Consider the following 57671-nt stretch of genomic DNA (forward strand, 5'->3'; position numbering starts at 1 on the left):
TTGGTATCATTGCCATTCGGAGATATCGATATTCTCTATCGTAAACAGGGTTGGGTTTCGCTTGTAGTAAAGCCCGGAAAATCGATTTATTAGTAAAACTGATAAATGCTATAAGAACATTGTAATTGACCGGTTCAGGTAAGCTGTGATAGGTTCAGAGGAGTAATAAAATTAATTGTATCGTAATAGTAGGAATTAATAATGTGCGCTTTTGAGAGGTGGATATTGTTGGAACTTCAAGTAATGAACAGTCCTTTTAATCAGGAGCAGGTGGAACTGCTGAACCGCCTACTGCCTACACTGACGGAATCCCAGCGGACCTGGCTCAGCGGATTCATCGCTGCATTACAGGGAACGGAAGCCGCAGCAGCAGTTGCGGCAGCACCACAAGCGAACACGTTAGCTGCTGTATCGGCACCGGTGGCGACGGCTACTAAAGAAGTCACAGTCCTGTACGGATCACAGACAGGCAATGGTCATGGATTATCGAAGAAGTTATCGAAGAAGCTGGAAGAGGTTGGCCTGCAGGTCACGATGTCTTCTATGAGCGATTTTAAACCCAATAACCTGAAGAAGTTACAGAATCTCCTGATAATCGTCAGTACGCATGGAGAGGGAGAGCCGCCGGATAATGCTATACCATTCTATGAATTTCTGCACAGCAAGCGGGCACCTCAGGTAGACCATCTTCAATATTCCGTACTGGCGCTGGGGGATACCTCGTATGAATTTTTCTGCCAAACGGGTAAAGATTTCGACAAACGGCTCGAGGAATTGGGCGGTAAGCGGCTGGCGCCAAGAGTCGATTGCGATGTAGACTTTGATGAGTCGGCTGCTGAATGGATGAATCAGGTTCTTCTATCGTTGAATGAGGCTGGAGCGGGATCATCCGTTGTCGAAAATGGGAGTGCGGTAGCCCTGAGCGATAGTACGGAATCGGAATTTTCGAGAAGCAATCCATTTCAAGCGGAAATCCTCGAGAACCTGAATTTGAACGGAAGAGGATCCGACCGTGAAACTCGTCACATCGAAATTTCTCTTGAAGGATCGAATCTGCAGTATGAGCCGGGCGACAGCTTAGGAGTCTATCCGGAAAATCATCCGCAGTTGGTGGATGACCTCATCGCTGCAATGGGATGGAATGCGGATGAAGTGGTCGTTATTAATAAACAAGGTGAAGCGCGAGCTCTTCGGGATGCCTTGCTCCGTCACTACGAGATTACCGTTCTCACGAAACCACTGATCGAGCAAGTGGTTAAAATTTCAGGGAATGAAGGTCTTCGGACATTGCTGGAGCCAGGTCATGAGCAAGAATTGCGCACCTATATCGAGGAACGGGATTTGCTCGATCTGGTACAGGATTATGGCCTGCAGCAAGTGGCGGCAAGCGATTTTGTATCCATACTGCGCAAAATCCCTGCCCGATTGTACTCGATTGCCAGCAGCTCCAAAGCCTTCCCTGATGAAGTTCATGTTACCGTTCGAACGGTGCGCTATGAAGCACATGGCCGCAGCCGCTACGGCGTATGCTCCGTGCAATTGGCGGAACGTCTGAAAGCGGGCGATACGCTGCCTGTATACATTCAGCATAATCCGAACTTTAAGCTGCCCGAGAATCCGGACACCCCGATCATTATGATCGGACCCGGTACAGGCGTGGCACCTTTCAGAGCCTTTCTGGGAGAACGTGAAGAGACGGGGGCAGGAGGAAAATCATGGCTCTTCTACGGAGACCAGCATTTCTCGGCGGACTTCCTCTATCAGATTGAATGGCAGCGTTGGTTGAAGGATGGAGTATTGACGCGCATGGATGTTGCTTTCTCACGGGATACGGACAAAAAAGTGTACGTACAGCACCGCATGCTGGAGAAGAGCAAGGATCTATATCAGTGGCTCCAAGAAGGAGCTTGCGTCTATGTCTGCGGCGATGAGAAGAAGATGGCTCATGATGTGCATTCTGCGTTGGGGTCTATTCTCGAGCAAGAAGGCCGGATGAGTCCGGAAGAAGCTGCGGAATATTTGACGCTCATGCAGCAACAGAAACGTTATCAGCGGGATGTGTATTAAGATCACCCCTGTGGTTGCGAGAGGAGAAAAAGGAACATGTCTGATAATAATCTAGTATCACCCCATAGTGCGCCGCATAGCGATGTTGAGGACATCAAGCGTCGAAGCAATTATCTGCGTGGCAGTCTTGTAGAGACCTTAGAGGATCGCATAACGGGGTCGATTCCGGAAGACGATAACCGGCTGATGAAATTTCACGGCAGTTATATGCAGGATGACCGGGATTTGCGTAACGAACGGCATAAGCAAAAGCTGGAACCCGCATACCAGTTCATGCTGCGTGTTCGCGCCGCTGGCGGTGTCGTGACACCGGAGCAATGGCTGATGATGGACCGTGTAGCCCAAAAGTATGCCAACGGGACGATTCGCTTGACTACACGTCAATCCTTTCAGCTTCATGGCGTATTGAAGTGGAATATGAAGAGCACCATTCAAGAAGTGAATGATGCCATGCTTAGCACATTGGCTGCTTGCGGCGACGTCAACCGTAACGTGATGTGCAATCCGAACCCCTATCAATCCGAAATTCATTCGGAGGTATACGAATGGGCACGAATGCTTAGCAGTCATCTCGATCCGCGCTCGCGTGCGTATCATGAGATTTGGCTGGACGGCGAGAAGATCGTAGACAGCCTGCAAGAGGGAGAGGAGCAGGAGCCGATCTATGGCCCGGTGTACCTGCCGCGGAAATTTAAGATCGGGATGGCCGTGCCGCCATCCAATGATGTTGATGTATTTTCCCAAGACCTTGGCTTCATTGCGATCATTGAGGATGGACAATTAATGGGCTTTAACGTATCGGTAGGCGGTGGCATGGGGATGACGCACGGTGATTCGTTAACCTATCCTCAAGTGGCGAAAGTCATTGGTTTCTGCAAACCCGAGCAAATCGTTGACTTGGCGGAGAAGACGGTGATGATTCAACGGGATTACGGAGACCGCGCGGTGCGCAAGCATGCTCGTTTCAAATATACGATTGATGATCGCGGTATCGACTGGTTTGTCAACGAGCTGACCAGCCGTCTGGGCTGGAAGCTGGAGGAGGCAAAACCGTTTCATTTTGATCATAACGGAGACCGCTACGGCTGGGTTAAAGGCAGCAATGGCAAATGGCATTTTACACTATTCATCCAAAACGGACGTGTGAAAGACGAATCCGATTACCTGCTGATGACAGGGCTGCGCGAAATCGCTCAAATCCATAATGGAGATTTCCGTCTGACGGCCAATCAGAATCTGATCATTGCCAATGTCAGCAGCCATAAGAAGAAAAAGATTGAAGACCTCATCAAGCGTTACGGACTTACGGACGGTAATCATTATTCTGCCCTGAGACGAAATTCCATGGCATGCGTAGCTTTACCGACATGTGGATTGGCTATGGCCGAATCCGAGCGATATCTGCCGACGTTATTGGATAAAATCGATGTGATCCTGGAAGAGAACGGACTTCGCGAAGAGGATATCGTCATTCGAATGACTGGGTGCCCGAATGGGTGCGCCAGACCGATGCTGGCTGAAATCGCATTTATCGGAAAGGCGCCTGGCAAATATAACATGTACCTGGGTGGTGGTTTCTCCGGACACCGGCTGAACAAGCTGTATAAGGAGAACATCGGAGAGGCCGAGATTTTGGACTCCCTTCGTCCCCTCATGAAGCAATATGCACAAGAACGCGAGCAAGGCGAGCATTTCGGTGACTTTGTTATTCGCGCCGGCTATGTGAAGGAAGTATTGGACGGACAACAATTTCACGCATAATGATACTCAATTATCAACAAATCGGAGTTCTTCTTGAGAAGAGCTCCGGTTTTTTTGTTCATAGCACATTAGATTAACATTAATTAAAACCGTTTGGGGAGTTCGTCCGTCTTAACCCATAGAGCATTATATATAGAGAGAAGGAGGGGAGATCATGATGGGCTCTCAAGCAGAGATGAAAAAGGTGGTACTGACGAAAACGGATGATGAGACCGATTTTTACCAGGCCATTATGGAACACAAGGAAACACTGATCCATATAGCTTACAGTTACTTGCGGAACCGATATGATGCGCTGGAAGCGGTTCAGGAGATGACGTGCAGAGCATGGGTCAAGCGTTCAACGCTAAAAGAAGGGAAGGCATTCAAAGCCTGGATCATCCGCATCTTGATCTATGTTTGCATTGACGAACAGCGACGCCGCAAGCGGGCTGTCTCATTGCCTGATCATGAGCTGGAAAAAGCCATTGCCGAACCGGGTCTTGACGGGTTCAATCATAACAAGCTTGCTATCTGGCCCGTTCTAAAAAAGGTGAAGCCCAAATACCGACATGTGCTGCTGCTGAAATATTACAATGACATGACGCTGAAGGAGATATCTGCGATCCTCGGCAAGCCGGAGGGTACAGTGAAGACATGGCAGTACAAGGGGCTGGAGCATTTACGAAAATTAATGAACAATCGGGGGGAATGGCAAGATGTCTAGTCCTGAAGAACAAGCAATGCTTGCCGAGGCGGCACAGATCCACCAGGAACAACGGCAGCAGCTTTATGCTATCGATACTACATACGCTATTCAGCGCGGGTTGACGATGGGGCGGACGCGCTTGAAATCTCGAAATCATTATTTGAAAGTGGCTGCTATAACACTCATAACTATAATGGTTGCCGGTTTGTGGCTGCTCAGTCCGATTAGGGGCACTGTTACTCCACAGGCAGCCAAAGAGCAGTCGTTGGAGTGGGGAGCACTTAGCAAGTTTAAGGAAATAGACTACGATATCGATCAAAGTACATTGGAGTCAGCGATAAGAAACAATTATGTTCAGCTGATCAACAAGTCGGCGAAGTCGGGACCTTACCAGATTAACATCGATGCTGTTACAGCTGACGAGAACAAGTTAATATTGTTATATTCTGCCCAGACGGATTCCAGCCAGGAGATCTATGATGTGAACAGTGTTAGAATGAAGGACGCGCAAACAGGCCGTTCGCTAGGGAATACTTCGAAAATGGGAGGCTGGGAAGGTCAAAGCTGGCATGGGCGTGGAACATTAGAGTTGGATCGCAGCCAACCTTTCCCTAGAAGCATTGAAGTGGATTTTCAAATTGCATCTGTAGATCGTGGTAAACTTTCTGATCCTAAGACAGGAACGGTCAAGTCAGAAATGAAATACTCCGAGAGAATGAAAATTAAGTTCGACTTGGAGCCGAAATTTGCTTCAATCAAGACGGAGAAGTATCAACCCAATCAAACGTTCATGCTTGGCGATCATCAGATTGTGTTATCTGAGGTGGAGATTTCTCCGCTCATGACACGAGTAAGATTTGCATACGATCCTGGGAAAAAAATGAATTTCCAAACCAAGCTTTTGATTAGTGACATGGTACAACCCTTCGAAATTGTATCGAAGACGGACGATGGGCGAGTTTATAAATTATCCAGCTTATCAGGAACCGGAACCGAGGACGGGTCTCAGTATACGTTCAGCAGTAATATGCTGGATGATCCCAAGTCTATGGTACTGAAGTTGTATCCTGAATCCCGTGCATCGTATGCATCTGAACAAGAAGTAGAAGCACATATGCTGGAGCTCAAAATAAAATAAGACGACATGACCGCCAGTTGCTACACGGTCTCTAGCTGAGTACGAGCCGCCTCTTGTAATGTGAGGCGGCTCTTTTTTGCTGTTCATTGCTCCAATACGCCGGCCGTGCTCTTTTTCTTTTTAAACAATGGGAGCAGCAGCGCCGAACCGGTCAGGAACAAGAGTGTGCTAGCCGCATAAACGGTGAACAGGGACAGCTGGTCTTTGAGCAATCCCCCGATCGACATGCCCAGCACCATCATTCCCATATAAATCGGGGTTAGGGCGCCGCTGACCCGACCAATATATGGCCCTTCCGTATTGTTTAGGATCATGGTGTTGATTCCAATGTGGATGGTGGGATAAAAGAATCCGTTAATCACTAGAAGCAGCATCGTAAAGATGACGCTGGTTGACCAGCCAATGCCAAGGGTCCCGACGGCACTAACGCTCAGACCGAGTGCTAGTAAGGTTTGAGGGGGGATTTTCTTGGCAAATGCCATGACGAAGCCTCCTCCGACGAGCATCGCCGCTCCATTGACCGTTAACAGCCATTGCAAGAATGACTTATCCCGACCGAGGTTCTCAATCGTCACAAATATCGCGAGCGGCTGAATAAGTCCCGCTGCCAAGCCAGCTGCGGCGAAGGTCGCGGCAAGGGTTCGGAGCGTATGATTATTCCATACATAGCGAAGGCCTTCGATAAGCTCTTGTTTCAGGTTCTGCTGCTTGGATTGTGTCTCTTCCTGCATATCACTTCAATGCCGAACGTTTGATATACAAATGCACCGGCGATCGGGCCGATCACCGTAAAGAAGGCAACCATCGATTGAAACATGGCCATCACGGATTGCAGCTGTTCAGCGGGGATATGCTGTTTAAACAGCTTCATCGCTGAAGGCTGAGAGAATTGGGACAGGACGGCTGAGAAGAACGTAAGTACCAGTAATGCCTGCCACGATCCGTTATGAACGGCAATCAGCACGAGAAGTACCGATATCGCAGACACACCATCAGAACTGACCATGGTACGCTTAGGCCGCCAGCGGTCTGCAAAAGTACCGCCGATGAAGGCAAACAAGAAAATCGGCGCAAATTCGGCTACGGATATGAGGGATACATACATAGGATTATTGTCCGTCAAGTCGGTAACGTATAGAAGAATGGCAAAGTTACGAACCCAAATGCCAAGATTCAAGAGAACGCGTGACAAGACAATCGTTCGAACATAGGGGTTGTTAAGCAAAATAAAGAGTCTCCTTTCGAGATCTGTACTTTACAGATCGGATAGCGTAAAAACAAACGCATGTGCATTTTGTTGTTTATTACATAGACATAATAATATTTTGTCTATAAATAATCAATCATTTTTTTGTTTCATCTACATTCTCTCGCAATAAAAAACACTTCCCGCATTTGTTCATGAGCAGGAAGTGCTTTCAATAGACGAAATTGTATAAGGTTTGGAATCTGGCTGTTTATTACGATTTATCCGAGAAGTACTGAATGACGTCGTCACGGAACTGACGAGCCGCTAAGGATAAATAGTGCTTCTCATGCCAGATAAGCCGATAATGGCGTTTGCATTCGGGCTTCGCAATGGGCAGCAGCTTAAGCTTGGCGTCTTGGACATGAAAACATCCGAAGAGGGCAACCCCTAGACCGGCACGAACCAGACTTGCAATAGCCGGAGGTTCGTCAACCCGGCATACATATCTGGGCGTAAATCCAGCATCCTGAAAGAATTTATCGTTCATTTGCTGGAATATAAAGTCTTCCTTGTAGCCGATAAAGGCTTCGTTCTTTAATTCACCCAAGTTAATGGACGTACGGTCAGCGAGCCTGTGCCCTTGGGGTACAGCCAAATACACATCCTCGCGAAGCACGGTCACTTGAGATAACAGGGGTTGCTCCATCGCCATCGAAGTAAAGCATAAATCGACCTGCCCCATTTCCATCATCTTCATCATGTCATCCGTTCCGACCTGGGATATTTGAAAATTCACGTCAGGGTGCTCCGCCAGAAATTGACTCAGCGGTTCGGATAACGGATCCAGGGTTGAGGTTGCCAGATGAATACTGCCATGCTGAAGTCCGGCAAGTTCATTGATTTCTTTCTGGCCCTCCTCCAGCAAATGAAGTGCACGTTCAACTTTATCCAAATAGAGCTTCCCAAATGTATTCAATCGGATTCTCCCGCCATGACGATCAAACAATGGAACTCCGACATCCGCTTCCAGCCTGGATATGGTTTTGCTTAAAGCAGGCTGTGCAATATGAAGCTCTTGAGCTGCTTTCGTCATGTGTTCCGTTCGGGCTACGGTTTGAAAATAACGCAGCTGCAGAAGTTCCATCCTTTATCCCCCTATATACTCCAGTATATGATCTATATAGCATATTATATATTTCTGTTTATTTCGAACCCATTATAAAATAAACAACGAAAGGAAAACAATCCCTTATGAGATTTGTACAATCAGTACACACACGTAATAGGGTCTCCCTTTTAAAATCCGGAAAGAAGGGACATTTATGGAGATTGGGAGAAGGAAGTCATCAAGCGAAGCATTAATCAGCGTCCTGGCATTTACTCTTGCCATATCGGTTATGAATGCAACAATGTTTAATATCGTGCTCCCAGAAATTAGGCGAGAGTTTGGGCTGAGCATGGCCGAAGTCAGCTGGGTAACGACATCGTATTTGCTTGTATTCGCTATGGGAAGTGTTATCTACGGAAAGCTTGCCGATCGTTACAAGCTGAAAATCTTGATTTCCATCGGATTTACCACCTTTATTATCGGCTCGGTTATCGGGATGCTGTCTCAGATTTACGGAATGCTCATCTTCGGAAGGATACTGCAGGCCGCAGGATCTGCCGTCATACCGGCGGTATCCGGCATCATACCCGTGCGCTATTTTCCTCCGAAACATAGGGGAAGAGCATTAGGGATATCGATGACAGGCGGCGCTATCGGCAGTGCAGCAGGTCCAGCCGTAGCGGCAATGCTTGTAAGCATTGTCCATTGGCGCGTGTTATTTTGCATGCCGGTACTCATTCTGTTGACATTGCCTTTCTACTACAAGTACTTACATGATGAAAGAGTCGGCACAGCCCAAATGGATTGGCTCGGTTGCAGTCTGCTGGCCGGAGCTGTAGCTAGTCTGCTGCTCTCCATTACGAATCCAACAGCATTGACCCTGATCAGTTTTGTCCTGCTATTGACTTGTTTCATTTGGAGAATCCGGAAAGCGGCTGCTCCTTTTATAAACCCGGGGCTATTCCATAACGTTCGCTACACGCTTGGCTTGGTGATTGCTTTTGCAGCAACAGGCATAGGATATTCTCTTGTGTTCCTGACGCCGACGCTGTTGACACAAGTTCACCAATTGAGGCTGGGCTTGACGGGATACGTTATGGTGCCAGCAGCAATTGCTACCGCATTACTCAGCAAATCCGGAGGCAGGATGGCGGACCGTAAAGGTACTTCATATCTGTTCCAAATAGCCGTAAGTTTGTTTCTGCTCTGTTTCCTTTTATTATCTTCATTCACGGGGGCTTCGCCGGTATGGATTGCATTGTTCCTGATCCTGGGCGGTGTCGGGCAAGCATTTATGTCGATTGCACTATCCAAATCCATATCATTGACACTGCCGCATGAACAAAGTGGAGTGGGAATGGGCATATTGTCGATGTTGAATTTCATGGCAGGAGCGATATTTGCCAGCCTTTACGGAACCATGGTGGATCTGGAAGCCGCACAGGCGTGGAACCCGTTGATCCACGATCTGAGTGCGTATGTCTTTAGCAATATATACTTCATGCTGATGATCATGATTGCAGTTGTAGCGGCGCTTTTTAGTTCATTTTTTAATAAGCATTACGAAAAGAGGAGATGTTGCAAATGAAAGCTATGGCCATTACTTCATTCGGTCCACCTGAGGTTTTAAAATTAACGGAAATAAAGCAGCCGCAGGCAGGACCGGGTACTGTTCGGGTTCGCGTGAAGACAGCCGGTGTGCTGCCTTTTGATTGCGGGCTGCGTGAAGGAACGATAGGATATGCTCGCCAACAGCGTTTCCCGATGATTCCCGGCAATGAGTTCGCCGGCGTGATCGATCAGGTCGGAGAAGGCGTCAACCAATTTGCAGTGGGCATGGAGGTGCTTGGATTCTCACTGCTCCATAGTTACGCTGAATATATCGTGGTGGATGCGGATCAGATTGTAATCAAACCCGAACGCATGCCTTGGGAAGTAGCCGGGGGGTTCTCCGGTAATGGACAGGGGGCACATATGGCACTGAAGTCTGTTGTGATTGAGGAAGGGGACACCGTACTCATCCATGCCGCGGCAGGCGGGTTTGGTACCTTTGCATGCCAGTTGGCAAAGGCCTGGGGCGCAGCAGCTGTCATTGGAACCGCAAGTGAAAGCAATCATGAATATTTGCGGTCCATCGGCGTTATACCGGTTGCATATGGCGCTGGGCTTGTGGAAAGGGTCCGCAGAATCACGCCGCAAGGAATCGATGCTGCAGTTGATGCAGCCGGCCCCGAGGCATTAAGGGCTTCTGCCCAGCTTGTGAACAATAAGGAGCGTATCCGCACGATGGTGTCGGACGAAGCTGCTGTAGAGCTGGGTATACCCGTGTTAAGCGGCACGAGAACGGCAGCTAGACTGCAAGAGTTGGTGGATTTGTATATGGAGGGTTTCATTCGGATTCATATTCGAGAGGTGTTTCCGCTGCACGAGGCGCAGGAAGCGCATCGCCTTGTTGAAACGGGTCATGGCAGGGGAAAGGTGATCTTACTTGTCGGTGAACAGCACTGATTGATGGTTACGGGTATTTGTCTATTTTCCGGATATACGCTCTTAACCTTGTTCAAGGGACTTAATAGATATATAATGGACGAGGGTATTTATTGAATACCGGCTACAGATTCAATAATGAAAGTGAGCGGAAATATATGGGCCGTAAATGGAATAATATTAAAGAGAAAAAAGCATCCAAGGATGCAAATACAAGTCGCGTATATGCGAAATTTGGTGTCGAAATTTATGTGGCAGCCAAGAAGGGTGAACCGGATCCCGAGTCCAACCGTGCGCTGAAGGTTGTTCTTGAGCGTGCCAAAACATACAATGTGCCGAAAGCCATTATTGACCGTGCCTTGGATAAGGCCAAGGGCAGCGGGGATGAGAATTATGAAGAGCTTCGCTATGAAGGTTTTGGTCCGAACGGTTCGATGATCATTGTTGACGCTTTAACCAACAACGTCAATCGTACGGCGCCTGCTGTACGTTCTGCCTTTAATAAGAACGGCGGCAATATGGGCGTCAGCGGATCAGTGTCTTATATGTTTGATCCAACCGTAGTCATCGGCGTCGAGGGTAAGTCGGCTGAGGAAGTCATGGATCTGCTGCTCGAAGCCGACCTGGATGTCCGTGACATCCTGGAAGAGGAAGAAGCCGTGATCGTCTATGCTGAACCCGACCAGTTCCATGCGGTTCAGGAAGCATTCAAAGCCGCTGGTATTACGGAATTTACCGTTGCCGAGCTTACCATGCTGGCTCAGAATTTTGTCACCTTACCGGAAGAAGGACAGGTACAGTTTGAGAAGCTGATCGATGCACTGGAAGACCTCGAGGATGTGCAGCAGGTATATCACAACGTGGAATTTGAGGAATAGTTCGTAACGATTAATATCTTACTGCATTAAAACACCATCGTATTCAGGAATCCTGAGTACGATGGTGTTTTTTGTGATTTATTTTAGCTGCGGTAAGCAGTCAGAACAACAGCTTAGTTGTCGGCTTGAACCATTATCACTTCAGCGGATGTGATTGCTGGAATGGACATGGTCATGATAGGGGAGTGGAAGACCACGATATTCATGCCGGGTTCCAGCTTCTCGTTGGGATTCAATCCAATCACTTGAGTATCCTTGGAGATGTTGATGATGATGTCGTTGTCGGTGGATTGATCTGAGCCTACATTGATATACAGTTGATCCTTTGACGTGCGTTCGGATGTAGTTATTGTGCCTTCGACTTTGGGCGCTGAGGTGTCGGAGACCACGATCTTATCTGCATGCGGCAGGGCAGGGTAAATCACGGACACGTATTCAGCTTCGATTCGCAGACCCGATTTTAAGGCTTCAGCCGTTAACGAATTGCCCCCGGCATCTACAATCTTTGTGTCGCCATCAACAGCGAGCACAACGTATTCGAGGTCACCTGCTTTAGCTGGTTTACCGGAAACGCTTATTCTTCCATCCTTCATTTCTGTAAGGATGCCGTCAATGCCGGCTGCTTGCTCCTGATCGTTATTCTCGGCATTCGTGTTGACCCGTATATAATTTGTTGAGGATTGAGGTGGCATGCTTAACGCCGCGTAAGGTCCATAGAAAGCGCGAATGCTCATGCCGGCTTCCAGGTCGCTTGCTTTCAGTGCGCTGCCGTTTTGATCGATGATTTTTGCTTTTGGATCCAGATGAAGCAGCATGGTCTCTTCACTGTCATTGTACAGATTGGTTCCTTCCACCAGAATGCCTTGTTTGCTTACCTCCGAGATGGTCCCATCAATACCGGCGAGGTCGTTATCCTGTACAATGATCGTAAGAGCCGAACCTTGAGCGGGTAGGCTCTTCGTTATGTTTGGGCTATAGAACGCTTTTATCGCTTTGTTTTTATTCACGATCGTTTGGAGCTGGACTTGGTTGCCTTTGGCATCCATGATTTTAGTATCTTTGGAAATCGAGAGCTTGATTTCTTGTTGATCGGTTTCTGCCAAGCCGCGGCCGGTTACGGTAATCCATGTGCCTGATTTGTCATTGACGAACTCCGTTATGTAACCCATCGTTCCAGGAACGCTTTTCTTCACCTGATTCGCGATGTTGCCTTGTCCCTTATGGGCTGTAGCAGGAGGGACGGCCTGTGCATTCGCTGCTATTGGCAGTGCCGCCATTGCGAGAACCGTAGCGGTTGCTAGTACTTTGTAAATTTTTTTCATGGTAGGTATCCTCCAAATGTAGATTATCCTAGAACGCTAGGATTCAGCTAAGTCATATCATGAATTGGTAAAATGTACTTGCTGCACCACTATAGACGGGAGAAATGATAAAAGGTTGCAGGACCATGAAAAATCATGAAAACGGATCATCATGCTGATTACGAACTCGGATCACCAAGAAGTCAGAGCTCCTTATATTCAGAGCACTTCCCTCAATGTGTCATATATTCGATTCAGCAGTTTACAAATGGACTTCATTTAGGATATAAACGATCTAAATGATCGCAACAGATTGACCAGGTGAATAGATCAAGAATCGAGGGATGACCTATGAATCTTCATGCACTACGCATTTTTAATGATGTCTCCAAAACGGGAAGCATTACGAGATCGGCGGGCAATCTGCTGTTAAGTCAACCAGCCGTTACGGCCCAAATTCGCAATTTGGAGCGGGAGCTCGGCATGAAATTGATTGAGGCTAACGGACGCAATATTCAATTGACTGAAGCAGGCATTGCCTTGGCCAGGCATTCCCAGCGATTATTTGCGATGGAAGCCGAGATGGAAGAAATGATGGAGGCCATCAAATCCGGTCAGCTGGGAAGTTTGCGAATATGTGCCACGGAGCTGCCAGAGAGCGCTTTGCTGCCCGGATGGCTGGTTGGGTATAAGCAGGAGCATCCAAGGATGGAGGTGCAGTTGCTGAAAGGAAATTCCCGAACCGCGCTGCAGCGGTTACAGGACGATTCGGTGCATATCTCCATCGTATGCGGCAGCTGGCCCATTGAAGCGGAAGATATCGAGTCCTTTACAATAATGGAAGATGAATTAATTTTTGCTGTGCCTGCCCTTCATCGACTAGCCGATAAAGAAGTGACATTCCTTGAGCTTATGGAGGAACCCTTTGTGTTGAGGGAAGAAGGAAGTTACACGCGAAAACGGTTATGGTCGTTGATAGAGTCATCGGATGCACGCGAACCTCGCTGTTCCATAACGATAGAGGGGTTGAAGGAATCCATTGAAGCGGTAAAAGCGGGATACGGGGCTGCGTTAGTTCCTGCTCTTTCTATCAAGAAAGAACTGGTTTCGGGCGAACTTGGCAAGGTTAAAGTGTCTGGCGTAACTTTCCCGCACCCTATTCGGGTATGCATCAAGAGACAAGAAGCGAGACCTGCGCAAGTCCATTCGTTTATTTCTTATATTCAAGCGGATATCCGCGAAAAAAACCAGTATATCCATGGATGATGAAGGCTTGCCCTTGATTCATCCATTTTTTTTATGAAACGGAGTGAAAACAATATTATTTCTTTATCCGCATATGGAGTACACTCGGTTAAAGCGGACGCTGGATATTAATGAGAAGGAGTGGGCTGCATGAGAGCATACCTGTTTGAACATTTGGAATTTGTGCGTGCACAAACGTTGAATCTTGTAAGGGATCTCCCGGATGATATAGCGGAGTTGATTCCGAGTGGAATGAATAACCACGTGAAATGGAATATGGGACATGTTTTATTTATAGCGGAAAGGTTTGCGTTCGGCGTGAACGGAGAACCTATAACCCTTCCCTCTGAATATACCGAGCTGTTCCGATCGGGTTCAAAGCCAAGGGAGATTAGCGAAGCATGGCCATCCATACACGAGCTTGTCGAACTGCTTGAGGGTCAGGTCCACCGAATCGAACGCAGGTACAACGGGCATTTGCACGATACGGTTTTATCCCCCTATACAACCTCCAAAGGTTTAAAGTTAACCCGGGTCGAAGAATTCTTAAGCTTTTGCTTGTATCATGAAGGCATGCATTTTGATAAAATGAAATCGATTCTCAGCCAAGTCTAAGTTGTAATGAAATGAAACATAAAGAAACAATTTGAGATGAGAGCGATAAGCGGAAAAATAACCAGAAATTTGACATATTATGAAGGAATGTCACTCTTTTGATCGAATCTTTAATGAGAGTAAGTTGAAAAGTGAAAGAGGGTGACCCGGCGTAATTAAGAAAGAACTTTATATACGGCGAATCGCATTTGCCTCTGTATTAGAGTGTGCGGTATGAAGAGGACACTTGAATACATTTTGAAGAGGAGTCGGGCAAATGGATATCGTAACGGAAAGATTAATAATTCGCGAGTTTGAACCAGAAGACTGGCAGGATGTTCTGCAATATACATCCGATCCGGTGGTGATGCATTACATGCCTGAGCCTGTGCATACGGAAGAAACAGTAAAACAATTTCTTGCTCAGAACAAGGGCGATAAAGCTCATCATTATGCCGTCTGCCTGCAAAAGGAACAACGGGTGATAGGACATGTGGTGTTTCATCCATGGTTCGGCGAACATACCTATGAAATCGGCTGGGTGTTTAATTCAACCTATCACCGTAGGGGGTATGCCACGGAAGCTGCCAGAGCTTTGCTTCAGCACGGTTTCGAAGTAATGGGGTTGCATCGGATCATTGCGACATGCCAGCCTGAGAATACACCTTCGTATCGGGTGGTGGAGAAGCTGGGTATGAGGAGAGAAGGCTATTTTCAACAGTGTATTCCTCGTGGCGATATCTGGTGGGATGAGTATTACTATGCTATGCTGAAGACTGAATGGCGTACAATCTCATAGTTCTATTGTTATAATATGCTGTGCCCAATGGATCTCTTATAACAATGAGATGCATTGGGCTTATTTGATATTAAATCTGTGAATAAGGGAAGTTGATAAGCAATGACGGAACAGGATCCACTAAATCGAGAGCTGCTGACGGAGGGCGATTATGTAACGGATGGACCGATCGACCTGACGAATTGCGAGAAAGAACCTATTCACATTCCAGGATATATTCAGCCCCATGGCGTACTGCTTGCCATTAACCCTATCGATGACTATAGGATCGCCCAATGCAGCCGAAATACCGATCAGTTCTTAGGCATTAGCGCAGAAGCACTTCTGGGACAGCGTTTGGAAGCGCTTATTGGGAAGGCCCAATTTGAGTTGATGATTCATCGGGATCTTCAGGCGATCGCCACGCCCGATTTACAGTATATCAATTTAACGATTCCGGTTGGGGATGATCCGGTTGCGTTTTTCGGAATTGTCCACGCAAGCGAAGGGTTGATACTGCTTGAATTGGAGCTGGTATCGGAAGATACCGTACCCTTTACAGATGATTTTGAAAGGATACAGACATTCTTCAGTCGCATGAAACGAACCGAGAATCGTGTGGAGGGGAGTCAAGTGGCTTGCGAGCTTGTGAAGGATATTCTTGGATATGACCGCGTGATGCTCTATGAGTTTGATGATCACTGGAACGGAAAAGTGGTTGCCGAAGCTAAAAAGCAGGAGCTGGAGCCTTTTTTGGGACATCATTATCCGGCATCGGATATTCCTAGGCAAGCCCGTGAACTGTATCTAAGAAATTGGCTGCGGACGATTGTTGATGTGAGTTATACGCCGGTTGAGATTATTCCTACGGTACAACCCTTGACTGGCAAGCCATTGAATCTCAGTTTATCCGCGCTGCGGAGTGTATCTCCGCTTCATATCGAGTATCTTCATAATATGGGGGTTGGCGCGACAACCACGATTTCCCTTATCCATGACAACCAATTATGGGGTTTGATTACTTGTCATCACTATAGTAGAAAATACGTATCCCACCGGACTCGCAACCTGTGCAACTTTCTGGGCTCCTTTTTCTCCAACGAGCTGTATCAACGACAGCAGCTCGACGATTATCAAACCGAGTTGAGGCTCAGAATTTTATCCGCCCGCTTTACCGAAATTTTCATCGGCCAAACCGATGTATTCCATGTTATCGAACAGCTTGACAACGAGGAGCAGACCTTGCTCGATTTAATGAGCGCTACCGGGGCTGTCGTTTATTATCAAGATAATTTGATGCTGTACGGTACGACGCCAACCTCGAAGCAAGTCATGGAGCTTGCCGGCTGGTTATCTGCCCGGGCCGAAGATTATACGTACCACAGTTCTAAACTCAGTGCCGAATATGAACCCGCTAAAGCTTATAGGGATATCGCATCAGGTGTATTGTATCTCGCTTTGTCACCAGGCCAACAAAATTATGTGATGTGGTTCAGGCCCGAGGTTGTTCAAATTGTGGATTGGGCCGGCGATCCGGCCAAAGCCGTTATCCAAGAGGAGGATAAGGTCCGTTTATCACCGCGTAAATCATTCGAAAAATGGAGACAGGTGGTTGAGGGGACCTCATATTCTTGGAAGTCACAGGAGTTAAGCGTTCTCCCGCAATTGAAGTCGATTGTCCGCAAGCAGACGGATGATCAATTAAGGCAAGCAAAAGAACAGGCCATACAGAATGCGAGAATTTTCAGAGAGAACGAAGAACGGTATCTGCAGCTTATGGGCCTGTCGCCTGTCGCTTTCTTGTCACTGACAACGGCAGGTACCATTATGTATTGCAATCCGCAGGCCGAATCGCTGTTCGGTGCAAAGAAACCCGAAGAGCTGCTGCAGCTTGAGATATACAGGTTGGCTAGAGAAGATTCGCGAGATGATCTGAGAGAGCAGATCAAACGGATGGAGCAGAATCAAGCCCAGTTAGTATCCGGCAGCGGCAGGTTTGTTACGCTGGAGGGCAACGGGATCGAGCTTGAATTTATGCTGGCTGCTATTCATCAAGGGCGTAAATCCTCCATTATGGTGATTCTGAGAGAAGGCACGGCGGAAGACGGCCCGGATCGGGTATACTCCGACGTGCTGGATCAGCTTCAAAATTATGTGACAACAGACCCGCTGACCGAACTGCCCAATCCGCTGACTTTTGAAAAAGAACTGTCGATGGACTGGGAGGAATGTGTTCAGAATAAGCTGCCTTTAGCCTTAATGATGGTCGATATTGACGACTTCCGCGTATATAATACTCTTCATGGTTTATATGGCGGTGATTTATGTTTGCAATGGATAGCCGATGCCTTGAAAATTATTGGCGAACACTATGGAGCGTCTATATCACGCTACGGTGGCGGCACCTTTATCCTGAAGCTGAAAAACGAAAGTCCCGAACGTACCTATGAATTGGCCGAGAAGATACGCCTGGGCGTGCTTGCACTCAGCATTCCCAAGGATCGCTCGGCAGAGGATGGGTTTATGACCGTTAGCGTGGGGGCGGCATGCCTTACACCAGCATCCATGTTAAAGTTCACGGATTTGATTGCGGAGACGGAAAAAGCGATGCATATGGCCAAGAGCAAAGGGAAGAACAGAGTCACGCTGCATGGATGTGATGCGGATTAAACGGTAGATTCGAGTTTGTGTTACCCTCGCTAGTACTAGAATGAAAAAACGATAGTTGACAGCAAAGAAAGCCTGACGCTCTCAATAAGGGAGCCAGCAGGCTTTTTTTGCTGAGAATGATAGAATGGACACTAAGGGTAGATTTAAGATTGGGTATTTGGGGGTGCAGCATGACACAAAATATGCCGGCAAAGGAAGCTCGGGGCAGAAGAAAGCGTACCGTGATTTATGTGTTGGGGGGATTCATTGGAATCCTGTTAATTTATACGCTATATGTGGGCATCACCATTTGGAATTATGCGCAAAGAACAGCCAATATTCCGTCTGATGCAGCCATCGTGCTGGGGGCTGCTGTATGGGAAGGGAAGCCATCCCCTGTTTTTCAGGGACGCATTGATCATGCGCTATGGCTGTATAACCGGCAGTACGTAGACAAGCTGATATTTACAGGCGGACGCAGTTCGGAGGATGAACTTGCCGAATCGGAAGTTGCCAGGCAGTATGCCATCGAGCACGGTGTTCCAGAGAGTGACATCCTTGTCGAGTCGGCTTCGACGATCACGGAGCAGAATCTGCACTTTGCCAATAAGGTAGGAGATTCAGCAGGGCTGTCCTCTTACCTCATTGTAAGTGACCCGCTGCATATGAAGCGGGCGATGATGATGGCGGAAGACATGGGATTGGAAGCCAATCCTTCGCCCACAGCCCGGAGTGCGTATCAGAGCCTGAGAAGCAAAGTTCCTTTTTTAATCAGAGAAGTCTTTTATTACATCGGCTATCAACTGGCTTCACCATTCCGATAATATGTATGCGTTATAAAGCCGGTAAATGGATCGTAAAGGTTGTCCCATAATCGGGTATGCTCTCTACGTTCATCGTACCGCCATGATTATGAATAATGTTCTTGGTAATCATCAGTCCCAGTCCCGTCCCGGTGTCTTTGGTCGTAACAAAGGGCTGTCCCAGGGATTGGATTTGCTCCTGCGTCATGCCAATCCCTTCGTCCTGCACGATGATTTGAACCTCTTGAGCGTTGTGCAAAATGTCCAGGGTAATGGTACCGCCTTGATTCATCGCTTCCATGGCATTTTTCAGCAGATTGATGAACACTTGCTTGAGCTGGTTTACTTCACCCTGGACGAAGACCGGTGCCATCGGATAATGAGGGATGATCTCGATATTTTTGAGGGCTGCTTGAACCTTCATAAGCGTAATGATCTGTTCCATAATGGCAAACACGTCGATGGGTCCGCTGACATGGACACTCTGCGGTTTCGAGAGCACCAGGAGTTCATTGACAATGAGCTCGATGCGTTTGAGCTCCGATTCAATGATTTCAAAATAGAGCTCGTTGCTGCGTTCCGCAGATCGCAGCAATTTTACGAATCCGTTAATCGAAGTTAAAGGATTTCGAATTTCATGGGCAATGCCGGCGGCCAACTGGCCGGCGGTGGTCAGCTTCTCGGATTGCATCACGCGATCTTCTTCCATCTGCTGCTCTGTGATGTCTTTAAAGATTCCGACCGCCGCTTTTTCGCCTTCATAATTTATGGTCAACGTGAATCCCGTGACCATTTTCTCCTGCCCGTCCAGACAGCGTATCAGATAATCGACGCTTCCGATCTCTCCGCTCTCGGCATATTTTGCCCTGCGTTTCATCAGTTTGTTATGGTACGATGCGTCGACTACCACGTCGGTTGAAATCCCGAGGACGTCGCGGGGATGCGCAGCATTAACAAGTCTGAGCGCGGCAGAATTAACATAGTGGACAATACCCTTTTTTGTGATGAGTACGGAGAGGGGAAGCCCATCCAGCAGCTGCAGAAACGAATTTTCCTTCTCGTTGAGTTTCTGTTCTTTCCGCTCCAGCTGTTTCATGAGCTGTCTCAACAAGGTTCGATCTTCAAACTGTACCAAGTAGCCACGGAAACTCTGCGCCAGCTCCTCCTTAACGCTGATACGTAAACTGAGGTGTACTTCACGATCGGATGGATGGTGGTAAACATATTCAAACTGGGTTATGGATTGCTGTTGATCTTGAGTGGCTCTTGTGTTCCAAACCACTTGATTCAATAAGGCGCGGATGCTGCTATCTTCTTGTGACGCCCCGGCAGTTAACTCCTGCTGTGAATATCCCAATAGATCACTTAGTGCCGAATTGACCTTAAGAATCGAACCATCAAGCGATATCAATGCCATTCCGATTACGGCTTGTTCAAAGGCAAAATCATGATTGGGGTTGGAATAGGGCAGCACAGCAAGTCTCCTTTCAAATATCTGACAGGAATGAATTTATCCATATTATATGTTGGACCCTATCATTCATCAATCCTTTAAAGCGATAGATCTTTAACGAAATTTCTCGTTTTGGCGATAAATCCATCCCAAGAAGTGGCTTTCGCAATCGCTGAAGGATGCTATCGATATGCTGAAGTCTAAATCCTAATGTCGCCTTACGGTGATATTGCAATTAACGGGAAGATTAAGTATGATTTAAATAACAATGTATAGGTTTATGTGTAACTGGCGTAGCATGGGGGACCATGAGGGAGCACATAGATGACGACGGCCGTACGCCTGGGCAGAGGTAAGGGAAGCTTATTTCCCTTACCTCTTTATTATTTTCTGCTTTTTTATAAGTCTCTGAAACTACGAAAAGGGGATAAAACAACGATGTTAAAAACGAAGAAAATACTGCTGCTAGGTTCGGGAGAACTCGGAAAAGAAGTCGTGATTGAGGCCCAGAGACTGGGTGTTGAAACCGTAGCGGTCGATCGTTATGCCGACGCTCCTGCCATGCATGTTGCCGATCACAGCCATGTCCTCGATATGCTGGATGGGGAGAAATTACGCGCAATCATCGAGCTGGAGAAGCCGGACCTGATCGTACCCGAAATCGAGGCGCTCGCTACTTCGGAGCTGGTTAGACTGGAGGAAGAGGGGTACCGGGTTATTCCTACTGCCAGAGCTGCGAAGCTTACGATGGATCGTGAAGGGATTCGCCGGTTGGCTTCCGAGGAGTTGGGACTGCCTACTGCAGGCTATCGATTTGCCGATACTTATGAGGAATTTAAACAGGCTGTCCTGGATATGGGCTTTCCGTGCGTGATTAAACCGCTGATGAGTTCCTCAGGCAAAGGCCAGAGTGTATGCCGCTGCGAAGGGGATATCGAGTCCTGCTGGAACATCGCGATGGAAGGCGGCCGCGTGCAGAACGGCAGAGTGATCATTGAGGAATTCATTACGTTCCAGTCAGAGATCACGCTTTTGACCGTTCGCTCCGTCAATGGAACAAGCTTCTGTGCGCCAATCGGTCATATTCAGGAGAGCGGGGACTATATCGAATCCTGGCAGCCGCACAACATGTCCGATGAGCAAATGGAGGAAGCTAAATATATTGCAAGGACGATTACCGACGAGCTTGGCGGATATGGTTTGTTTGGTGTTGAATTGTTCCTTGCTGCGGATAAAGTGTATTTTAGCGAGGTGTCTCCGCGACCGCATGATACCGGCTTGGTTACGCTGGTGACGCAAAATTTATCTGAATTCGCGCTTCACGTCCGTGCCATTCTTGGTTTTCCGATCCCGGAGATCGAATTAATAACGCCTGGAGCCAGCCGTCCGCTGAAAGCGGCGCGAGAGCTGGAGAACTACACAATTACCGGTGCCGAGCAAGCACTGGCTGTTCCGAATACGCAGCTGCGCATTTTTGGGAAACCGGTGACCAAGGTTGGAAGACGGGTCGCAGTTGCGTTGTCAACCGCCGGCACAGTAGAGGAAGCGCGTTCGCGTGCGAAGCAGGCTTTGGATGAGCTTGCTATTGAGGAAGCCTAATCATTACCGATTCTTAGGGTGGTGCATCCATAATCTTCTGAAAAAAAGGTCAACCGATTAACTGGTTGATCTTTTTCATTGAAATGATTTCGCGGATCAAAATCCGGTATGAACTGTTCTGACCATAGTGACTTAGTTTTGTTAGTGGTTTTGATGATAAATATGCAGAAATTTATGTTCTTTCATGATAAGATACACAAGAATACAAACGACCCTCACCCATTATAATGTTTTCAAGGTGCTGCTCTATAGGCACAGTTTATAGCGTTATATTATCTAATAAATATATAGAGGAACGTTTATGACGGCATAGGAGAATCTACATGAGAGACATGACGCAAGGAAGTCCGATCAAGCTGATCATCATGTTTACGATCCCGCTTTTGATCGGAAATATTTTTCAACAATTTTATAATATGGCGGATACCCTGATTGTGGGGCGCACCATTGGTGTGAACGCACTTGCGGCCGTTGGCTCGACGGGCAGTATTTTGTTTTTTGTCATTGGCTTTGCCCAAGGCTTGACCGCAGGTTTATCCATCATAACGGCCCAGCGTTTTGGCGCGAAGGATATCGCGGGCGTTCGCAAAAGCGTGGGAACGAGTATATGGATTAGCCTTGTATTCACGGTTTTTCTGACCATTGTGAGTGTCATATTCACGAGGCCTGTCCTCGTCATGATGAACACGCCGGCAGAAATCCTGGATGATGCTTATTCGTACTTAATCGTCATTAATTGGGGTGTTGGGGCAGCCGTCCTGTTCAACTTGCTGGCGAACTTGCTCAGAGCGCTTGGGGACAGCCGGACACCGCTTCTATTCTTGGTGGTCGCAAGCATTCTGAATATCGTACTCGATCTGTTATTTATTCTCGTATTCAAGATGGGAGTAGCCGGAGCAGGGCTTGCCACGGTGGTATCGCAGCTATTCTCCTGCCTGCTCTGCTTGTTATACATTCATAAAAAGGTTCCGCTTCTGCAGTTCAAGAATGCTGATTGGTCCATCGATTGGACATTTATACACCGGCATATGTGGGTCGGTTTCCCGATGGGCTTCCAAGCCTCCATCATTGCAATCGGTGCCATCATTCTTCAGATTACGCTTAACGGACTTGGGGCAACAGCCGTAGCCGCATATACTGCTGCTCAGAAGATTGACATGCTCGCTACGCAGCCCATGAGTTCCTTTGGCATTACGATGGCGACTTTTGCGGCCCAGAACTTCGGTGCGAATCGCATAGACCGAATTAAGCTTGGAGTTAAACAATGTATATGGGTCTCGGGATCTTTCAGCATCGCCGTGGGGTTGCTGGTTATATTCGCGGGTCCTGCAGCCGTCAGCCTCTTTGTCGGTCAAGGACAGGAAGAATTGCTGTCCCTTAGCAGGCTGTATTTCTTATCGAACGGAAGCACCTATTTGCTTCTCTCGCTGCTGTTCATCTACCGCTTCACGCTGCAGGGACTGGGACAGAGCTTTATCCCAACCGTAGCCGGCATCATGGAACTGATCATGCGGGTATTGGCTGCCATCTTCCTGACCGCGCAGATCGGGTTCCTCGGCGCAAGTCTGGCGAACCCGCTGGCTTGGCTCGGAGCCGTCATCCCACTCGGCATTGCCTACTACCTGAGCATCAAAAGGTTAGGCACGCCTGCTAATCCCGTCTCCATACCGGCCCAGGCGTAAGGATTTTATACAATCGAGTTCAGAACGAATCATGACTTAACGAACAGAAATCACTCTGTTGTTCAAGAGCCATGCATTCGTTCTTTTTTTTGCCTCAAAGCAGCGTGTAAATGATGCATTCCAAATTTGGATGGGCCGCGGTAAGATCACATTAGATTCTTTTAACTAATTTGACAGATTAGAACAGGAGGGGTTGCCTTGTACAAAGTGCTGTTAGTGGACGATGAAGCCGACGTAAGAGAGGGACTCGTGCAGGAAATCCAGTGGGAAGCCTGCGGATTCACGATCGAGGGAACGGCGGAGAACGGGAGAGAGGCTGTGGAGCTTGCGGAGCGATTGGAGCCGGAAGTTGTCATTACCGATATCAGTATGCCGTTTCAGGATGGGCTCCAGCTGGCCTCATGGCTCAGAGAGTTTCAGCCGCTGTGCAAAATCGTGATCTTAACCGGATACGATGAATTTGATTATGCCCGTCAAGCGATTACGCTCAGCGTGGACGAGTATTTGCTTAAACCTTTCTCAGCCGAAAGCTTTATGGAGCTATTGAGGAAGATCAAGGACAAGATCGATTTGGAGGTTGCAGAGCGCGAGGATGTGCGCCAGTTGAAGGAGCATTACCGCACGAGCCTGCCATTGCTTCGGGAATCGTTTCTTGCGTCGCTGCTCACCCGGAAATTACCCCGCTCGATTGTTGAGGAGAAGATTCGAAATTACGAATTATCTTTGAATGGAGGTTGTTACCTTGCTGCGGTTATGGCCTTATATCCCGCTTCTGTTGATAAGGAGCAAACGTCCTCAGCCTCCCTACGCCATTCTGGAGACTTGGATTTAATGCTGCATGCCATGCTGAACATCGCTAAGGAGCTTCTGGATCCCTCATCTATTGTAAGCGCATTCATATATCAGGACAGCATTGTGCTGCTGATTGCGAATGATGAGAGGGAGGAAGAAGCGTGGTTTAGCGAGCTGCAGTTGACACTTGACCGTTTATTAAAAAGCATTCTTCATTATTTGAAGCTGCCGGTTACGATTGGAGTGGGCTCACAGGTGGGGAATCTAACAGACCTGAAGCTTTCATATCAGGGTGCGCTGCTGGCGCTCGACTACCGGTTGATTCTGGGTGCCGAGAAAGTCATTTTCATCGATGATGTCGAGCGTCCGAGACCGGAGGGGGTTCGTCTGGATGAATTAAAGGAGCAAGCGCTGATCCGCAGTCTAAAGCTCGGAACCGAAGAGGAAATGACCGAAGCCATTTCGCATATATTCGATGAACTCATTGGCGCCTCATGTACCATTCAGGACGTTCAGGTATACCTTCTGGAGGTTGTAACGGCCGTCTTGCGATCGGCCAAAGAATCCGGGGTTGAGATCGAGGCGTTGTTCGGAGCAGGATTTCAGCTGCATGCGGAGATCTTTAAGTTTTCCGGCTTACAGGAGGCTAAAGCCTGGCTGCAGGACATTAGTTTGACCATACGAAAGCATATTGCCAGCTCCAGGCAGCATGCGTACAAAGACATTGTGGAGAAGGCACTCCAATATACACGGGAGCATTACGTTGATTCGGAATTATCTCTGCAGAAGCTGTGCATGCAGCTTCATATTAGTACAGGCTATTTTAGCGCTGTGTTTAAAAGAGAAGTCAAAATGACCTACGTGCAGTATTTGATGCAGCTTCGGATGGAAACTGCTAAGGAGCTTCTTCGATCATCGGATCTTAGAGCCTTCGAAATCGCGGAGCGTGTCGGATTTGCCGATCCGAATTATTTCAGCTTCTGCTTCAAGAAGTTGGTCGGCATCTCGCCCAAGGAATACCGGACACAAGCGAGGGGGTAGATCTGGTGAAAATCGCGTATGCCAAGCGGAACTCGATTAAACCAACCATTCAGCGATGGATTAGGCGATTTCGCGCACATAGCATTCAATCGATCATCATGTGGTCCTTCTCGGCATTTATTTTGCTGATCGTGATCGTGGTAGCCGTTCTGTTGTTCAATAAATTCTCCCGATCGGCGGAGCAAAGCGTGTTTCTGAATGCCCAGCAAATCGTGGATCAAGTAAGCTATAATCTTGAGGATTATGTGGACGGGATGGCACAGCTGTATCGGGCCATTGAGGAAAACATGCTAGCGGACGGGCAATGGGACGATGAGCAGGTTACTCAACAGCTGAATACCATCATGCGAAGCCGGGATGACATCGTCTCCATCGCGTTATTTAATGAACAGGGCGATATGCTGAGGAACCATCCGGCTATGCCGGTTAAGGCCAGCGCGCGGGTGACGGAACAAAGCTGGTTTCACTCGGCCATGAGAGTCTCCAACCATCTGAGCTTCTCACTGCCGCATGTGCAGAATTTGTACGACCATACATTTAAATGGGTTGTCACGATGAGCAAAGGAATTACGGTTGTTCATAACGGGGAGCCAACATATGTCATTCTGCTGGTAGATATCAACTTCAAGAAAATCGATGAGCTAAGCAGCCGCATTAGCTTGGGTAAGCGGGGGTATGCGTACATCATCGATGAAGGAGCGGGAAACATCGTGTATCATCCCCAGCAGCAATTAATTTACATGGGGCTTCGAAATGAGAGTGTTGAGCGGGCACTTACTTCCTCTGACAGCTACATTGATGAATCGGATGGAGTCAAGCGGCTGAACACGGTGAAATCAGTCGTTAATATAGGATGGAAAATCGTTGGGGTTTCCTATTTGGATGAAATCATGACCACAAGAGAAGAGGTCAATCGTTATCTGGTTCAGGTCGTGGCGATGGTTCTGGTGCTTGCCATCACAGTTTCCCTGATTCTCTCGGCTATGCTGACCCGCCCCATCCGCCGGATGGGCAGAACGATGAAGGCGGTGGAACGTGGCGATTTCAACGTGGAGCTCCCGATGCAGGGGCCCCTGGAAGTGGTACAGCTGTCCAGCCGGTTCAATCTGATGCTGGATAAGATCAGGCAGCTCATGAAACAGATTGTGAAAGAGCAGGAATCGAAGCGCAGATACGAGCTGGAAGCCTTGCAGGCTCAGATCAACCCGCATTTTTTATATAACACCTTGAATTCGGTTGTCCGCATGGTGGGCATGAGCAAGAAGGAGGAAGTCATTACGATGATCACTTCCTTGTCGAAGCTGTTTCGTTTGAGCTTGAGCAAAGGGAAGACCTCCATAAGCGTCCGTGAGGAGCTGGAGCATGCAAGGCATTATTTGACCATCCAACAAATGAGATATAAACAGAAATTCGATTTTATGATCGAAGCGGAAGAGGCAGCGCAGTCCTGCTACACGCTAAAGCTTGTGCTTCAGCCCTTAATCGAGAATGCCATCGTACATGGCATTGAATATATGGTGGATCAAGGACATATTCACATAACGGCTGCTATACAAGGCGATCTATTGGAGATGACGGTTAGGGACAATGGGGTCGGAATGTCTCCCGAGATGCTTGAAAGGATATTAGAGGTTGAAACGCTGCGACAACATCCGGCTCCATTTATCAATACGGCAGGCTCCGGCGTGGCCGTTCGAAATGTTCATGACCGGATCCAATTATATTATGGGCACCGTTACGGTCTGGAATATGAGAGCGAGCTTGAAGAGGGCACGACCGTTCGCATACGGATACCGATTATTCACGAGCCAGGGGAGGAGCGGGAGCATGATTAGCATGCAGCGTGTGTTATGGATACCGATTGTACAGAAAGGCCGTCTTGTTGTACTCATTCTATCCTTGATCTTCTTAACATCGTGTTCATCAGACGCAACCATAGATGAGAATGAGCCCAAACTCCGGCACATTGCACTCGTGGCACCCATACACGCCGAAGAGCAGGGGGATGCCATCCGATTAGGCGCCGAGGCGGCTGCCAAGGTATACGGAATGGTGCTTGATTATATCCCGCTGGAGCCTAGTGACGATGAAGCGGAGCAGTTGCAAGCTGCATTGAAGGTGCTGGAGAAAGGTTCCTCCGCGATTCTGATCGATCCGGCATCCGAAGCCGTACTGTTGAAATTAGGTGATAAGGCATCAGCAGCTGATGTCCCCATCATTGCTTTGAATGATGAGCGAATGACCACAGGTGTCCTGTCCGCCATCGCAATCCATAATGAGGCGGCCGGACGCAAGGCGGGTGAACAGCTGGCCGACTTACTTGGCGATCGGGGAGTTGTCGCCATACTTCGATCCGACAGGGAGGATCCCGACCTCATTGCCCGCGAAGAGGGAGCCAAAAGCGTATTGTCGGGAATTAGCGGGATTCAGATAGCGGACGGGGCAGCATGCGGCAAACGTGAAGATGCATGCTGGCAGGCGGCTAAGCAGCTGCTGGACCGGGAAGCGGTTGACGGGATACTGGCACTCGATATTCAGGCCTCCTTGGGAGCGGCAAAAGAAGTCGCAAGACGGAACGTTCAGGGGAAGATCAAGATTGTCACCTTCGGAAGCGACCTGGAGCAGCTTCAGCTTCTGCAGGATGGCATCCTACATAAACTCATTGTGCAGAACGGGTTCAGCACGGGGTATCTGGGAGTAGAACAGGCTGTAAAGGTATTGGACGGTTCGAAATATGACAAGCCGATTGTGCTTGAGACCAAGGTGATTGATGCGGACAACATGTTCTGGATGGATAATCAGAAGGTCCTGTTTCCATTTGTGAAGTAAAGAAATCGCGAAACTTAGAGGCAAAGTGATGAGAATATTGCTAGAAAGCATGAGGATTTTGAATTCGAATGTCAGGAGCATTGCGGCATAATGGCGGTAGACAGTGCGATATGGCGCAGGAACGCCGTATCCGTCACTGAAAATTCGAATGAAACAGGGAGGTCAACCCAGGTGAAGAAAAAATGGCTGTTCATCCTTATAGCCGGCATGATGCTGACCACGGCGGCATGCAATAACGGCGGGAGCAGTTCAACCGGCAGCGAAAGCAAGCAAGATGAGGCGGCAGGCGGCAGCACACCTCAAGTCGGGGTGGCAATTTACAAGTTCGACGACACGTTCATGACAGGCGTTCGGAACGCGATGTCCGATGCAGCGAATGGCGTAGCCAAACTGGATATCGTGGATAGCCAAAATGCGCAGCCAACCCAAAATGAGAAAATCGATCTGTTCATTTCGAAGAAATACAGCTCTATGATCATCAACCCGGTGGATCGGACGGCCGCCGGCGTCATTATCGATAAGGCAAAAACTGCGAATACGCCAGTGGTATTCTTGAACCGGGAGCCGATCGCGGAAGACATGAACAAGTGGGATAAGGTGTATTACGTAGGGGCAAAAGCGGAGGAATCCGGAACGATTTCGGGTCAGCTTATCGTCGATTATTGGAAGGCCAATCCCAAGGCGGACAAGAACGGGGATGGCAAGCTGCAGTATGTATTGCTGCAGGGTGAGCCGGGGCATCAGGATGCCGAGCTGAGGACCAAATTCTCCGTTCAGGCGATTCAAGATGCCGGGATCGAAGTCGAAGCGCTAGCGGTGGATACCGCCATGTGGGACCGCGTGAAGGGACAGGAGAAGATGCAAGCCTTCCTTGCATCCCATGGCGACAAGATTGAAGCGGTTCTGGCCAACAATGACGATATGGCGCTCGGTGCCATTGAAGCATTGAAAGCGGCGGGTTACTTCAGCGGCGACAAGTATATGCCGGTCGTGGGTGTAGATGCGACAGCTCCGGCCATTCAGGCGCTGGAAGACGGCACGCTTCTCGGCACTGTGCTTAATGACGCCAAGAGCCAGGGTAAAGCTTCCGTTGCGATTGCCGCAGCGCTATCCAAAGGAGAAACGCCGAACAAGGACAACACCGGATTTGATATTACCGACGGCAAATATGTATGGATCGCTTACAAAAAAATAACGAAGGACAATATCGCCGACGCGAAATAATAGCAGGGTTATGAGAAGGGACAGCAGCTATTCGTAGCGTTGTCCCTTTATATTGGGCTTTTTCACCCGGCCTGCGAAGGAGGTATTCAAGGTGGCGGAATCGTATGTGCTGGAGATGCGGAATATATCGAAGGCGTTTCCAGGCGTTCAGGCATTAAGCGACGTAACGTTCAAGGTGAGACCCGGAACCGTGCATGCGCTCATGGGGGAGAACGGGGCAGGTAAATCAACGCTGATGAAATGTTTATTCGGCATCTACAAGCCTGATGAAGGCGACATTTATTTAAACGGCAGCAAGGTAACCATCAACAGCTCCAGGGACGCATTGAATCACGGAATATCCATGATTCATCAGGAGCTTCATCCCGTGCCGCACCGCAACGTGATGGAGAATATATGGCTGGGAAGATTTCCGATGACGGGTTTCTGGCCTTTGAAATTCGTGAACGAGAAACAGATGGCAGAAGATACGCTCCGCCTGTTCCGCGAGCTCGATATCGATATCGATCCCAGGGCAAGAACAGGAGCGCTGTCTGTATCCAAGATCCAATCGCTTGAGATTGTCAAAGCGGTGTCTCATCACTCCAAGGTGATTGTAATGGATGAACCGACCTCATCGCTCACCGGAAATGAAGTGGAGCATCTGTTCAGCATCATGAACAGGCTCCGTTCGCAAGGGGTGTCGATCGTCTACATTTCGCACAAAATGGAAGAAATCCTGCGCATATCCGATGACGTGACGATTATGCGCGATGGTAAATATGTGGGGACTTGGCAGGCCGGCGAGCTGACAACCGATTTGATTATCACCCGCATGGTGGGACGGGATTTGACGGAGCGCTATCCGGAACGGGCGAACGTTCCCGGCGAAACCCGGATGCAGGTCCACCAATTAAGCTCCACGAATCCGAAATCGTTTCAGAATGTATCCTTCGAGCTAAGACGGGGGGAGATATTGGGCATCGGCGGCCTTGTCGGCGCACAGCGAACGGAATTGGTTGAAGCAATATTCGGACTTCGTCCGGTGGCTTCCGGAACTATATCGATCAACGGGAAGCCGGTAAAAATCAAATCACCATCAGATGCCAAGAAAAATAACATGGCGCTGCTGACGGAAGAGCGCAGAGTTACCGGTATATTCCCGGTGCTCTCGGTCTATGAGAATACCGTCATTGCCAATCTTCGCAGGTATCAAAATTGGGCGTTTCTGTTAAATGAACGCAGAGGAATCCAGGATGCGCGAATGAACGTGGAGCAGCTTAGGACGAAAACGCCCTCGGTCCATGCCCAGATTCGGAATCTGTCGGGCGGGAACCAGCAGAAGGTGCTGCTGGCAAGATGGCTTCTGACCGAGCCTGAGATCCTTCTGCTGGATGAGCCGACTCGTGGCATTGATGTTGGCGCGAAGTTCGAGATTTATTCCATCATTACGCAGCTAGCCAAGCAAGGAAAGAGCATTATAATGATTTCCTCCGAAATGCCCGAACTGCTTGGAATGTCCGACCGAATCATGGTGATGAGTGAAGGGCGGTTGACGGGAATTCTGGCAGGGCAGGAAGCAAGCGAAGAGGAAATCATGCGGCTTGCCGCACAGCAGCGGTCAGCCGATTCGGGAGGGGAAGTCGATGAATACGCAAACCATCGGTAAGGTAAAGGATTATTTGGCGCAGCGTGCCATATTCGTAGTATTAATATTGCTTGTTATCGGGATTGCCGTCGCAGATCCCAACTTTCTGGCCTTCTCCACGCTCCGGGATATTTTGCAGCAATCCTCCACCCGATTAATTATCGCGCTTGGCGCGGCGTTCATTCTAATCACCGGCGGGGTTGACCTCTCCGCAGGACGCGTTGTCGGATTAACGGCGGTCGTATCGGCTTCCATGCTGCAAACGGATGTATACGCAAACCGCTTCTTCCCGGACCTGCCTCAAGTATCGGTTGTATTGCCGATCCTTATCGGTATTGCAGCGGGACTTATCGTTGGGTTCATCAATGGTTTCATCGTAGCTAAACTGCATGTGCCGCCGTTCATAGCGACACTCGGTACGATGGTCGGCATATATGGCGTCAACTCCATCTATTTTGATATGGAGCCGAACCAATCCCAGCCGATTGGCGGCTTAAGACCGGACTTTACCGTGTGGGGCAGCGGCTACATCGACTTCGGGGGTGGGTATTCTCTCCCTTACATCGTCATTATCGCCGTCTTCGTTGCACTTATCTGCTGGGTCATTTTCAACAAGACCCGTCTCGGCAAAAATATGTATGCGATCGGCGGCAACGTGCAAGCGGCGCATGTATCGGGGATCAATGTAGCCCGTAATCTCATAGCGATCTACGCTATTTCCGGTGCGTTGTACGGCATCGCCGGCGTACTGGAGGCTGCGAGAACCGGCGGCGCGACGAATAACTACGGCAATATGTATGAACTGGATGCAATTGCTGCATGCGTGGTTGGAGGCGTATCCACTGCAGGAGGCATCGGCACAGTACCGGGCGTGATGGCCGGGGTTCTGATCTTCGGCGTCATCAATTACGGATTAACCTTTATCGGTGTCAGCCCATACTGGCAATTGATTATTAAAGGGCTTATTATTGTAGCAGCGGTCGCATTTGATATTCGCAAATACATGGCAAAAAAATAAAAGGATAAGTAGCCGCTGGAATATATCCTGCGGCTTTTGTAATAGATTATAGAATTTATTAGTTTTCAGCGGAGCTGAACAATTCAATAACCGCAAGAAAAACATCCTATAAACGCGGTCTGTCTTCTGAGAAAGTACGTCGATAGACGTTTTCTTATAATCATCCACCACAGGAGGTGCTGTAATGGCCGTGAAAAGAACGACATTGAATGTAGCCGTGCTGGGCTGCGGTCCCATTTCGCAGTACGGACATTTCGAGGCTTGCCGGAGAGCGCGCAATGCTAGACTATACGCGATATGCGATGTCGCGGAGGATTTGCTGAACCGCATGGCCGAAATCCACCAGCCATTAAAAACCTACAATGATTATGACAAGATGCTGGCCGATCCCGAGGTGGAGGCTGTCATCATTGGCATCGCGGATCAATTTCACGTGGAAGCTGCCCTTAAAGCCATTGCAGCAGGCAAGCATGTCCTAGTGGAGAAGCCTCTTGGCGTCAACGTAGAAGAGTGTGAGGAATTGCAGCGGAAGGCCGGGGCTACCGGAAGTATTGTCCAAATCGGAAATATGAAGCGCTTTGACCCGGGCATCGCATATGCCAAGCAGTTTATTGATCAAGAAATGGGTGAGATGCTGGCGCTGAAAGCATGGTACTGCGACTCAACCTACCGGTATACGGTCACCGAGAACGTGCAGCCCATGGTGCAGCTTAGTCCGAATGCTTTAAGGCCGGAGGGCAATCCGAAGCTGGATAAGCTGCGTTATTACATGCTGACGCATGGCAGTCATCTGGTGGATACGGCTCGCTTTTTAGGTGGAGAGATAGATAGCGTTACAGCCTGGAACACGCAAAAGTTCGGAGCGTATAACTGGTTTGTCACGGTGCAATATGCCTCGGGCGCTGTAGGACATCTGGATCTAACGGTTGCCGTGCGGATGGACTGGCATGAGGGCTTTCAGATCTACGGCGAACACGGAAGCGTGATTGGCAAGACTTATAATCCTTGGCTTTTTAAGTCCAGCGACGTCGAGGTATTCTCGGCACGGGATGGTTGTTATCATCGTCCGCTCGGGGAAGATGCCCATTTCTTCAAGCTGCAGGTTGAAGGCTTCGCGGATACGATTCTGGAGCAGGCACCCATGCGAGGGGCCAATCTGGAGGATGGAGTGGCTGCTATGCGTGCCATGGCGGCGATTGCACGATCGGTGGAAAGCGGGGATACGGTGAGGCTGGCTGACGTAACGGGAGGTGTATGAAGCATGAGACTGGGCATTTTCTCCAAGACGTTTGAGAGGCCGACACTGGAGGGGAATTTGGACGCAGTGAAAGCAACCGGACTGAGTGTAATTCAATTCAATCTTTCCTGCGCGGGTCTCCCATCACTGCCGCACGAGACCGATCTGGAAACCGCGGTGTATATAAGAGAAGAATGTGAGAAACGGCATCTACATATAGCCGCCGTATCCGGAACCTTCAATATGATTCACCCGGACGGTCAGAGATTGCGGGATGATATCCGACGATTTCGCCACTTGGCAGCCATGTGCCATTCGATGGGAACGTCGGTCATTACCCTGTGTACCGGCACAAGGGATAAGGACAATATGTGGAGGGCACATCCGGACAACAAATTACCGGAAGCGTGGGAAGACCTGCTTACGACCATGCGTGAATTAGTGAATATTGCAGAGGAGTTCGAGCTGGAACTGGCTATTGAACCTGAGCCTGCCAATGTAATCAGCGATGCCGTCAAAGCCAGACGGCTGCTCGATACGATGGATTCTTCCCGGTTAAAGATCGTTCTGGATGCAGCGAATTTGTTCAGTCCGACTGAGAGGAGGCCCCTGGCAGAAGTTATCGATCAAGCATTGTCACTGCTCAGCGCACATGTCATTATTGCGCATGCCAAGGATTATTCGACCGTAGACGGACTCCATTATACGGCTGCAGGAACCGGTGAACTGGATTATAAAGCTTACATGAAATTGCTGCACACTTATCATTTCAAGGGTCCGCTGATTCTTCATGGCCTGCATGAACGTCAGGTGCCGCAAAGCGTCTCTTATCTGAAGTCCCAAATCACAGCGGTCATGTTATGACACGAATTTCAACGTTAATGACAGCAGCATCTATGAATGTTATGGGCTTCTTGGTTCATCCTCATCGAATCTTCACAAGTTTCAGTTACAATAGGGTCTTATGTTAAAGTTGACTTGTACGGATGAAGGATACTATAAGGAGAAACCGGAATGAAGACCATATTAATCGTGGATGATGAACCGAATATTCGAGAAGTTCTCGTATCCTATCTGAACAAAGAACATTATCTGACGCTGGAAGCGGCCAACGGCGCCGAAGCGTTTGATTTCCTGCGAAAGCAATCCGTCGATCTTGTCTTATTGGACCTCATGCTCCCGGATATGGATGGCGAGCGGATATGCCAGGAGATTCGAACGTTTAGCCCGGTACCCATTATCATGCTAACGGCTAAGGTGGCCCAGAACAGCCGGATTGGCGGGTTTGCCATCGGAGCCGATGATTATATCGTGAAGCCGTTCGACCCTCGGGAAGTTGTAGCAAGAGTCAAGGCCGTTCTGAGACGAGGAGATGACAGCAAGCTCCTGGCGGACGTAATTGTGTATCACCAAGGCGCGCTGGCCATTCATTCGATGAAACACGAAGTTACCTGCCATGGACAGGTTGTAAACTTGACGCCAAGCGAATACAAATTGCTGCTTCTGTTGGCCAAGTATCCCCAGCGCAACTTCTCGCGCGAAGAACTGGTTGATCGCGTGTTAGGTTATGACTTTATCGGCGACATCCGAATTATTGATCAGCATATCAAAAATCTGAGGCAAAAGATTGAATCCGACCCTAGGCAGCCCCAATATATCATTACCGTTTACGGATTCGGATACCGCTTTGGAGGTGATAGGGCTTGAAGCATCGGCTGGACCTGAGGCTTGCCGCTATCATCATCAGTATCACGGCAGGCATATTGATCATGTTTACCGTGATCAATATTGCGACCAACCATTATCATATCGCCATGTTCCAGCAGCAATCATCCGTGCATGATGGAATGGCTGAGCTGAATTATCATTTGGAGCAGGCGCAGATGCAATCCATCATATTGACATGTCTCCTATCGATTGCCATTGCTTTCGTGATCGGCATATACGTTGCGAAGAGAATATCGGCTCCTCTCGTCCAGATGAAACGAGCGGCTGAGATGATGACAAGGGGGAAGTGGGACATCCGTGTGACAACCAAAGGGTACGATGAAATCGCGGGACTCGGTTCTTCGCTGAACGAGCTGGCTGTACAGTTACAGAAGCAGGAGCTGCTGCGCAGGAATATGACCCAAGATATCGCACATGAATTGCGAACGCCGTTAACCACATTAAAGAGTCACACCCGTGCACTTGAGGATGGGATCTGGGAGCCGACCGCAGATCGGTTTCAAACGTGTCTTGAAGAGATTGATCGATTGATTCAGCTTGTCACGGAGCTCGAGGATCTGCATGACATGGAATCGCCCGAGTTTCAGCTATCCCGATCCAAGCAGGATCTTGCTCACATCATGGAGAGGGCGATCACCTTGGCGGCAGCAATGTATCATGAAAAAAGGGTGGACCTGCAATATGTCAGCGGTTCGCTGATCCTAGCCGAGGTGGATGCCGATCGAATGCTTCAGGTTCTGATCAACATGTTAAGCAATGCCTTGCACTACACGCCAGCTGGAGGAACGGTACAAGCCGAGCTCGTGGACGAAGGGGCACATGCCCTGATTCGAATACAGGATTCAGGTCAAGGGATCTCTTCCACCGATCTGCCGTATATTTTCGAAAGGCTGTATCGAGGCGATAAATCAAGGAATCGGTCAAGTGGCGGGAGCGGTATGGGGCTTGCTATCGTCAAGCAGCTGGTATCTGCACATGGCGGTCAGGTATGGGCTGATAGTGGAGGGGAGCATGCGAGCGGCAGCTGCTTCTATATCCGGATACCTAAAGAAGAGTAGATGGATTGACACGCAAAAAACCGGATCAGAAGATCCGGTTTTTCCATCCCATTAACTTGGCAGCGGTCTCAACATAATAGTAATCTCCATAGATCAGCGAAACGTTTATATTTTGTCCGGCAGGCAGATGTCCCGTGGCTTCCTTCAGTATGCCTTCATAAGCGGGGTCATCCCATTCGGCGTAATGGGCCGTTAAGGAGTTGATGATACGCAAGGCACTTTCACGGTACAGAGTTCTTTCGGTTATAGGCACCAGGTCCGCGAGTTCAAGTAGACCGGAAGCGGCGCAGGATGCTGCTGACGTATCCCGGGGCTCGGTAGTCTTCGGGGATGCTTCCGTCTCTTCATGAGCGGATGGTTCCATCTCCTTGCGCTCCGCACGGAAATCCCAGCGGGGAATGGAATCCTCCTCAAGAGAAGCTATGAAGAAATGGGCCACCCGCTTGGCGGCTTCAAGGTACTGAATATCGCGGGTATAGCGATAGGTGTTAGCCATGCCATGCAATGCCCAGGCCGCTCCCCGGCTCCAAGCAGATTCCGGACCATAGCCTTGTCCTCCCAACGCTTCGATAAATTCTCCCGTTAACGGATCAAATCGGCAGATGTGCCGAACGGAGCCGTCCGGTCTTATGAAAAACTCGGCAACCGTATTCGCTTGGGCTCTGGCGATATGAGCGAATCTCGGGTCACCACTCTCCTCGGAAGCCCAGAATAGGAGGGAGAGGTTCATGGTGGAGTCGATAATGGACCAGCCTTCATTCCCATGGTTCCATGAAGTGGGTTTCACCTGATTCCAAGCACGTATGAATTTCCCGACCGGGTTATACCTCCCTGCCAGCAGGGTAGCGGCCAACAATCCTCTCCGCCTGGCATCCGCATCGCCGGTCAGCTTATATTTGATGACGGCAGTCGGCAGAAATTGAAAGCCGACATCGTGATGGAAATTACTGTCCCCGATAAGCGCTTGTTCAAGCTGAACATCCCATTCCCAAGCCCACTCCTTATACTGCGGCTGCTTGGTCATCTCATACATGATCCAGAGCATTCCCGGCCAAAAACCGGAGGTCCACCAGTCGATCCGGGTGGAATCATAGATTCCGTTCTTTGTTGCATGAGGAACTTTGCCTTGAAGCTGTCCGGTCATTCGCGACAGTTTCTTTTCCAATTTCCCCCATAATAGCGAATAGGGCGATATCGTTTCCTGTTGTTGTCCGTTCATCGCTAACCTCCCAAAACTGATGTCATCGTGTGGCTCATTGTCGTAACTGCTTTTGATCCATTGTTCCATAGAATGCTGGAAAATTCTACATATACAGCTTAAGAACTATTGAAATAACAAGTCAAACTTAAAAAAACACAAGTCCTTCGAAGCACCTAAAAAAAACACAAGGGAACCGATCATCTTCCATTGCTGCCCGGCCCGCGAAACTTATAGGATAAGGATATTCATCACATCATCATTCCTAAGGAGGCGAAAGCCGTTGCCGCAAATTACGATTACAATGTATGAAGGACGCACGGATCAGCAGAAAGACGAAATCGTTGATGTTTTTACCAGGGAGTTATCCCGGATCATTGATCGTGAGCCTGAATTTATCAGCATTCAGTTTGACGAAATTCCGATTGATGACAACGCACCGGCCAATTTGAGAAACAAGAGGTGATGACAGATGGCCGAGTCAAGCAAAGCAGCGGTAAACCCGAATCTGGAGGGAAAGCTCGATAAACGGAGAAGATTACTTGGCTTCATGTGGAAATACAGGGCGCTGTACTTCATATCGCTGCCGGGACTGCTGTTCTTCGGATTATTCAAATATGTTCCGTTAATGGGCTCCGTGATCGCATTTCAGAACTATAATCTGTTTGCGGGCGTGACGGGAAGTCCCTGGGTGGGCCTGGAGCACTTTCAACGCATGTTCCAGCACTATGATTTTTTGAAAATTCTGCGTAATACGCTTCTGCTGGGTACATATGACATTCTGTTTGCTTTTACGGCCCCGATTGTTCTGGCTTTATTGATCAATGAGGTTCGTCAGGTCGTCTACAAGAAAATAGTCCAGACGATATTCTATGCGCCGCATTTTCTGTCATGGGTCATTGTAAGCGGTATCTTTGTGGGTATCCTGTCTCCATCGTCTGGGATCGTGAACGTAATGCTCGGTTGGTTCGGCATCGATCCGATTTATTTCCTTGGCGAAGATTCCTACATTCGAACGGTGTTGGTGGGCTCAGGACTATGGAGAGATGTCGGATGGGGGACCATCATTTATCTGGCGGCGCTCGCAGGCATTAATCCGGACCTCTACGAAGCCTCCGAAATCGATGGAGCGGGGAGATGGCGCCAGACCCTCAGCATTACCCTGCCGGCGCTGCTTCCCGTGATAACGATCCTGTTCCTGCTCAAAATCGGGGACTTCATGGATTATGGGTTTGAACGCGTATTCGTGTTTCAGAATCCGCTCAACATTCAGTCAAGCGAAATCTTGGACACGTACATATACAAAGCCGGCTTGCAGCAGCTTCAGTACAGTTATGCAACCGCCATCGGGGTGTTCAAATCGGTTGTCGGCTTGTTCCTGATTTCCATTGCAAACACCATCAGCAAGAAAGCGACCGGCGAGTCGCTGTATTAGAGGGGAGTGACAACCAACGTGAAATATGACAGTGCAGGCAGAAAACTGTTTCTTGTCGTGAACTATATCATCCTTACCTTTCTTGCACTCACCATGCTGCTCCCTTTTCTTAATGTCATTGCCCAGTCGTTCAGCAGCCCGGGCGCTATCGATCGCGGAGAAGTGATGTTCTGGCCGGTGGAGTTTACCTTTGCCTACTACCAGCATGTGTTCAACGATATCTCCATCTGGAGGGCATTCGGGATCAGCGTCTACATTACGCTATTCGGAACCTTCATCAATCTGGCAGCAACCGCTTCGCTGGCGTATCCGCTCTCGAGGCCCGAATACGTGGGCAGAAAAACGATCATGATTATCATCCTGATGACCATGATTTTCACGGCACCGCTGATCCCACAATTCATTCTGATGCGCGAGCTGAATCTCGTCAACACGCTATGGTCTTTGATGCTGCCATCGGCGATCAGCGCATTCAATCTGTTTGTGCTTCGAACCTTCTTCACCCAAATTCCGAGCGAATTGATCGATTCGTCCCGAATTGACGGGTGCAGCGAGGTCCGTACGCTATGGAGCATCGTGCTTCCGTTATCCAAACCGGCGCTGGCGACAGTAGGGATATTCTACTCCGTAACCAATTGGAACAAATACATGGACGCCCTCTACTATATCAATGATCGCGCCAAGTATCCGCTGCAGGTAAAATTAAGGGAGCTTCTGGTGAACGAGGGCCTGACCGATACGGGGAACCTTGCATTCGAGGCAAGTTCCCAGTCCGTACAAGGAATACAAATGGCGGTTATTCTGGTAGCCACAGTGCCCATCATTCTCTTGTATCCGTTTCTGCAGCGCTTCTTCATTCATGGGATGATGATTGGATCGATCAAAGAGTAATCCTAAAAAAACGACAAACCGAGCCAAAGACATTCCTTGTTCCCGCCCAGACGGCTCTCTATACTGATATTAAGTTTGAAAGCGCTATTATGAGCGACTATATTAGCTTGAAAAGAGGGGTATTCATGAGAAAAAGTTGGACACGTATGCTTACGTCAGGTCTCGTACTGGCCATGCTCGTTGGCTGTTCGGGCAATAGTGGCGGAGGCGGGGGAGCCAATGCCGGCGGAGGTGACAGCAACGGGCAAGGCGGAAGTGAAGCAGGGCCAACGAAATTCTCCATTTCGATGCGGACGCTTAACGTATCCTACGTCGAGAAGAATCCGGATATCAACAAGGATAAGTACGTGCTGGAGCTAGAGAAAATGACGAACACGGATCTGGATATCCGCCTGATTCCGCATAACGAATATCAGGATAAAATGGTGCAAATGTTTGCGACAAACGACATTCCGGATGTGGTGCAGGGCACTGGCGGAATCAGCGGTCCCGAGCTGGCGGGTGCCGTGGAGAACGGAGTCTTTCTCCCGCTGAACGACCTCCTGCAGGAGCATGGGCAGGACCTGCTCAAGTTTATACCCGAGGAAGCCTGGAAGCGGATGACGGATTCCAAGACGGGTAATATCTACGGGATTCCCGAGATCTTGTCCAATCCGTCCAGACGCGCCACATGGATTCGGACCGACCTGCTGGAGAAAGTAGGCAAGGAGATCCCGACAACGGTGGAAGAGACGATGGATGTGCTGCGCGCTTTCAAAGAAGCCGGGGTGGAGCAGCCTTATGCCGGACGCCAGAATTTCAAATACGCGGATACCTTCTTCGGTGCCTATGACGTGCTGGGTTACCTGAACCAATTCAAGATGTTCCCGGACGGCAAAGTAAAGCCAACCTTCTTCGATGAAGAAAATATGAAGCAAGCTATTCAGATCTATAAGACGATGCACGAGGAAGGATTGATCAGCAAGGAATTCGCGACGATTGAAAGCGCGGACTTCAAATCCATCGTCACGAGCGGCAAAGCCGGCATGTGGTCCATGAACGCGAATGAGCTTCCGATTTGGGGCACCCAGCTGAAGGAGAATGTCCCGGACGCGACAGTAGCGTTGATTCCTTCGCCGGTAGGGCCTGACGGCAAAGGGGGATATGCTCATTACAATCCGGTCACGCGCTCCTTCTTCATCAATGCGAAGGCGAAGGATAAAGCCGAGGATATCGTGAAGTTCTTCAATTGGATGGTCGGCGAAGATGCGGAATTGTTCTTCAGCTTCGGCATTGAAGGCGAGGATTACCAGGTAACCGAAGGCAAGCCGGTATTCGAGGTTCCGACGGACGCGGCAGGTGCGGATAAGATGCGTTATCTGAACTACTGGCTGTGGCTGGTGCAGGATACAACCTATAACAAACGCGTATCCGAGTTGTCCGATTCCGGTAAAGAGCTGATAGATGCTTTTGATAACATGCTTTCGAACGAGGGTCGCCGCGGCATTGAATTCGATCCGCGACTGGAGGCGATGGTGAAATATCCGGAGCTGAATCCGAAGTCGGATGAACTGCCGCCGCTGATTCTGGAGCATGTGCTCCGCATGGTATACGGCAGAGAGCCTATCGATAACTACAGCAAGGTGCTCGAGGAGTATCTGTCCAAAGGGGGCAGCGAGATTATTGAGGAGGCTACGAAACGATATAACGAGAAAGAAAACGCTTTCGAATAAGTGGAGCATGTTTTAGTATAGTGTTGAAGAATGACTCCTCTGCTTGCCTAAGCAGAGGAGTATCTTGCTAAAGCTAAACTACTCTCGCTGTCTTGAAAGGGGAATGGGTAATGTACCGCATTCTGGTCGTTGATGATGAACCTATGATAAGGATGGGCTTGGCGAAACTGATCACGCAGACGGACCCAGCCATGATTCAAGCGGCAACGGCCGGCAACGGCATGGAAGCATTGGAAGCCATTCAGACGGCACGACCGGACTTCATTTTTACGGATATCAAAATGCCCAAGATGGACGGCCTGGAGCTCAGCAAGCTGCTCTATGAAACATACGGCGATATCACGGTCGTTGTCATCTCCGGTTACGGTGATTTCGAATACGCCCAGAAATGCATGTCGTATGGAGTTAAGGAGTATCTGCTCAAGCCTGTGACCAAATCGGTGGTACATAACACCATGAATAAATTGATGGCGGATCGAAAGTCCATGCAAGAGAAGCAGCGGATTTATTTTCCACTCTCCAAGCTGGAGGACTGGCTGGAGCAGCTGGAACAGGCCGTATGGCTTTTACAAATGAACGATATCCAGCACAAGCTGCAAGAAATCGAGGATTACTGCAACGAACGCAGGCTTGAATCGATTCAGCTTCAGGAACTGCTGGATGAACTGTATGCGAAACTGATCAAGCAGTTAAACGGCCGGGATGTGTATTCGTTTGAACGTATGACAGGCATCACGGGGTCTGCGCCCGGAGGGAACCATCACTATTTCGAGAGATTTCGCATGGCCGTGAATCAGACGGTGAAGCTCATACGCGACAAGCGGAAAGGAAATGCCAAAGAGCCTGTAGAAGAAGCGAAGGCTTATATCGAGCGCAACTTGTCCCGTGATCTCTCACTTGATGAGGTTGCCGATATGCTTGGGCTCAACCCGTCCTATTTCAGCCAGCTGTTTAAACAGATGACGGACGAGATCTTTGTTCACTACCTGATCAAGAAAAGAATGGAGAAAGCGAAAAAGCTCCTCGCCCTTCCGCATTATAAAATTACGGATATTTCGTTCGAAGTAGGGTACGCGGATCATCCCCATTTTACGAAGACCTTCAAGAAGGTCACCGGTTACACCCCTTCCGAATACCGGGAGCTGCTGGGGATCGAATGATGCGCAAGAGCCTGTCTCGTCAAATCTTCTTGTACTTCTTTATCGTTATATTGTTCTCGCTTTCTACGGTTGGCGTATTCTTCTATATCAAATCATCCGAAGCGATCGATGAACAGGTTGAGAAGTATATGACCACTGTTATCACAAACGCGGCAAGGCAAACGGATAACCAGCTGCAGATATTCGAGCGGATCAGCAATACGATTTTGCTGCAGGATTCGGTCAAACGCTTTATGGATATGGACCCAAGCGACAGCTATGAACATTACCGATTTACCAATCTTATCCGCAAGGATGTCTTTCAGAAGATCTTAATACAATATCCGACGCAGACTCACATGATGTATATACTCGGGTTTCATGGCAGAGCGATTTTTGATCAGAATCAGAGCTTCTCTGCTATGTCGATTGATCCGTCAGGCCGCCTTCGCGAACTCAGGGAGAAGACGCCGGAGAACGGGGAGATCGTCATATTGAAGACCAGCTTGCTGGAGAAGGATCGGGACAACGTCATCACGGTAGCGCGCAAAATCCGGGGAATGAATTCGTACGACGTGAAAGGCGTGCTGGCGGTTGAGTTCAATGAAGACCAGCTGTCGAGTTTATGGAACGGCGTTGATCTCGGGGAGCAGGGCTTCTTCTTCATCCTGGATCGCGAAGGCGAAGTTGTCTATGCCCCTGAGCACGTGGATATGGACGCGATTACTTCCACCGACCTGCCGGATCGGATTATCGCCAAAGGCGATCATCGATTCATAGAACCGGTGCTTGGCGACAAAACGATGATCATTTCGCGCCAGTCCGAGTATTCGGGCTGGAGCCTCGTCATTATGATGCCGCTGGATGAACTCCGGGCACCGATTTCGGGTATTCGGTCCACTACGATTATCGTAGGCTTCGTTACACTGATCATTGCGCTCATTCTGGCTTACAGATTCGGGAAATCAATTGTCAATCCGATCCGCAATCTGAAGAACGGGATGAGGCAGACGGAGAAGGGGAACTGGACGCATATCACCGACGTGAAACCGCGGGAGGACGAGATCGGGGGATTGATCCATAGCTACAATCTCATGGTCAGCCGTTTGTCCGATATGATCGAGCAGGTTTATGACACGGAGCTCCACAATCAGAAAACGCAGCTGGAGCTGCAGGACATCCAGCTGGAGCGCCAGCGGGCAGAGTTCCAGGCGCTCCAATTACAGATCAATCCGCATTTTCTGTACAACACCCTGGAAACGATCAATTGTTATGCGATCGTTCAGGAATCCGACGAGATATCGGACATGGTGGAGGCGATGGCTTTCATGCTTCGATACTCCATCCAGACGAACCTGGAGGAGATCACCATTGCCAACGAGCTCAATCATGTACGGCATTACATGATGATTTTGAAGCATCGCATCGGGCGCGATTTCGAAATCGAGGTGGCGACGCCGCCCGAGCTCCTGTTGGAGAAGATGGTCAGGCTCTCCTTGCAGCCGATTGTCGAGAATATTTTTCAGCATGCTTTTCCGGAAGGAATCGAAGTTTGGCATTACATTCGGATTGACACGAGAATAGAACAGGACAATTTGCTGGTTATTGTAGAGGACAACGGCGCAGGCATAGCGGACCATAAGCTTCTTAAACTGCGCAAGAGGCTCGAGGAAAACCGCCTGGTCGACGATGACGACGGAATGCATGTCCGGCGCAAGGGCGGAATCGGCATCGTCAATGTCCATCGGCGAATTCAGATGGTTTATGGCGAAGTGTACGGAATAACAGTTTATAGTTCGCCGGATCAAGGCACAAAAATCATCATGACAATGCCGCGAATGGAAAGAGTGCGTGAACAAGAAAGCAGACTGAAACAGCTGCAAACCTAATCAGGAGGGATTAATATGCATATTAACTTATCGGGTAACATCGCTTTAGTCACAGGTTCGAGTGGAGGGATCGGTCGTGCGGTAGCATTGAGGCTGGCAAGAAGCGGAGCCAAGGTCGCGCTGAATTATCTGAACAGCAAGGAAGCCGCCGAAGAAGCCGTGGCGGAGATTCGAAGTTTTGGCTGCGAGGCGTATGCTTTTCGTGCAGACGTTACGCATGTGGAGCAGGCAGAGGCGCTTGTAGCTGATGTGGAGAAGGCATTTGGCGGACCGGTTACGATTCTGGTTAATAATGCGGGGCATTTGGTCGAGCGTCTGGCGAATGCGGAAATGACCGAGGAGCTCTACAACAAGGTCATGGATGTGAATATGAAAAGCACGGTATTCATGAGCAAGGCCGTCATTCCGGGCATGAAAGCCGCAGGTCAAGGTCGCATTGTCAATATGACCTCCGTTGCGGCACATAACGGCGGCGGACCCGGCGCAAGCATTTATGCTGCCAGCAAAGCGGCCGTCCTGAGCTATACCAAGGGACTAGCGAAGGAGCTCGCTTCAAGCGGAGTTAACGTGAATGCCGTATCGCCGGGATTTATCGGACAGACGGCGTTTCACGCCACCTTTACCCCGGATGACGCGCGAAAAGCAACGATCAAGGGCATTCCGCTGGGACGGGAGGGCACCCCGGACGATGTCGCCGGCTCCGTTCTGTTCCTCGTCTCGGAGCTGTCCTCTTATCTAACGGGGGAGACGATCGAAATTAACGGCGGCATGTTCATGCGATGAGGGATTGGATGAAGGTCAAATCGAAGTTGATATTCTATCCGTGGAGCGAACGTACAGTCGATATCCTGAAGGCCGAGCTTGACCAGGTCATCGAACGGAAGCTGGATGTTCCTGTCGAGCCCGGCGGCTGGTGGCACCAATACGTGTGTCCCGAACATCATACGGAACTGATGTTTGATCCGCTGGAAGCCGATCGCAGCTCCTATCGTTGTCCCTATGGCTGCGAAGTGGAGGGGGAACCGTACAGGGGAGCTTGGCTGGTATTCAAGCATCAGGCTATGGCCCGATACGTGCTGCAATCTGCCGCCGTCTATGCCGGTACGGGAGAGCTGGCCTACGCCGATCTTGGAAAAAAGCTGATCGTCCGCTACGCGGAGCAATTTCCTCTTTATCCTGTCCACCCGGATGCCCAGCCCTGGATGCTGAAAGGGCGCGCATTCCATCAGGCTTTGACCGAAGCCGTCTGGGCAACGACATTGCTTCGCGGCTATCTGCTTCTGGAGGATGCGCAAGTGTCGTTTCACGAGGCTGAACGCCGGAAGATTGATCATTTCCTGCATATGCTTGAGAGCAGCATGACGGAATATCATCATATGTTGACCCAGGATCGCGGAAATCCCGAGAACAACTATACCGCCTGGCTGATTGCCGCGCTGTTTAGTATCTATGCGGTGCAAGGCGAAGCGGAGAAGCTGCGGCAGCTGGTCGTGAAGGAAGGCGGCCTGCGGCATCATCTCAGCATTGCCATCAGGCCGGATCAGCTTGAATTTGAAGGAAGCGTGTATTACCACGTATTCGTACTCCGTGCTTACCTGATTGCAGCGGAAATGGGGAGCCGGGTTGGTGAAGAGCTTTTTTTCTTAAGGGGACAGCAAGGCCAATCCATGCAGGGAATGCTGGCGGTACTGGTTCAATTATCAGACCAAAATGGCTCCCTGCCTGCACTTCACGACGGTCCTTATCGCAGGGCTCCGTATGCGCGAGAAATCGCCGAGATTGTGGAAATCGGTTTATCCGTCTATGGGGATAAGAGCTATCGACGATTGTTAGACAATGTGTATCGTGAATTGAATGGAGAAGCCGGCCGGATCGGCATGCTGGAAGCTCTGTTGTACGGTACGGGCCATTGGGATGGGAGATACGGAATGGCTGCTTCTGAGGTGAAGGATTCTCATAGGAAGACATCGGAAGGAGTATGGGAAGTCGGGGACGTCATCGAAGTCCGAGTGACACGAGAAGTGCAAGGAGCAGGCGATGCAGAACATGCGAACCAAGCAGGTAATGAGAACGATTTGCCCGATTTGTCTGCTTCTCCCGTCTTTCTTCCTCACAGCGGATTTGCCCTGTTGAAGTCGAATCATTCGAATGGGCTTCAGGCGTTGGTCGATTTTGGTCCTCATGGTGGATCACATGGTCACTTCGATAAACTAAATCTGATGATTCATGTCGGGAACCAGCCACTATCGCCAGACCGTGGTACCGTACCGTACGGTTCGATCCTGAAGAAGGAATGGTATCCCCATACAGCCTGCCACAACACCGTCTCGGTTGGACGACGCTCCCAGAATCCGACCGAAGGGAAATGCATTCGGTATGAATCCGGTTCGGATTTTACTTATCTCTGGGTACGGTCCGATCAGGCTTATGAACAGGGCGTCCTGGACCGGCACCTGATATTGACGGATGACTGGCTTCTGGATTGGTTCGAAGTGGAATTGGAAGAGCCGGCAGCTGTGGATTGGTGGTTTCATTATATTGGCCAAGGAGAGCTTAGCGGGCTTCCAAATGCTGATCAGGGCCATGTTGTAACGGATCTAGGAAACGAAGATGGATACGCATATGTAAAAGAAAGCTGCACGCACGTCTTGTCCCAGGATGGATTACAATTCAATCTCCACATTGCCAATGCAGCAGGGCCGCTGGCGGTAACTTCATTTATCGCCTTTGAGGGGATGGGATGCACACAGGTGGAGTCACCTGGAATTGCGGACGATCCCAGCCGAAGGATGGAGGGAATCCGGCTTCGTCGGACAGATTCGCAAGCCCGCTTCATTGCCGTCTACCGTATCGGTACGGAGCCGCTGACATTGGAATGGAACCGGTCGGAGAATGGGGACTGGCTCAGCTTGTCCGATGGCAGGACCGCGAGATGCTTCACGATGACCAACAACGGGTTGAAGGAGAGGGTACTCGATGAAAACCTTGTTTGAACCGAAAAGCGGATTGTTGTCCGTGCCATATCAACCGGATGCAGAGAGTAAGCTGCTTGAGAATCCTCCCCGTTTCACCTGGATGCCGGGACAGCTGGAGAACGACCGTTATATATTGCAGATTTCGACCTCACCCTCGTATGAAACGGAAGCGACAATAACAATCGCGCCGATTCCCTATAACTTATACACTCCGGATCACTCTCTGGAGGCAGGTACTTATTATTGGCGCTATGCCTTGCTGACCGGGGAACAAGGGGAGGAAGCGACGGACGTTGTCCTTAACCGTTCTTCATGGAGCCAATCCCGAATGTTTCATGTTCCGGAGGGCCTCCCTGAGACTCCCCTGCCTGACCGTGGGGAGCGCTATGAACGCACGCATACCGGGCATCCGCGGTTATGGCTGGATGAGAAGGGAGTTGAGGCGTTCCGTGAACATTTAAGACAGGATGATGATTACTGCGGCTGGCGCGCTTTTTACGATAAATCGGTCATTCCGTGGCTGGATAAGCCGTTAATTCCGGAACCGGAACGTTATCCCGGCAATAAGCGTGTCGCGAAGCTGTGGAGAAAAATGTACATGGATTGCCAAGAAACGCTGTATGTCATCCGGCACTTAAGCGTGGCAGGCGTCATTTTGCAGGATGATGCTTTGATAGCCAAAGCGAAGTCGTGGCTGCTTCACGCGGCCCGTTGGGATACGGAAGGTACAACGTCCAGGGATTATAACGATGAAGCTGCGTTTCGGATGGTTGGTGCACTCGCATGGGGATACGACTGGCTCCACGATTACCTCACCGCAGAGGAGATGGATCTCGTCAGGGGAGCTCTTCTGCGGCGTACGGAGCAGGTGGCCTTCCATGTGATGGAGCGCTCGAAAATCCATCATGTCCCCTATGACAGCCATGCTGTTCGTTCGTTGTCCTCCGTGCTTGTCCCAGCCTGCATTGCCATGCTGCATGAAGAGGCCGAGGCACAGACATGGCTGGATTACACGCTGGAATACTACGCCTGCCTCTATTCGCCTTGGGGCGGTGAAGATGGAGGCTGGGCCGAGGGGCCGCTCTATTGGACAACCGGCATGGCGTTTGTGATTGATGCGCTTAATCTCATTCGCAGCTACGTATCCATTGATTTCTATAAACGGCCGTTCTTTGGGCGCACGGGCGATTTTCCGCTCTACTGCAGCAGCCCGGATACGATTCGGGCCAGCTTCGGAGACCAGTCCTATCTCGGCGAACCCGTCAGTCTGAAGACGGCTTTCAATATTCGCCAGTATGCAGGCATTACAGGCAAGGGATTATATCAGTGGTATTATGAACAAGTAGTCAAAACGGATACGGACGCCGACACCAAGTTTTACAATTACGGCTGGTGGGATTTCCGCTTTGACGACATGCTGTACCGGCATGATTATCCTCAAGTGGAGGCTGTTTCACCTTCTGTTACCGTTCCGTTTTCTTTCAATAACGCTTCGGAAGCGAAGGAGGGGACCATCCAATCCGTCAAATGGTTCCGGGATATTGACTGGGTGGCAATGCATCACCGGATGGATGATCCGGATGAACATATCATGCTGCTGGCAAAGAGCAGCCGTTACGGCTCCATGAGCCACAGTCACGGTGACCAGAACGGATTCCTGCTGCACGCGTATGGCGAACCACTCGCTATCGAGAGTGGATATTACATCGCTTTTGGAAGCACGATGCATATGAATTGGCGGAGGCAGACGCGTTCCACGAACAATATTCTCATCGATGGCCATGGGCAGTATGCGGGAAAAGATAAGGTGCTCTGCATCGAGGCCAGCGGGAAGGTCGAGCAAGTTGACGCGTCACCAGGGTACGGGTATACCCGTATGAACGCTACGCAGGCCTACCTGGAGAATGTCCCTTATCTTGAGCGGTATGTGCGCGAGATCTATTTTTTTGACGAATCATATTTTGTCATTGTGGATACGGTGGATCTCGCCAAGCCAGCCAGCATCGAGTGGCTGTTTCATACCCTGAACCGGATGAAGCTGTCGGGACAGACGTTTCGAGTGCTGGGCAGCAAAGCGGAAATGGAAGGGCGATTCGTGTACAGTTCATCCGGCGACTTGTCGCTGAATCAGCATAATCAGTTCACCGATGTCGATCCCGAAGAAATCGATGGGCTGGATAACCAGTGGCATCTGCATGCTGAAACGAAATCTGCGGCAAGCCATCGCATCGCGACCCTCCTGGTTCCCATGAAGGCGGATGAGAATAAATATGTCTCGTATTTCCTGGATGATCAGGACCATGGAGTTCATATCTATTTCACGAATGAAGATGGGAACACGAGAAAGGTCGAGGTGCCTAAGGCATATTAATCTTAGAGGTGCTGATTCGATTAAGAATATAGACTCAACTTCAGCGAAAGCAGCTGGATGTTGAGTCTTTTTTTATACATATTCACAATGCTGATGGATACAGCTACCGTTCTCGTAGAGATCATGGGCCGGGATATAGTTCGGAAAGGATTGATTCTGAAATCAGGGTTTATAACAGTCTAGCCTGGGAGGGTGTCATGCCCTTGTACTGTTTGTACAGCTTGGTAAAATAATTCGGGTTGCTGCAGCCGACGATGCCGGCAATCTCGGTGATGGTTAAAGTCCCTTCACGAAGCAGCTTCTCCGCTTCATTCATTCGGGTCAGATTGACGTAATCCACGAATGTGCGCCCTGTTAAACGCTTGAACATTTTGCAAAAATGAAACGGATTCAAACCGACCTCCGCCGCGGCGGCCTCAACCGACAATTTCTCGCCGATGTTGCTCTCGATGTGTTGAATGAGTGTTTTATAACGGTCCCGATTCGCAAAATACGGCTCGGCCGTCTTCTCCGTGAACGGTGCGGGCATGAATGTGCGCGCCAACAGAACGAACAGGGTGTACAGCTTGGACTTGGTTATAAGCTCATAGGCTGGACGACGCGTTACAAGCTCTTCAATGACTTCATCCAGCAGCGGATAGCAGTCTGCGCCAGCTGGGTGGCTCTCGGCAGGCTTGACGGGGAAACGGAGCCGGCCTTCCATATAGGGAGCGACATAACGCGCATGAATCGGATCATGAAGGAAATCGTTAAAGAGGGATGCATTCACCACGACACAATCAAATCGTACGTCGCCATCTTCAAGAGCATATCCCACGTGAAGGCTGCCGCCGGGGATGATAATGACTTCCCCGGCCTTTACGTCATACGGAGTTGTATCAATATGGAATACCGCGTGTCCTTGGCGCATGCTAATGATCTCAAAGTGCTCATGCCAGTGGAGATACAGGATACAGTCTTTCATTTTGGCATGGGAGCAGAAGTTATGAAATACCTGCACGGGATAAGCTTTGTAGTCAAGTCTCGTATTCTCATGAAGCTCTCTTGGATTGGACAAGCGAATTCACCTCGAACCGCAAGATTAGAGTGGTAATGCACAAGGTTGTATAGAGAAAATGTTGAGTTCCGCCATTATAATGAAGTTGCTTCACTTACAATAAGCCAATATCGGAATGATGACAACGGGTTAGGAAAAAGATTTGTAAGCGGTTTACAATAATATGACGTATTCAGGGGGAGTTAGCAAGCATGACCACGACATTTAAAGTTGTGATAGCAGGATGCGGCAGTATGGCGAATACATGGGCGGAATATGCAAAAGGGCGTGAGGACGTTGAAATCGTGGGCCTCGTGGATATCCAGGAAAAGTTTGCACAGGCATTTGCCGATCGGCATGGGCTTTCTTGTCCCATCTATACAAATATTACGGAGGCTCTTACTTCAAGCGAAGCGAATATCGTATTTGATGTGACCATTCCCGCCAGCCACTATGGGATTAGCACGGTAGCGCTTAAGCACGGGTGCCATGTATTCAGCGAAAAACCGTTAGCGGAATCGATGACGGAATGCTTGGATATCGTGAAGCTGGCCGAGTCTGTGGGCAGAACGCATGCTGTCATGCAAAACCGCCGATTTGATCCGCGAATTAGGGCGTTCAAGGATTTGATTGATAGCGGCGCGATTGGAAAACCCGGTTTCATTGGGGCGGATTTTTTTCTGGGCGCCCATTTCGGCGGGTTTCGGGACCTGATGGACAGTCCATTGCTGCTCGACATGGCCATTCACACCTTCGACCAGGCCCGAATGATCAGCGGAGCCAATCCGGTATCCGTGTACTGTCAGGAGTTTAACCCGCCGGGGTCCTGGTATGCCGGTAACGCGATGGCGATATGCATCTATGAAATGTCGGACGGCTCCGTGTTCAATTACCGCGGTTCCTGGTGTGCCGAAGGCGCACAGACCTCCTGGGAGGCCGCATGGCGCGTAACGGGAGAGAAAGGAACGGCAATCTGGGACGGTCATGATGAGATTTATGCGGAGTTCGTGGCGGAAGGGGATCAATCAGGAAATTTCATTCGGAAGTATGAACGGACGGAAGGGACGCTGCCCGTCATGGAGAAGACCGGACATCACGGCTGCCTGGAACATATGTTTCATGCCCTCGAAGCCGGCGTCAAGCCGGAGACGGATTGCAGCGACAACGTCTACAGCATGGCGATGGTGCTGGCTGCCTTGGAGAGTGCCAAGACGGGACAGAAAGTCATGATATCGGAGTTCATGAAGGGAACAGTTGAGTAGTTTCAGCGGCATTTTCATACAACTCTAGCCTTGGCTGGAGGATAGCTTGCACAGGAATGTGTTGTCTGGGGAACAAAAACATATAGGGTACAAGGGCCGCGGGGATTCGCGGCTTTTTGGTTTTGCGTACCATGATAAGAAGATGATAGGACAGCACCTGCTTCTTCGCTGGGAATGACGCATGATGAGGAAGTTACCGATTGGAGAGGGGGGACAGTATTCGTAGTCTTACCTTAATCACATCGTCTAAGTTCGTTTCTCGAAACAGAATGATCATGGCGTCATGTAAAAAGTGCCTTTTCAGGAGTCCTTCCTTTGAAGACATCCCTCTTCCAGTGGGGGACAAAGCCGTGCTACAATAAAGGACAAGCAGAAGTAAAACGCTTAACTTGGAAGAGAAAGGAATGACCTCTTTGCAGCAAAACTGGTATCGCAAGCTGCTTCTTTCCTATTTTCCCATTTTCCTTATCACTATTACCATTATCGTATTTCTTTCTTTCATTATGTTTAATGAGGCTTCACGCGAAGAAGCGGCCAAGGCGAACGGGATATCCACGAGATTTATTATGGAAGACCTCGACCGCTCCATCCATGCCATTGAGATGAACGTGCTGAACGAAGTGGAGACGAGTTCCCTATACTCAAGCTATCTGTTCAGTACCCCGTCATCCGACCAAAATCTGATGTACTCGCTGGTGAAACGACTTCGCGTGCTGCAAACGGACAACGACATGATTGAATCGGTCTATTTGTACCGTCATTCGGATCAGTCCGTGCTGACCACCAGCGGGCAGAGCTCCCTCTCGTCTTTTCCGGACCGTTCATTTATCGAGCACGCCGTGAAGGAGCACGATTATCGGGGCTGGTCGGCCGTACGCTCCATGACGGGTCTCGGGGAGAACGAACCGAAGCAGGTCATCTCCATGTACAAAAATTTGCCGCTCCCCTTCGGAAGCCAGGGGCTGCTGGTGATAAACGTCAGCATGTATCGGTTGGAGCAGATGATCAATCCGATGACAAATGACAGCGTTTCCTTTTTGAATATTCTGGATTCCAGCGGGGAGCTGATCTTCGAAGCATCCCAGACAGGAGAGGATAACCGGGCCAAAGAAGGCAAGGTGCTGACAATGCTGCAATCGGAACAGCTGGGTTGGACTTTTGAAAGCGGCCTCCGTGCGGGCCAGCTCTATGCCTGGGTGTCGGTCGTATCCTATATCTGGGTCGTCATCGGGTTCGTGACCGTGGTGCTTGCCGTTATTTACATCGTTTATATTAGCAGGCGGAATTATCAGCCGATCAAAGCCATGATGAACCGCATAGAATCCATTCAGCTGAACATGCCGCAGGCGGCCAAGGATGAATTATCCGTGATCGACAGCGCGCTTGAAAGCCTGATCAACAGGTCCATGGATTATGACAAAAAGCAGGACGAGAATCTCCAGCTTCAGCGCAGTCAGCTGTTTATGGACCTGATCGGCGGGCAGAAGCACGAGGAGGAGCTGCAATCGCGGATGAGCGAGCTGACCCCAATGGCCCTGCCGGAACAACCGGTTGGCTATGTTATGATGCTCGGTGAAATCAATGACTACAGCGGCTTTCAGGATGTTCATACCGCTCGGGACCAGAACGTGTTGAAGTTTGCCTTGATGAACGTGTTCCAGGAGCTTTCACGCAATGCCGGCTTCAACAGCTGGCTCGAATGGATCTCCGGCAGCCGCGTCGGTATTCTGATCGCGCTACCGGAGGTAAAAGACGAGACTCGTCCGGCCCTGATCCATGCTGCCGAGGAATGCCGCGGCTGGGTTGAGGAAAAGCTTCGCCTGCCTTTGAGCTTCGGGCTGGGCAGTACGGTCACCGGGCTTCACGAGATCGGGGCCTCGTACCGCTCCGCCTCGGAGGCGCTCGGCCATAGACTGGTAATGGGGGATCATGGTGTCTTGGTTGGCGATGAGCTGTCCAAGGAGGATTTAAGCCACCTGCTTCCTTATCTGACGGAAATTTCGGAGCTGGTCAAGGACTTTCGATTAAATAACGATGGCTGGAGAACCCGTCTGCAGGATATGTTCGTTTCGTTCAAGGAGGAGCGGCTGAAGGATGATATCATCCGTTCTTTGGTCAACAGCATGCTACAGCTGCTGTCCCGGGAGGTTGGGGTGTTATCCGGCGAGCTGCGGAACCAGCTTTCGGAGAGCAAGGACCATATGCTGGCGGGAGCAGCGACCCTGGAGGAGCTGCAGGGCAGGATCAGCGATCAGTTAACGGAAACTTACCGTACTTACGTTGCGCTCAGTGAAACCAAAAGCTACCGGGCGATGATCAGCGAGATGAAGCACTATATCGAAGAGCATTTTGAAGATCCGGATTTGTCCCTGAAGCATCTTAGCGACCGTTTTCAGATTTCAGGGAAATACGCAAGCTATCTGTTTAAGATGGAATACGATATGAAGTTCGTTGATTTCCTGGTTCAACTGCGGATGAAGCGGGCGGAGGAGCTGCTGGCGGAGACCGAATTCTCCATACAGGAAATTGCCGAGAAAATCGGGTATGCAAACGCCATTACGTTCGGGCGGGTGTTTAAACGGACGGCCGGTGTGACGCCGGGAGATTACCGCAAGCTGAAGATGAAGCCGTCTCCTGGTATGGAGCCGGGATCATAAACGAGCGGCTTGGATTGCGAAAGCAGTTTATGACTATAGTTTATCAAGAAGCGGGTGCAGAAGTTTCCGATTGGGAGCAGCACCCGTTTCGTATTTTTGCATATGCACGGCAAATTTCAAGCCTGGGGCTTCATTTAGCGGGACGTTCAACATAAGGAACAAACCGTGGATGCAGCAAGGTTTAAGGCGATCTTGTGAAAACGGTTTATGATGCGAAAATAGTCATTGCTAAACCGAGAAACCGTGTAACCATGCGCATTCTGGGGTTTGGAATTTGGTTTATTGTCATACCCGGGCCTCTGAGGCATACTGAGGACACCCGACGGGTTAAGCGCTTACATGAATGGATCCCAAAGCAGCGCAGGGATGTATCCGCAGGATATATTCAATTAAAAGAACGGCGTGAACGGTAGGGCAATTATCAAAATAAGAAAAGGGGATGTAACTATGGCGGCAAGCAAAAAAAAATGGGGCAAGCTCGCAAAGCTCTCGCTCGTCATGCTGTTGGCCGGAACGGTCGTATTATCCGGGTGTTCATCAGACTCGGGCAGCAGCACCAATACCTCAGGCGGAAGCGGAGATTCCGGCTCTAAGGATGGTAAGCAGGTCACGCTGAAGGTCGAAATTTTTGATCGCGGCAATACACCGAAGCCATACACCATAACCGACAGCTACCTAACGAGATACATCCAGGACAACTTTGGAACTCCTAATAACATTAAGTTGGAATTTGTACCGGTACCCCGTTCGGAGGAAATCAAGAAGCTCAACGTTCTGATGGCCAGCGGCGGCAACGTGCCGGATATCGTTTTTACGTACGATACCCCCACCTTCAATCGCTACGCGGAGCAGGGCGGACTGACGGAACTGACCGATCTGATCAACGAGCACGGTCCGAACCTGAAAGAATTCCTCGATGAGGACGCGATGAGTTACGGCCAGTACATGGGCAAACAGTTTGCCGTTCCTGGAAAGCGGGCTTTCCTGGGTAAGTATTCTTCCTTTATCCGTACCGATTGGTTAGAGAAGCTCGGCATGGATGTGCCACAAACCACGGATGAGCTGTACGAGGTCTTGAAAGCTTTTAAAGAACAGGATCCGGGCCAAACCGGCGGAAAGGTCATTCCTTTCGGCATGACAATCGAACCGGCTCAATACGATCCGTTAATCTGGTCCTTTATCCAGCCGACCACGGAAGAACAGAAGTACACGCAGCTCCAAAAGCTCGGAGCCAATGACTACCCGACCCTGCTTCCGGGCTTCAAGGATGCGCTTCAATTCTTCAACAAGCTGTACAATGAGGGGCTGATCAGCCGTGACTTCAGTTTGGATGAAGACAAGAAGCAGTTGACCCAGGATGTAACGAATGGCCTCACTGGCTTCCTGACAGAGGATTATCCGAACTTGTACTATGCGGACGGCACCTATGATACGCTGCTGAAAAACCAGCCGGATGCCAAACTGGAACCGATCGATCCATTCACCAACTCCGAAGGCAAGCGCGCAAAGCCTGAATATGCGCCAAACGGCATGTATATCATGATTCCGAAAACAAGCAGCCATGCTGTGGAAGCGATTAAATACCTGAATTGGATGGCCGATCCTGCCAATCTGCTGGCTCTGCAAAATGGCGTGGAAGGCGAAAACTATGAAATGGTGGACGGCATTCCTGTTATGAAGACCGACGCTCCTCAAGATGTGATTGATCGCCTTTACAACTCCGGCGACATTGCCATTATCGCTAACGGTAACTTTGTTGGTGACGAGGCACAGAACCGGGAGAAGCTGACGACCAACTTCCCGGAGAAGTTCCAGGAGCTGCACCGCAAGGCCGTCGAAATAGCGGCAACGGATACGTTTAAGCCGGTCAACTTTGACCGACCGATCGAAGCCGAAGCGAAATACGGCACGAACCTCCAAGCCAAATACGAAGAGATGATCGTAAAGACGGCGATGGCCAAACCGGAAGACTTCGAGAAAACGTTCGAAGCTACCATGAAGGATTACATGGTGAGCGGCGGACAGGCGATTCTTGATGAGCGGACCAAGGTTTATCAGGAGATGCAATCCAAATAAAGATAATCCGCAGCGGGACAAGGGAAAGGACGGCTATATAAAAGAGGCCGTCCCTTCGCTCCCGGCGTCATGAGCAAGGAGAGGATGATTCAGATGAGAGGAACCGTTTACCTGCGCCGGTACTGGCAATTATATGCACTGCTTGTTCTGCCTTTGGTTTACTTTATCATTTTCAAATACGGCCCGATGTGGGGCGTTCAGATTGCTTTTAAGGATTTTAATTTCTTCCAGGGCATCACCGGAAGCGAATGGATTGGACTGGATGCCTTCCGAGAAGTCTTCCAGACACAGGACTTTTATAAAACACTGCGCAACACACTGATGCTCAATCTGCTGGACCTCTTGGTTTCATTTCCGGCCCCGTTGATTCTGGCCATTATGCTGCATGAACTCCGAATCCGATGGTTCAAACGTTTATCCCAAACAATATTGTATATTCCCCATTTTATTTCATGGGTTATTATAGGCGGCATTGTATACCAGGTGTTTGGCACGCAATCCGGCATGATCAACAATATGCTGATGGCGCTCGGCTTTGATTCGGTGCCTTTTCTAACCGAAAAAAATACATGGCTCATCACCTACCTGGCGACGGGTGTATGGCAGAGCGCAGGCTGGGGAACCATCCTCTATCTGGCTGCCTTAACCGGGATCAACAAGGAGCTGTTTGAAGCGGCGGAAGTGGACGGGGCAGGCAGGTTCAAACGAATCTGGTATATCACGCTGCCGGGCTTGAAGACGACGATTGTAACGCTCCTCATCATCAATCTCGGGAATATGATCTCGATCGGTTTTGACCGTCCGTTTGTCATCGGTAATAAAGCGGTCATGGATTACTCCGACGTGCTGAGTACCTATGTGTACCGGACCGGTTTGGAATCCGGACAGTATACGCTGGCAACGGTGGTCGGCCTGTTCCAGGCTGTCGTTGGCTTGATCTTTATCCTTGGCGCCAACTATGCATCCAAAAAACTGACGGACGAGTCCATCATTTAACGTTATTGCAGAAAGGAGTATCACTCATGAGCGAGCGTGTGTCGAACCGCGTTTTTGATA

43 protein-coding genes, 1 pseudogene and 1 riboswitch (1 of these 45 cut by a window edge) are annotated in these 57671 nt (G+C 49.6%); of the genes and pseudogenes, 38 read left to right on the forward strand and 6 right to left on the reverse strand.

What is annotated here, in order from left to right; genetic code table 11:
• The first annotated feature begins 228 nt into the window (after nucleotides 1–228).
• From M4D81_RS08630 to M4D81_RS08645, 4 genes are all read left to right on the forward strand, one after another.
• Nucleotides 229–2067, forward strand: a complete 1839-nt coding sequence (locus tag M4D81_RS08630) for an assimilatory sulfite reductase (NADPH) flavoprotein subunit (RefSeq protein WP_260065636.1) — start codon at nucleotides 229–231, stop codon at nucleotides 2065–2067.
• A 36-nt stretch (nucleotides 2068–2103) separates the two neighbouring features.
• Nucleotides 2104–3828, forward strand: coding sequence for an assimilatory sulfite reductase (NADPH) hemoprotein subunit (gene cysI / locus M4D81_RS08635; protein ID WP_260065638.1), 1725 nt, complete (start codon nucleotides 2104–2106; stop codon nucleotides 3826–3828).
• Between the two features lie 154 nt (nucleotides 3829–3982).
• A complete protein-coding gene (locus tag M4D81_RS08640) occupies nucleotides 3983–4534 on the forward strand; it encodes an RNA polymerase sigma factor (protein WP_260065639.1) in 552 nt (183 codons plus the stop codon).
• Complete coding sequence (locus tag M4D81_RS08645; RefSeq protein WP_260065641.1) at nucleotides 4527–5654, forward strand: DUF4179 domain-containing protein; 1128 nt, start codon at nucleotides 4527–4529, stop codon at nucleotides 5652–5654. Before M4D81_RS08640 ends, M4D81_RS08645 begins: the two co-directional genes overlap by 8 nt.
• A gap of 83 nt (nucleotides 5655–5737) precedes the next feature.
• On the opposite strand, the pseudogene M4D81_RS08650 reads toward M4D81_RS08645, so the two are convergent.
• Nucleotides 5738–6879: pseudogene (locus M4D81_RS08650) on the reverse strand (MFS transporter).
• Between the two features lie 235 nt (nucleotides 6880–7114).
• Entirely contained in the window at nucleotides 7115–7987 is an 873-nt protein-coding gene (locus tag M4D81_RS08655; RefSeq protein WP_260065643.1) for a LysR family transcriptional regulator, read from the reverse strand.
• Between the two features lie 178 nt (nucleotides 7988–8165).
• On the opposite strand from M4D81_RS08655, the gene M4D81_RS08660 reads away from it, so the two are divergent.
• The 3 genes from M4D81_RS08660 (at nucleotide 8166) to M4D81_RS08670 (ending at nucleotide 11316) form a co-directional block, all read left to right on the forward strand.
• The gene (locus tag M4D81_RS08660; protein ID WP_260065645.1) at nucleotides 8166–9539 is read left to right on the forward strand and encodes an MFS transporter; all 1374 of its coding nucleotides are present in this window, start codon (nucleotides 8166–8168) and stop codon (nucleotides 9537–9539) included.
• Nucleotides 9536–10459 (forward strand): NADP-dependent oxidoreductase, encoded by a 924-nt coding sequence (locus M4D81_RS08665; protein WP_071218606.1) that lies wholly within the window; start codon nucleotides 9536–9538, stop codon nucleotides 10457–10459. The genes M4D81_RS08660 and M4D81_RS08665 overlap by 4 nt, the downstream gene beginning before the upstream one ends.
• A 137-nt stretch (nucleotides 10460–10596) precedes the next feature.
• Nucleotides 10597–11316 (forward strand): YebC/PmpR family DNA-binding transcriptional regulator, encoded by a 720-nt coding sequence (locus M4D81_RS08670; RefSeq protein WP_260065746.1) that lies wholly within the window; start codon nucleotides 10597–10599, stop codon nucleotides 11314–11316.
• Nucleotides 11317–11429: 113 nt separating this feature from the next.
• On the opposite strand, the gene M4D81_RS08675 is transcribed toward M4D81_RS08670, so the two are convergent.
• Nucleotides 11430–12638 carry a peptidase gene (locus M4D81_RS08675; protein ID WP_260065646.1) on the reverse strand — a complete coding sequence of 403 codons (1209 nt, stop codon included), beginning with the start codon at nucleotides 12636–12638 and terminating at the stop codon, nucleotides 11430–11432.
• Nucleotides 12639–12968: 330 nt separating this feature from the next.
• On the opposite strand from M4D81_RS08675, the gene M4D81_RS08680 reads away from it, so the two are divergent.
• The 5 genes from M4D81_RS08680 (at nucleotide 12969) to M4D81_RS08700 (ending at nucleotide 18707) form a co-directional block, all read left to right on the forward strand.
• Entirely contained in the window at nucleotides 12969–13883 is a 915-nt protein-coding gene (locus tag M4D81_RS08680; RefSeq protein ID WP_260065647.1) for a LysR family transcriptional regulator, read from the forward strand.
• Between the two features lie 129 nt (nucleotides 13884–14012).
• Nucleotides 14013–14477, forward strand: a complete 465-nt coding sequence (locus M4D81_RS08685) for a DinB family protein (RefSeq protein ID WP_194543233.1) — start codon at nucleotides 14013–14015, stop codon at nucleotides 14475–14477.
• Between the two features lie 256 nt (nucleotides 14478–14733).
• Entirely contained in the window at nucleotides 14734–15255 is a 522-nt protein-coding gene (locus M4D81_RS08690) for a GNAT family N-acetyltransferase (RefSeq protein WP_260065648.1), read from the forward strand.
• A gap of 102 nt (nucleotides 15256–15357) precedes the next feature.
• Nucleotides 15358–17904, forward strand: a complete 2547-nt coding sequence (locus tag M4D81_RS08695) for a diguanylate cyclase domain-containing protein (RefSeq protein WP_260065649.1) — start codon at nucleotides 15358–15360, stop codon at nucleotides 17902–17904.
• Between the two features lie 170 nt (nucleotides 17905–18074).
• Nucleotides 18075–18707, forward strand: a complete 633-nt coding sequence (locus tag M4D81_RS08700; RefSeq protein WP_260065650.1) for a YdcF family protein — start codon at nucleotides 18075–18077, stop codon at nucleotides 18705–18707.
• 10 nt (nucleotides 18708–18717) lie between these two features.
• Here the strand turns inward: M4D81_RS08700 and M4D81_RS08705 are convergent, their stop codons facing one another.
• On the reverse strand, nucleotides 18718–20160 hold the full coding sequence (locus M4D81_RS08705; protein ID WP_260065651.1) for a PAS domain-containing sensor histidine kinase: 1443 nt from the start codon (nucleotides 20158–20160) through the stop codon (nucleotides 18718–18720).
• 253 nt (nucleotides 20161–20413) lie between these two features.
• Nucleotides 20414–20494: riboswitch (ZMP/ZTP riboswitch) on the forward strand.
• An 83-nt stretch (nucleotides 20495–20577) separates the two neighbouring features.
• Between M4D81_RS08705 and purT the strand changes: the two genes are divergently transcribed.
• From purT to M4D81_RS08765, 12 genes are all read left to right on the forward strand, one after another.
• Nucleotides 20578–21738 (forward strand): phosphoribosylglycinamide formyltransferase 2, encoded by a 1161-nt coding sequence (purT, locus tag M4D81_RS08710; RefSeq protein ID WP_260065652.1) that lies wholly within the window; start codon nucleotides 20578–20580, stop codon nucleotides 21736–21738.
• 323 nt (nucleotides 21739–22061) lie between these two features.
• Nucleotides 22062–23420: an MATE family efflux transporter gene (locus M4D81_RS08715; protein ID WP_260065653.1), complete on the forward strand. Its 1359-nt coding sequence runs from the start codon at nucleotides 22062–22064 to the stop codon at nucleotides 23418–23420.
• Nucleotides 23421–23618: 198 nt separating this feature from the next.
• Nucleotides 23619–25253: a response regulator gene (locus M4D81_RS08720; protein WP_260065654.1), complete on the forward strand. Its 1635-nt coding sequence runs from the start codon at nucleotides 23619–23621 to the stop codon at nucleotides 25251–25253.
• A 5-nt stretch (nucleotides 25254–25258) separates the two neighbouring features.
• A complete protein-coding gene (locus M4D81_RS08725; RefSeq protein WP_260065655.1) occupies nucleotides 25259–27088 on the forward strand; it encodes a cache domain-containing sensor histidine kinase in 1830 nt (609 codons plus the stop codon).
• Nucleotides 27081–28082: a substrate-binding domain-containing protein gene (locus M4D81_RS08730; RefSeq protein WP_260065657.1), complete on the forward strand. Its 1002-nt coding sequence runs from the start codon at nucleotides 27081–27083 to the stop codon at nucleotides 28080–28082. The genes M4D81_RS08725 and M4D81_RS08730 overlap by 8 nt, the downstream gene beginning before the upstream one ends.
• A gap of 171 nt (nucleotides 28083–28253) precedes the next feature.
• On the forward strand, nucleotides 28254–29306 hold the full coding sequence (locus M4D81_RS08735; protein WP_260065658.1) for a galactose ABC transporter substrate-binding protein: 1053 nt from the start codon (nucleotides 28254–28256) through the stop codon (nucleotides 29304–29306).
• A gap of 115 nt (nucleotides 29307–29421) precedes the next feature.
• The gene (locus M4D81_RS08740; protein WP_397376669.1) at nucleotides 29422–30954 is read left to right on the forward strand and encodes a sugar ABC transporter ATP-binding protein; all 1533 of its coding nucleotides are present in this window, start codon (nucleotides 29422–29424) and stop codon (nucleotides 30952–30954) included.
• On the forward strand, nucleotides 30932–31951 hold the full coding sequence (gene mglC, locus M4D81_RS08745) for a galactose/methyl galactoside ABC transporter permease MglC (RefSeq protein ID WP_194543223.1): 1020 nt from the start codon (nucleotides 30932–30934) through the stop codon (nucleotides 31949–31951). Before M4D81_RS08740 ends, mglC begins: the two co-directional genes overlap by 23 nt.
• A 184-nt stretch (nucleotides 31952–32135) precedes the next feature.
• The gene (locus tag M4D81_RS08750) at nucleotides 32136–33209 is read left to right on the forward strand and encodes a Gfo/Idh/MocA family oxidoreductase (RefSeq protein WP_260065660.1); all 1074 of its coding nucleotides are present in this window, start codon (nucleotides 32136–32138) and stop codon (nucleotides 33207–33209) included.
• A gap of 3 nt (nucleotides 33210–33212) precedes the next feature.
• Nucleotides 33213–34052 carry a sugar phosphate isomerase/epimerase family protein gene (locus tag M4D81_RS08755; RefSeq protein WP_260065661.1) on the forward strand — a complete coding sequence of 280 codons (840 nt, stop codon included), beginning with the start codon at nucleotides 33213–33215 and terminating at the stop codon, nucleotides 34050–34052.
• 150 nt (nucleotides 34053–34202) lie between these two features.
• Nucleotides 34203–34895 (forward strand): response regulator transcription factor, encoded by a 693-nt coding sequence (locus tag M4D81_RS08760; RefSeq protein ID WP_260065662.1) that lies wholly within the window; start codon nucleotides 34203–34205, stop codon nucleotides 34893–34895.
• Complete coding sequence (locus M4D81_RS08765) at nucleotides 34892–35974, forward strand: sensor histidine kinase (protein WP_260065663.1); 1083 nt, start codon at nucleotides 34892–34894, stop codon at nucleotides 35972–35974. Before M4D81_RS08760 ends, M4D81_RS08765 begins: the two co-directional genes overlap by 4 nt.
• Nucleotides 35975–35999: 25 nt before the next feature.
• Here the strand turns inward: M4D81_RS08765 and M4D81_RS08770 are convergent, their stop codons facing one another.
• Entirely contained in the window at nucleotides 36000–37193 is a 1194-nt protein-coding gene (locus tag M4D81_RS08770) for a glycoside hydrolase family 88 protein (RefSeq protein WP_260065664.1), read from the reverse strand.
• 262 nt (nucleotides 37194–37455) lie between these two features.
• Between M4D81_RS08770 and M4D81_RS08775 the strand changes: the two genes are divergently transcribed.
• The 9 genes from M4D81_RS08775 (at nucleotide 37456) to M4D81_RS08815 (ending at nucleotide 49584) form a co-directional block, all read left to right on the forward strand.
• The gene (locus tag M4D81_RS08775) at nucleotides 37456–37638 is read left to right on the forward strand and encodes a tautomerase family protein (RefSeq protein ID WP_216532209.1); all 183 of its coding nucleotides are present in this window, start codon (nucleotides 37456–37458) and stop codon (nucleotides 37636–37638) included.
• Nucleotides 37639–37644: 6 nt separating this feature from the next.
• The gene (locus M4D81_RS08780; protein WP_260065667.1) at nucleotides 37645–38607 is read left to right on the forward strand and encodes an ABC transporter permease; all 963 of its coding nucleotides are present in this window, start codon (nucleotides 37645–37647) and stop codon (nucleotides 38605–38607) included.
• An 18-nt stretch (nucleotides 38608–38625) separates the two neighbouring features.
• On the forward strand, nucleotides 38626–39498 hold the full coding sequence (locus M4D81_RS08785) for a carbohydrate ABC transporter permease (protein ID WP_098746103.1): 873 nt from the start codon (nucleotides 38626–38628) through the stop codon (nucleotides 39496–39498).
• Between the two features lie 125 nt (nucleotides 39499–39623).
• A complete protein-coding gene (locus tag M4D81_RS08790) occupies nucleotides 39624–41210 on the forward strand; it encodes an extracellular solute-binding protein (protein WP_260065670.1) in 1587 nt (528 codons plus the stop codon).
• A 110-nt stretch (nucleotides 41211–41320) separates the two neighbouring features.
• Nucleotides 41321–42370, forward strand: a complete 1050-nt coding sequence (locus M4D81_RS08795) for a response regulator (protein WP_260065671.1) — start codon at nucleotides 41321–41323, stop codon at nucleotides 42368–42370.
• Nucleotides 42367–44238, forward strand: a complete 1872-nt coding sequence (locus tag M4D81_RS08800; protein ID WP_260065672.1) for a cache domain-containing sensor histidine kinase — start codon at nucleotides 42367–42369, stop codon at nucleotides 44236–44238. Before M4D81_RS08795 ends, M4D81_RS08800 begins: the two co-directional genes overlap by 4 nt.
• Before the next feature lie 15 nt (nucleotides 44239–44253).
• The gene (locus M4D81_RS08805) at nucleotides 44254–45021 is read left to right on the forward strand and encodes an SDR family NAD(P)-dependent oxidoreductase (RefSeq protein ID WP_260065674.1); all 768 of its coding nucleotides are present in this window, start codon (nucleotides 44254–44256) and stop codon (nucleotides 45019–45021) included.
• An 8-nt stretch (nucleotides 45022–45029) separates the two neighbouring features.
• Nucleotides 45030–47231: a heparinase II/III domain-containing protein gene (locus M4D81_RS08810; protein WP_260065676.1), complete on the forward strand. Its 2202-nt coding sequence runs from the start codon at nucleotides 45030–45032 to the stop codon at nucleotides 47229–47231.
• Nucleotides 47215–49584 carry a DUF4962 domain-containing protein gene (locus tag M4D81_RS08815; protein ID WP_260065677.1) on the forward strand — a complete coding sequence of 790 codons (2370 nt, stop codon included), beginning with the start codon at nucleotides 47215–47217 and terminating at the stop codon, nucleotides 49582–49584. Before M4D81_RS08810 ends, M4D81_RS08815 begins: the two co-directional genes overlap by 17 nt.
• Nucleotides 49585–49753: 169 nt before the next feature.
• Here M4D81_RS08815 and M4D81_RS08820 read toward each other — a convergent pair whose 3' ends face one another.
• On the reverse strand, nucleotides 49754–50641 hold the full coding sequence (locus M4D81_RS08820) for a helix-turn-helix transcriptional regulator (RefSeq protein WP_216532217.1): 888 nt from the start codon (nucleotides 50639–50641) through the stop codon (nucleotides 49754–49756).
• Nucleotides 50642–50832: 191 nt separating this feature from the next.
• On the opposite strand from M4D81_RS08820, the gene M4D81_RS08825 reads away from it, so the two are divergent.
• The 5 genes from M4D81_RS08825 to M4D81_RS08845 all read left to right on the forward strand — a co-directional run.
• Nucleotides 50833–51882: a Gfo/Idh/MocA family protein gene (locus tag M4D81_RS08825; RefSeq protein WP_260065678.1), complete on the forward strand. Its 1050-nt coding sequence runs from the start codon at nucleotides 50833–50835 to the stop codon at nucleotides 51880–51882.
• Nucleotides 51883–52286: 404 nt separating this feature from the next.
• Nucleotides 52287–54539 carry a helix-turn-helix domain-containing protein gene (locus tag M4D81_RS08830; RefSeq protein ID WP_260065680.1) on the forward strand — a complete coding sequence of 751 codons (2253 nt, stop codon included), beginning with the start codon at nucleotides 52287–52289 and terminating at the stop codon, nucleotides 54537–54539.
• Between the two features lie 447 nt (nucleotides 54540–54986).
• Entirely contained in the window at nucleotides 54987–56615 is a 1629-nt protein-coding gene (locus M4D81_RS08835) for an extracellular solute-binding protein (protein ID WP_260065681.1), read from the forward strand.
• A 93-nt stretch (nucleotides 56616–56708) separates the two neighbouring features.
• Nucleotides 56709–57611: an ABC transporter permease gene (locus M4D81_RS08840; protein WP_071218553.1), complete on the forward strand. Its 903-nt coding sequence runs from the start codon at nucleotides 56709–56711 to the stop codon at nucleotides 57609–57611.
• 26 nt (nucleotides 57612–57637) lie between these two features.
• On the forward strand, nucleotides 57638–57671 hold the 5' end (the start) of the coding sequence (locus tag M4D81_RS08845; RefSeq protein WP_260065682.1) for a carbohydrate ABC transporter permease. It continues 842 nt past the right edge of the window; the window shows 34 of its 876 coding nt (coding positions 1–34); the start codon lies at nucleotides 57638–57640; its stop codon lies beyond the right edge, outside the window.

It is taken from the genome of Paenibacillus sp. p3-SID867, assembly GCF_025142895.1.
Lineage (GTDB): Bacteria > Bacillota > Bacilli > Paenibacillales > Paenibacillaceae > Paenibacillus_AQ.

Bases quoted from the DNA above. Each gene is read 5' to 3' on its own strand.
- cysI (WP_260065638.1), top strand. From the start codon at position 2,104: ATGTCTGATAATAATCTAGTATCACCCCATAGTGCGCCGCATAGCGAT.
- M4D81_RS08640 (WP_260065639.1), top strand. From the start codon at position 3,983: ATGATGGGCTCTCAAGCAGAGATGAAAAAGGTGGTACTGACGAAAACG.
- M4D81_RS08645 (WP_260065641.1), top strand. From the start codon at position 4,527: ATGTCTAGTCCTGAAGAACAAGCAATGCTTGCCGAGGCGGCACAGATC.
- M4D81_RS08655 (WP_260065643.1), bottom strand. From the start codon at position 7,987: ATGGAACTTCTGCAGCTGCGTTATTTTCAAACCGTAGCCCGAACGGAA.
- M4D81_RS08660 (WP_260065645.1), top strand. From the start codon at position 8,166: ATGGAGATTGGGAGAAGGAAGTCATCAAGCGAAGCATTAATCAGCGTC.
- M4D81_RS08665 (WP_071218606.1), top strand. From the start codon at position 9,536: ATGAAAGCTATGGCCATTACTTCATTCGGTCCACCTGAGGTTTTAAAA.
- M4D81_RS08670 (WP_260065746.1), top strand. From the start codon at position 10,597: ATGGGCCGTAAATGGAATAATATTAAAGAGAAAAAAGCATCCAAGGAT.
- M4D81_RS08675 (WP_260065646.1), bottom strand. From the start codon at position 12,638: ATGAAAAAAATTTACAAAGTACTAGCAACCGCTACGGTTCTCGCAATG.
- M4D81_RS08680 (WP_260065647.1), top strand. From the start codon at position 12,969: ATGAATCTTCATGCACTACGCATTTTTAATGATGTCTCCAAAACGGGA.
- M4D81_RS08685 (WP_194543233.1), top strand. From the start codon at position 14,013: ATGAGAGCATACCTGTTTGAACATTTGGAATTTGTGCGTGCACAAACG.
- M4D81_RS08690 (WP_260065648.1), top strand. From the start codon at position 14,734: ATGGATATCGTAACGGAAAGATTAATAATTCGCGAGTTTGAACCAGAA.
- M4D81_RS08695 (WP_260065649.1), top strand. From the start codon at position 15,358: ATGACGGAACAGGATCCACTAAATCGAGAGCTGCTGACGGAGGGCGAT.
- M4D81_RS08700 (WP_260065650.1), top strand. From the start codon at position 18,075: ATGACACAAAATATGCCGGCAAAGGAAGCTCGGGGCAGAAGAAAGCGT.
- purT (WP_260065652.1), top strand. From the start codon at position 20,578: ATGTTAAAAACGAAGAAAATACTGCTGCTAGGTTCGGGAGAACTCGGA.
- M4D81_RS08715 (WP_260065653.1), top strand. From the start codon at position 22,062: ATGAGAGACATGACGCAAGGAAGTCCGATCAAGCTGATCATCATGTTT.
- M4D81_RS08730 (WP_260065657.1), top strand. From the start codon at position 27,081: ATGATTAGCATGCAGCGTGTGTTATGGATACCGATTGTACAGAAAGGC.
- M4D81_RS08740 (WP_397376669.1), top strand. From the start codon at position 29,422: ATGCGGAATATATCGAAGGCGTTTCCAGGCGTTCAGGCATTAAGCGAC.
- mglC (WP_194543223.1), top strand. From the start codon at position 30,932: ATGAATACGCAAACCATCGGTAAGGTAAAGGATTATTTGGCGCAGCGT.
- M4D81_RS08750 (WP_260065660.1), top strand. From the start codon at position 32,136: ATGGCCGTGAAAAGAACGACATTGAATGTAGCCGTGCTGGGCTGCGGT.
- M4D81_RS08755 (WP_260065661.1), top strand. From the start codon at position 33,213: ATGAGACTGGGCATTTTCTCCAAGACGTTTGAGAGGCCGACACTGGAG.
- M4D81_RS08760 (WP_260065662.1), top strand. From the start codon at position 34,203: ATGAAGACCATATTAATCGTGGATGATGAACCGAATATTCGAGAAGTT.
- M4D81_RS08770 (WP_260065664.1), bottom strand. From the start codon at position 37,193: ATGAACGGACAACAACAGGAAACGATATCGCCCTATTCGCTATTATGG.
- M4D81_RS08780 (WP_260065667.1), top strand. From the start codon at position 37,645: ATGGCCGAGTCAAGCAAAGCAGCGGTAAACCCGAATCTGGAGGGAAAG.
- M4D81_RS08790 (WP_260065670.1), top strand. From the start codon at position 39,624: ATGAGAAAAAGTTGGACACGTATGCTTACGTCAGGTCTCGTACTGGCC.
- M4D81_RS08795 (WP_260065671.1), top strand. From the start codon at position 41,321: ATGTACCGCATTCTGGTCGTTGATGATGAACCTATGATAAGGATGGGC.
- M4D81_RS08800 (WP_260065672.1), top strand. From the start codon at position 42,367: ATGATGCGCAAGAGCCTGTCTCGTCAAATCTTCTTGTACTTCTTTATC.
- M4D81_RS08805 (WP_260065674.1), top strand. From the start codon at position 44,254: ATGCATATTAACTTATCGGGTAACATCGCTTTAGTCACAGGTTCGAGT.
- M4D81_RS08810 (WP_260065676.1), top strand. From the start codon at position 45,030: ATGAAGGTCAAATCGAAGTTGATATTCTATCCGTGGAGCGAACGTACA.
- M4D81_RS08815 (WP_260065677.1), top strand. From the start codon at position 47,215: ATGAAAACCTTGTTTGAACCGAAAAGCGGATTGTTGTCCGTGCCATAT.
- M4D81_RS08825 (WP_260065678.1), top strand. From the start codon at position 50,833: ATGACCACGACATTTAAAGTTGTGATAGCAGGATGCGGCAGTATGGCG.
- M4D81_RS08830 (WP_260065680.1), top strand. From the start codon at position 52,287: ATGACCTCTTTGCAGCAAAACTGGTATCGCAAGCTGCTTCTTTCCTAT.
- M4D81_RS08835 (WP_260065681.1), top strand. From the start codon at position 54,987: ATGGCGGCAAGCAAAAAAAAATGGGGCAAGCTCGCAAAGCTCTCGCTC.
- M4D81_RS08840 (WP_071218553.1), top strand. From the start codon at position 56,709: ATGAGAGGAACCGTTTACCTGCGCCGGTACTGGCAATTATATGCACTG.